The organism is Sphingomonas sp. CFBP8993 (assembly GCF_034044895.1).
Lineage (GTDB): Bacteria > Pseudomonadota > Alphaproteobacteria > Sphingomonadales > Sphingomonadaceae > Sphingomonas.
Genome location: NZ_JAXCWU010000003.1, coordinates 227230 through 281153, shown reverse-complemented (window position 1 = coordinate 281153; position 53924 = coordinate 227230). Strand labels below are relative to the sequence as shown.

Annotated in this window: 50 protein-coding genes and 1 pseudogene (1 of these 51 running past the window's edge); 21 read left to right on the top strand and 30 right to left on the bottom strand. The window is 66.1% G+C overall.

The genetic code is table 11. From position 1 onward, the window contains the following. The 6 genes from SOM26_RS07545 to SOM26_RS07520 all read right to left on the bottom strand — a co-directional run. Positions 1-230, bottom strand: a 230-nt coding sequence (locus SOM26_RS07545; protein WP_414712031.1) for an electron transfer flavoprotein subunit beta/FixA family protein, incomplete at its 3' end; no start/stop codon positions are given. Positions 231-244: 14 nt separating this feature from the next. Beyond that, on the bottom strand, positions 245-1558 hold the full coding sequence (locus SOM26_RS07540) for an OmpP1/FadL family transporter (protein ID WP_320452104.1): 1314 nt from the start codon (positions 1556-1558) through the stop codon (positions 245-247). Positions 1559-1589: 31 nt separating this feature from the next. Continuing rightward, positions 1590-1997 (bottom strand): DUF2147 domain-containing protein, encoded by a 408-nt coding sequence (locus SOM26_RS07535; RefSeq protein WP_320452103.1) that lies wholly within the window; start codon positions 1995-1997, stop codon positions 1590-1592. A 170-nt stretch (positions 1998-2167) separates the two neighbouring features. Further along, entirely contained in the window at positions 2168-3964 is a 1797-nt protein-coding gene (locus SOM26_RS07530; RefSeq protein ID WP_320452102.1) for an acyl-CoA dehydrogenase C-terminal domain-containing protein, read from the bottom strand. A gap of 18 nt (positions 3965-3982) precedes the next feature. Then, on the bottom strand, positions 3983-6310 hold the full coding sequence (locus SOM26_RS07525; RefSeq protein WP_320452365.1) for a 3-hydroxyacyl-CoA dehydrogenase/enoyl-CoA hydratase family protein: 2328 nt from the start codon (positions 6308-6310) through the stop codon (positions 3983-3985). Continuing rightward, positions 6310-7446: a thiolase family protein gene (locus SOM26_RS07520; protein WP_320452101.1), complete on the bottom strand. Its 1137-nt coding sequence runs from the start codon at positions 7444-7446 to the stop codon at positions 6310-6312. Before SOM26_RS07520 ends, SOM26_RS07525 begins: the two co-directional genes overlap by 1 nt. Before the next feature lie 131 nt (positions 7447-7577). Here SOM26_RS07520 and SOM26_RS07515 point away from each other — a divergent pair, with 131 nt between their 5' ends. Together SOM26_RS07515 and SOM26_RS07510 are read left to right on the top strand one after the other, a co-directional pair. After that, positions 7578-9293, top strand: coding sequence for a long-chain-fatty-acid--CoA ligase (locus SOM26_RS07515; protein WP_414712029.1), 1716 nt, complete (start codon positions 7578-7580; stop codon positions 9291-9293). 3 nt (positions 9294-9296) lie between these two features. Next, complete coding sequence (locus SOM26_RS07510) at positions 9297-9686, top strand: MerR family transcriptional regulator (protein ID WP_320452100.1); 390 nt, start codon at positions 9297-9299, stop codon at positions 9684-9686. 136 nt (positions 9687-9822) lie between these two features. Here the strand turns inward: SOM26_RS07510 and SOM26_RS07505 are convergent, their stop codons facing one another. The 3 genes from SOM26_RS07505 to SOM26_RS07495 are packed head-to-tail and all read right to left on the bottom strand — an operon-like array spanning position 9823 to position 14116. Continuing rightward, positions 9823-11298 carry an efflux transporter outer membrane subunit gene (locus tag SOM26_RS07505; protein ID WP_320452363.1) on the bottom strand — a complete coding sequence of 492 codons (1476 nt, stop codon included), beginning with the start codon at positions 11296-11298 and terminating at the stop codon, positions 9823-9825. A gap of 8 nt (positions 11299-11306) precedes the next feature. Beyond that, positions 11307-12923, bottom strand: a complete 1617-nt coding sequence (locus SOM26_RS07500) for an MDR family MFS transporter (RefSeq protein WP_414712028.1) — start codon at positions 12921-12923, stop codon at positions 11307-11309. Next, a complete protein-coding gene (locus tag SOM26_RS07495; protein WP_414712027.1) occupies positions 12920-14116 on the bottom strand; it encodes an HlyD family secretion protein in 1197 nt (398 codons plus the stop codon). Before SOM26_RS07495 ends, SOM26_RS07500 begins: the two co-directional genes overlap by 4 nt. A gap of 96 nt (positions 14117-14212) precedes the next feature. Between SOM26_RS07495 and SOM26_RS07490 the strand changes: the two genes are divergently transcribed. Further along, a complete protein-coding gene (locus SOM26_RS07490; RefSeq protein WP_320452099.1) occupies positions 14213-14671 on the top strand; it encodes a MarR family winged helix-turn-helix transcriptional regulator in 459 nt (152 codons plus the stop codon). 72 nt (positions 14672-14743) lie between these two features. Here the strand turns inward: SOM26_RS07490 and SOM26_RS07485 are convergent, their stop codons facing one another. The 3 genes from SOM26_RS07485 to SOM26_RS07475 form a co-directional block, all read right to left on the bottom strand. Beyond that, entirely contained in the window at positions 14744-15223 is a 480-nt protein-coding gene (locus tag SOM26_RS07485; RefSeq protein ID WP_320452098.1) for a response regulator, read from the bottom strand. Beyond that, positions 15183-16334, bottom strand: a complete 1152-nt coding sequence (locus SOM26_RS07480) for a GAF domain-containing protein (RefSeq protein ID WP_320452097.1) — start codon at positions 16332-16334, stop codon at positions 15183-15185. Before SOM26_RS07480 ends, SOM26_RS07485 begins: the two co-directional genes overlap by 41 nt. Positions 16335-16452: 118 nt before the next feature. Continuing rightward, positions 16453-18429 carry a CocE/NonD family hydrolase gene (locus tag SOM26_RS07475; protein ID WP_320452096.1) on the bottom strand — a complete coding sequence of 659 codons (1977 nt, stop codon included), beginning with the start codon at positions 18427-18429 and terminating at the stop codon, positions 16453-16455. A 217-nt stretch (positions 18430-18646) separates the two neighbouring features. Here SOM26_RS07475 and SOM26_RS07470 point away from each other — a divergent pair, with 217 nt between their 5' ends. Then, a complete protein-coding gene (locus SOM26_RS07470) occupies positions 18647-19354 on the top strand; it encodes a FadR/GntR family transcriptional regulator (protein ID WP_320452095.1) in 708 nt (235 codons plus the stop codon). Between the two features lie 143 nt (positions 19355-19497). Further along, positions 19498-20148 (top strand): Npun_F0296 family exosortase-dependent surface protein, encoded by a 651-nt coding sequence (locus SOM26_RS07465; protein ID WP_320452094.1) that lies wholly within the window; start codon positions 19498-19500, stop codon positions 20146-20148. Between the two features lie 251 nt (positions 20149-20399). On the opposite strand, the gene SOM26_RS07460 is transcribed toward SOM26_RS07465, so the two are convergent. From SOM26_RS07460 to SOM26_RS07450, 3 genes are all read right to left on the bottom strand, one after another. Continuing rightward, positions 20400-22640 carry an alpha-galactosidase gene (locus SOM26_RS07460; RefSeq protein ID WP_320452093.1) on the bottom strand — a complete coding sequence of 747 codons (2241 nt, stop codon included), beginning with the start codon at positions 22638-22640 and terminating at the stop codon, positions 20400-20402. A gap of 66 nt (positions 22641-22706) precedes the next feature. Next, positions 22707-24821, bottom strand: a complete 2115-nt coding sequence (locus SOM26_RS07455; protein WP_320452092.1) for a TonB-dependent receptor — start codon at positions 24819-24821, stop codon at positions 22707-22709. An 80-nt stretch (positions 24822-24901) separates the two neighbouring features. Continuing rightward, positions 24902-26146, bottom strand: coding sequence for an NAD(P)/FAD-dependent oxidoreductase (locus SOM26_RS07450; RefSeq protein WP_320452091.1), 1245 nt, complete (start codon positions 26144-26146; stop codon positions 24902-24904). A gap of 158 nt (positions 26147-26304) precedes the next feature. Here SOM26_RS07450 and SOM26_RS07445 point away from each other — a divergent pair, with 158 nt between their 5' ends. Beyond that, on the top strand, positions 26305-26520 hold the full coding sequence (locus SOM26_RS07445) for a DUF4170 domain-containing protein (RefSeq protein WP_320452090.1): 216 nt from the start codon (positions 26305-26307) through the stop codon (positions 26518-26520). 244 nt (positions 26521-26764) lie between these two features. Here the strand turns inward: SOM26_RS07445 and SOM26_RS07440 are convergent, their stop codons facing one another. The 5 genes from SOM26_RS07440 to carA form a co-directional block, all read right to left on the bottom strand. Beyond that, entirely contained in the window at positions 26765-27403 is a 639-nt protein-coding gene (locus SOM26_RS07440; RefSeq protein ID WP_320452089.1) for a rhomboid family intramembrane serine protease, read from the bottom strand. Positions 27404-27407: 4 nt separating this feature from the next. Then, positions 27408-27884, bottom strand: a complete 477-nt coding sequence (gene greA / locus SOM26_RS07435; protein WP_320452088.1) for a transcription elongation factor GreA — start codon at positions 27882-27884, stop codon at positions 27408-27410. 94 nt (positions 27885-27978) lie between these two features. Beyond that, positions 27979-31311 carry a carbamoyl-phosphate synthase large subunit gene (gene carB / locus SOM26_RS07430; protein ID WP_320452087.1) on the bottom strand — a complete coding sequence of 1111 codons (3333 nt, stop codon included), beginning with the start codon at positions 31309-31311 and terminating at the stop codon, positions 27979-27981. Then, on the bottom strand, positions 31311-31580 hold the full coding sequence (locus SOM26_RS07425; protein WP_320452086.1) for a hypothetical protein: 270 nt from the start codon (positions 31578-31580) through the stop codon (positions 31311-31313). The genes carB and SOM26_RS07425 overlap by 1 nt, the downstream gene beginning before the upstream one ends. After that, entirely contained in the window at positions 31577-32761 is a 1185-nt protein-coding gene (gene carA / locus SOM26_RS07420; protein ID WP_320452085.1) for a glutamine-hydrolyzing carbamoyl-phosphate synthase small subunit, read from the bottom strand. The genes SOM26_RS07425 and carA overlap by 4 nt, the downstream gene beginning before the upstream one ends. 139 nt (positions 32762-32900) lie before the next feature. Between carA and SOM26_RS07415 the strand changes: the two genes are divergently transcribed. The 6 genes from SOM26_RS07415 (at position 32901) to SOM26_RS07390 (ending at position 39384) form a co-directional block, all read left to right on the top strand. Continuing rightward, positions 32901-33353, top strand: coding sequence for a GatB/YqeY domain-containing protein (locus SOM26_RS07415; protein ID WP_306999658.1), 453 nt, complete (start codon positions 32901-32903; stop codon positions 33351-33353). Positions 33354-33362: 9 nt separating this feature from the next. After that, positions 33363-33914, top strand: coding sequence for an endonuclease domain-containing protein (locus SOM26_RS07410; RefSeq protein WP_320452084.1), 552 nt, complete (start codon positions 33363-33365; stop codon positions 33912-33914). A gap of 144 nt (positions 33915-34058) precedes the next feature. After that, complete coding sequence (gene dnaG / locus SOM26_RS07405; RefSeq protein ID WP_320452083.1) at positions 34059-35906, top strand: DNA primase; 1848 nt, start codon at positions 34059-34061, stop codon at positions 35904-35906. A 142-nt stretch (positions 35907-36048) separates the two neighbouring features. After that, entirely contained in the window at positions 36049-38076 is a 2028-nt protein-coding gene (gene rpoD, locus SOM26_RS07400) for an RNA polymerase sigma factor RpoD (RefSeq protein ID WP_320452082.1), read from the top strand. A gap of 135 nt (positions 38077-38211) precedes the next feature. Then, a complete protein-coding gene (locus SOM26_RS07395; protein ID WP_320452081.1) occupies positions 38212-38670 on the top strand; it encodes a GNAT family N-acetyltransferase in 459 nt (152 codons plus the stop codon). Between the two features lie 72 nt (positions 38671-38742). Beyond that, positions 38743-39384 (top strand): peptidylprolyl isomerase, encoded by a 642-nt coding sequence (locus SOM26_RS07390; protein WP_320452080.1) that lies wholly within the window; start codon positions 38743-38745, stop codon positions 39382-39384. Positions 39385-39699: 315 nt separating this feature from the next. On the opposite strand, the gene rplS is transcribed toward SOM26_RS07390, so the two are convergent. From rplS to SOM26_RS07370, 4 genes and pseudogenes are all read right to left on the bottom strand, one after another. Beyond that, positions 39700-40092: a 50S ribosomal protein L19 gene (rplS, locus tag SOM26_RS07385; protein ID WP_175310865.1), complete on the bottom strand. Its 393-nt coding sequence runs from the start codon at positions 40090-40092 to the stop codon at positions 39700-39702. Positions 40093-40107: 15 nt separating this feature from the next. Continuing rightward, positions 40108-40823 (bottom strand): annotated as a pseudogene (trmD, locus tag SOM26_RS07380) (tRNA (guanosine(37)-N1)-methyltransferase TrmD); the annotation flags it as partial. Continuing rightward, entirely contained in the window at positions 40820-41203 is a 384-nt protein-coding gene (locus tag SOM26_RS07375; protein WP_320452079.1) for a type II toxin-antitoxin system VapC family toxin, read from the bottom strand. The pseudogene trmD and the gene SOM26_RS07375, both read right to left, overlap by 4 nt. Further along, positions 41196-41468 carry an AbrB/MazE/SpoVT family DNA-binding domain-containing protein gene (locus SOM26_RS07370; RefSeq protein ID WP_320452078.1) on the bottom strand — a complete coding sequence of 91 codons (273 nt, stop codon included), beginning with the start codon at positions 41466-41468 and terminating at the stop codon, positions 41196-41198. Before SOM26_RS07370 ends, SOM26_RS07375 begins: the two co-directional genes overlap by 8 nt. 85 nt (positions 41469-41553) lie before the next feature. On the opposite strand from SOM26_RS07370, the gene SOM26_RS07365 reads away from it, so the two are divergent. Further along, positions 41554-42462 (top strand): NAD(P)/FAD-dependent oxidoreductase, encoded by a 909-nt coding sequence (locus SOM26_RS07365; RefSeq protein ID WP_320452077.1) that lies wholly within the window; start codon positions 41554-41556, stop codon positions 42460-42462. Here the strand turns inward: SOM26_RS07365 and rimM are convergent. The 3 genes from rimM to ffh all read right to left on the bottom strand — a co-directional run bounded on the left by rimM (position 42452) and on the right by ffh (position 45131). Beyond that, positions 42452-42946, bottom strand: coding sequence for a ribosome maturation factor RimM (gene rimM, locus SOM26_RS07360; protein ID WP_320452360.1), 495 nt, complete (start codon positions 42944-42946; stop codon positions 42452-42454). The two genes, SOM26_RS07365 and rimM, sit on opposite strands and share 11 nt — an antisense overlap. 221 nt (positions 42947-43167) lie before the next feature. Continuing rightward, positions 43168-43554, bottom strand: a complete 387-nt coding sequence (gene rpsP / locus SOM26_RS07355; protein WP_007404083.1) for a 30S ribosomal protein S16 — start codon at positions 43552-43554, stop codon at positions 43168-43170. A gap of 56 nt (positions 43555-43610) precedes the next feature. Further along, positions 43611-45131 (bottom strand): signal recognition particle protein, encoded by a 1521-nt coding sequence (gene ffh, locus SOM26_RS07350; RefSeq protein ID WP_320452076.1) that lies wholly within the window; start codon positions 45129-45131, stop codon positions 43611-43613. Positions 45132-45448: 317 nt separating this feature from the next. On the opposite strand from ffh, the gene SOM26_RS07345 reads away from it, so the two are divergent. Beyond that, complete coding sequence (locus SOM26_RS07345) at positions 45449-46945, top strand: putative bifunctional diguanylate cyclase/phosphodiesterase (protein ID WP_320452075.1); 1497 nt, start codon at positions 45449-45451, stop codon at positions 46943-46945. Here SOM26_RS07345 and SOM26_RS07340 read toward each other — a convergent pair. Beyond that, positions 46920-47495: a DUF924 family protein gene (locus tag SOM26_RS07340; protein ID WP_320452074.1), complete on the bottom strand. Its 576-nt coding sequence runs from the start codon at positions 47493-47495 to the stop codon at positions 46920-46922. The genes SOM26_RS07345 and SOM26_RS07340 overlap by 26 nt on opposite strands. On the opposite strand from SOM26_RS07340, the gene mtaB reads away from it, so the two are divergent. The 3 genes from mtaB to SOM26_RS07325 are packed head-to-tail and all read left to right on the top strand — an operon-like array spanning position 47494 to position 50284. Then, positions 47494-48738, top strand: coding sequence for a tRNA (N(6)-L-threonylcarbamoyladenosine(37)-C(2))-methylthiotransferase MtaB (gene mtaB / locus SOM26_RS07335; protein ID WP_320452073.1), 1245 nt, complete (start codon positions 47494-47496; stop codon positions 48736-48738). The genes SOM26_RS07340 and mtaB overlap by 2 nt on opposite strands. Then, positions 48735-49670, top strand: a complete 936-nt coding sequence (gene ftsY / locus SOM26_RS07330) for a signal recognition particle-docking protein FtsY (protein ID WP_320452072.1) — start codon at positions 48735-48737, stop codon at positions 49668-49670. The genes mtaB and ftsY overlap by 4 nt, the downstream gene beginning before the upstream one ends. Continuing rightward, complete coding sequence (locus SOM26_RS07325; protein ID WP_320452071.1) at positions 49667-50284, top strand: septation protein A; 618 nt, start codon at positions 49667-49669, stop codon at positions 50282-50284. The genes ftsY and SOM26_RS07325 overlap by 4 nt, the downstream gene beginning before the upstream one ends. 268 nt (positions 50285-50552) lie before the next feature. Here SOM26_RS07325 and SOM26_RS07320 read toward each other — a convergent pair whose 3' ends face one another. Further along, positions 50553-51164 carry a superoxide dismutase gene (locus SOM26_RS07320; protein WP_058746086.1) on the bottom strand — a complete coding sequence of 204 codons (612 nt, stop codon included), beginning with the start codon at positions 51162-51164 and terminating at the stop codon, positions 50553-50555. 66 nt (positions 51165-51230) lie between these two features. Continuing rightward, on the bottom strand, positions 51231-52274 hold the full coding sequence (pspF, locus tag SOM26_RS07315; protein WP_320452070.1) for a phage shock protein operon transcriptional activator: 1044 nt from the start codon (positions 52272-52274) through the stop codon (positions 51231-51233). Positions 52275-52449: 175 nt separating this feature from the next. On the opposite strand from pspF, the gene SOM26_RS07310 reads away from it, so the two are divergent. The 4 genes in view from SOM26_RS07310 to pspC are tightly spaced (at most 31 nt apart) and all read left to right on the top strand, a layout consistent with a single transcriptional unit that may run on beyond the window. Further along, positions 52450-52596, top strand: a complete 147-nt coding sequence (locus SOM26_RS07310; RefSeq protein ID WP_320452069.1) for a hypothetical protein — start codon at positions 52450-52452, stop codon at positions 52594-52596. A 31-nt stretch (positions 52597-52627) separates the two neighbouring features. Next, on the top strand, positions 52628-53296 hold the full coding sequence (gene pspA, locus SOM26_RS07305) for a phage shock protein PspA (protein WP_320452068.1): 669 nt from the start codon (positions 52628-52630) through the stop codon (positions 53294-53296). Position 53297: 1 nt separating this feature from the next. Further along, positions 53298-53588: an envelope stress response membrane protein PspB gene (gene pspB, locus SOM26_RS07300; RefSeq protein ID WP_320452067.1), complete on the top strand. Its 291-nt coding sequence runs from the start codon at positions 53298-53300 to the stop codon at positions 53586-53588. A 1-nt stretch (position 53589) separates the two neighbouring features. Further along, positions 53590-53924: the 5' portion of an envelope stress response membrane protein PspC gene (pspC, locus tag SOM26_RS07295; RefSeq protein ID WP_320452066.1), read on the top strand. The gene runs 49 nt beyond the window's last position; only the first 335 of its 384 coding nucleotides appear in the window; its start codon is at positions 53590-53592; the stop codon falls past the right edge of the window.

The window sequence follows — 53924 nt, the reverse complement described above, 5'->3', positions numbered from 1 at the left end:
GCGAGTGCGGTGCGCAGCGTGTCCGCCGCCTTGGGCTCGCCGATCGAGACGACGACCACTTCCGTGGCCGCGCCCTTTTCCTTCAGCCGGATCGCCTCTTCCACCGCGATCTCGTCGAACGGGTTCATCGACATCTTCACGTTCGCCAGATCGACGCCCGTCCCGTCCGCCTTCACGCGCGGCTTTACGTTATAGTCCAACACCCGCTTCACGGGCACGACGATCTTCATGACAACTCTCTCAATCAGAAGCTGAAGCGGCCGCCGATCGACGCCACGAACGCACGGGCGTTCTGCACCTGGCCGTTGGTCAGGATCGGCGTCTGCACGGCCGTACCCGCATAGGCGGCGGTACGACGGTCGATGCTGGCATTGGCGAAATCGATATAGCTGCCCGCCGCATCCAGCGTGAAGCGCGGGGTCAGCTTGTACGATCCGCCGATCGAATAATTCCAGCGGTTCGCATCGGGCACGCGGGCGTCGCGATTGCCGTTCTGGGTCGGAGTGATACCGCGCTGCGCACCCGCACGGAGGGTCAGGCGATCATTGGCCGCATAGTCGAAACCACCCGCCAGCGAGAAGCTGTTCTTGTAATTCTCGGGGATCGCGGTGTTGATCGGCGCGCCGAGGCGGATCGCGTCGAAATCGGCCCAGGTGAAGCGCACCGCCTGCGCGTTCAGCGTCAGCTTGTCGGTGGCGCGGAAACGGCCGGCCACGATGATCTGCGCGGGCGTGTAGAATTCCGCCGTCGCGCCGTCGACCGTCCGGTTCTGCCCGGCGAGCGGGCCGAGCAGGCCGCCGACTTCCAGGCTGCCCTTCAGCTGATGCTTGATCCGCGACTTGTAGCTGATGCCGACCGTCGCCCAGTCATTGTGGAGCTGGACACCGGCGGTCCATCCCAGGTCCCAGCCATCGCCTTTCAACCGCTGGAACCCGTCGGGCAGCGCCGAGGACAGGTTGGGCAGTGCATTGCCCAGCTCGGCCTTGGTATATTCGACGTTCACCGCGCCGCCGACGCGCAGCCAGTCGAGCACCGCGATGCCGACCGATGGCTGGATGTCGATGGTGCGCAGCTCGGTCTTGAGCGCGCTGTAGCGGGCCCAGCTGTTCGCGTCATATTCGGTGGTGAAGCTGTAGGGCGAGGTCACGGCCAGGCCGACCGCGACCCGGTCGTTCAGCGGATAGGCGACCGCGCCCGACGGCACGACGCCGCGATTGATCGGATCGCTCGACACGCGGTTGCCCCCGACGGCGGAGAAGGTCGGCTGGCCCGGGCGACGGATCAGCGTGCCATTGTCGACGACATCGCCCTTGGGAATGATCGCCGAGGCGCCGATCACGGCCTCACCGCGCTCCATCCCCGCGATCGATGCCGGGTTCCACCAGAGCGAGGAGGCACCGGTATCGGCACCTTCACCCGAAAAGGCACGGCCCTGACCACGGGTCGACTGTTCCTGAAGATAGAAGGCCTGGCCATGCGCCGCGCCCGCAAAGGCGAAGGACGAGGACAGGATGGCGGTGGCCAGCAGCGGAGCCTTGAACGACTTGGTCATGAGCATACTCCCCGAGATTTTTATGATGGGCAAAGGATCAGCGGATACGGGTCCAGGTCTGCGTCTTGCACAGCGGTACGAAGACGCATCCGCGCACCTTCAGCGTGTCCGGCCCCTCGGGCGTCAGCTTGGCGCTATACGTCTTGCCGTCCTCGGCATTGTAGATGGTGCCGCCGCTCCAGGCCGCACCGTCGGCCGAGAAGCCCTGGAGGATCAGCAGGTTCTTGAGCGGGCGGTTGCGCAGCTTGGCATCGCGATTGTTCTGGTCAGTCAGCGCGGGGTTCGTGCGCAGCTTTTCCGAGCTTACGATGCGACCGCATACCGAAGGGCCGCACTTCGTGATCTCGACCACGCCGCCGCGCGTCTGGGTCTGCCAGCGGCCGATCACCGTGTCCGCATTCGCTCCGGCACCGGCAAGGGCGATCGTCATCAGGGTCAACAACATGCCTCTTCTCCTCTCCACGCCCGATCGTCCGGGCCGGAGCGCCGGTTTTTCCGGTCGCTCGCTAAAATCCGAATTGCCCTATACGTCCATCATATGACGCATAGGACAACACCACGTCCTGCGTACGATGCCGGTGACACGCAATCAAGCGCAACCGGCATCGGATCATTTCAAAATGCTTCCAGTTCCAACGCCATCGTCGAGCGCTTGCCCGACTTGATCGCCAGGAACGCCGCCGTCGCCTGCGGCAGGATACGGTCGAAGAAGAACCCTGCGGTAGCGAGCTTGGCCTTGTAGAAGCCCGCCTCGTCGGTGCCTTCGGCCAGACGCTCGGTCGCGATCCGCGCCGACTTCAGGAAGCAATGCCCCATGCCGACCAGGCCCAGCAGGCGCAGATAGTCGGTCGCGGCGGCACCCGCTTCCTCGGGATCCTTCATACCCTTTTGCGCGATCATGCCAGTGCTGAGCTGGAGCGCGCCGAACGCCTGCTGCATCCCCGCCGCCCAGCCTGTGATGGCCTTGTCTTCATGCTTTACCAGCGCCTCGACCTGCTCCGACACCGCATGGAAGAACGGACGCATGTAACGGCCCATATGCGCGGGCATCTTGCGGCCGACCAGATCAAGCGCCTGGACGCCGTTGGTGCCCTCGTAGATCTGGGCGATGCGGGCGTCGCGGACGAACTGCTCGATCCCGTGATCGCGGATATAGCCGTGGCCGCCATGCACCTGCACCGCCATGTTCGCCGCATCGAAGGCTAGGTCGGTGAACAGCGCCTTCACGACCGGGGTCAGCAGCGCGACGAAATCGGACGCGCGCGACTTGTCGGCCGGGTCTACGGCATGCGCCTCGGCATCCAGTCCGCGTGCGGCCCACTGGCCCAGCGCGCGGCACCCTTCGGCATAGGCGCGCATGGTCATCAGCATCCGGCGAACGTCCGGGTGGACGATGATCGGATCGGCGGGCAGGTCGGGACGCGCCGCGCCGCCCAGCGCACGACCCTGCAGGCGGTCCTTGGCATAGGCGACCGCCGACTGGTACGCGACCTCGTTGATGCCCAGGCCCTGGATGCCGACCGAGACACGCTCGGTGTTCATCATGGTGAACATCGCGGCCAGGCCCTTGTTCAGCTCGCCCACGACCCAGCCCTTGGAGTCGTTGAACTCCAGCTGGCAGGTGGCCGACGCCTTCAGGCCCATCTTGTGCTCGATCGCGGCGACGCTGACGCCATTGGCCGGGCCGACCGAGCCATCGTCCTTGGGCAGATATTTCGGCACCAGGAACAGGCTGATCCCCTTCACGCCCTTGGGCGCATCGGGGGTGCGCGCGAGGACAAGGTGGATCACATTGTCGGTCAGGTCATGGTCGCCGGCCGAGATGAAGATCTTGCCGCCGGTGAGGAGGTACGAACCATCGTCCTGCGGGTCGGCACGGGTACGCAGCAGGCCCAGATCGGTGCCGCAATGCGCCTCGGTCAGGCACATGGTGCCCGACCATTCGCCAGAGATCATTTTGGGCAAGTAGAAGCTCTTCAGATCCTCCGAGCCATGTCCGACCAGCGCGGTGGTCGCGCCGTGGGTCAGGCCGGGATAGAGGCTGAACGACAGGTTGGTCGCGCAGATCATCTCCTCGACCAGCTTGTTCACCGCCTCGGGCAGCCCCTGCCCGCCATATTCGACCGGCGAGGCGAGCGCGGCCCAGCCGCCTTCGCAGAACTGGCTATAGGCCTCCTTGAAGCCCGAAGGCGTGCGGACGACGCCGTTCTCCAGCTTGCACCCTTCGATATCACCGGTGGCGTTGAGCGGCAGCAGGACCTCCTGCGTAACGCGCGCCGCCTCTTCGAGGATGGCGTCGTACAGCTCGGGACCGAATTCGTCCTGACCCGCGACGGGGCCGAACTCGTCCTCCTTGAACAGTTCGTGGAGGACGAAACGCATGTCGCGTAGCGGCGCGTTATAGACTTGCATGGGATTATCCTCTCCCGATCAGTTGCGCAGCGGCTTGCCGGTTTCGAGCATATGCTCGACCCGCGCCTGGGTCCGCGCATCCTTGACGCTTTCCATGAAGGCGGCGCGTTCCAGCTTGAGCAGCTGGTCCTCGCTCACCTCGTCGATGATGTCGGCCTCGCCGCCGGTGACGATGTTCGCCAGACGGCCCGCGACCACCACGTCATAGGGCGTGGCGACGCCCTTCTTGGCGAAGTCGGCGACCGCGCCGTTGAAGGCGACCCGTCCGGCCGCACCCGGCAGGCGGAAGACCGGCTTTTCGGGGGCCTGATAGCCCTCGACCAGCGACAGCGCTTTCTGCTTGGCATCGGCCAGCAGACGGTCGCGGTTCATGGTGATGCCATCGTCCTTGCGGAGGTAGCCCAAGTCCTTGGCCAAAGCCGCCGAGCGCGACACCTGCGCGGTCGAGATGGTCTCGAACGCCTTCATGGCGGCGGGCATCGGTCCCTTGGGCATCTTCGGCGACTTGGCGAGACGGTCGATCAGCTCGCCATTGCCGCCCCAACCGGGGACCAGACCGACGCCGGTTTCGACCAGCCCGATATAGCTTTCCGCATGGGCCTGGATCGCATCGGCGTGGAGCAGAATCTCGCAACCGCCGCCCAGCGCCATGCCGGCCGGGGCCGCGACCACCGGGAAGGGCGCGTATTTCAGCGCCTTATACGCCTGCTGCCCCGCGACGACCAGCTTGTCGACCTCACCCCAGGCCGCGATGTTCACCGCGAACATGGCTAGGCCCAGATTGGCCCCGGCCGAAAAGTTGCTGCCCTCGTTGTAAACCACCAGCGCCTTGTACTGGCTCTTCACCAGCGCGATGGTCTTTTGCAGCAGCGACAGCACCTGTTCGTCCAGCGCGTTCATCTTGCCGGTGAACTCGAACGCGACGACGCCGTCACCCACGTCCCAGGCCACCGCCGAACCGTTCTTGAGCAGCGGTTCGGAGCGCAGCTTGATGTCCTCGAGCAGCACCACGCCCTCGGCGCGGACGACATCGACATAGTCGCCGCCCAACGTCAGATATTGCCGCTTGCCGTCGACCACGCGGTAGAAGGGACGGTCACCCGCCGTCTCCAGTAGCGCGGGCACCGGCTTGCCCTCGGCGCGCAGCCGCTCGGCCAGCTTGCCCGGACCCATGCGGTCGATCAGCTCGAAGGGGCCGAACTTCCAGTTATAGCCGAGCTTCATCGCGTCATCGATCGCGACCACGTCGTCCGCCGCCTCGCCGACCAGACCGGCGGCATAGGACAGCACCGGTCCCAGCACCGCCCAGGCATAGTCGCCGACCTTGCCCGGCGTCGCGACCAGCGCGGCCAGATCCTTTTCGGCGCGGCCGGGAAGACGCTCGGGCTTCTTTTCCGCGCGATACTCGCCGGTGGTCAGGTCGATCGCCTGCTTGGCCTTGGTGCCGTCGGGCTTGCGGTCGAGGCGATAGAAGCCGCCCTTGCCCTTGCGGCCCGTGAACCCCTCCGCAATCATCTTGTCGACCAGCGGCAAGGGGCGGATCGTGTCGAAATAGGCGTCACCCGCTGGCAGGGTCGAGGACAGTGACTTGGCGAGCAGCGGCATCAGGTCGATACCGACCAGATCGATCAGCCCGAAAATGCCGGTCTTGGGCACGCCCATCGGACGCCCGCCAATCTGGTCGGCCTCCTCGACGGTCAGCCCCTGGTCCATCGCCGCGTTGATCGCGACCGCCAGCCAATAGGTGCCGATGCGGTTGGCGATGAAGCCCGGCGTATCCTTGGCGCGGACGATCCGCTTGCCCATGCGGTGATCGACGAACTGCTCGACCTTGGCGGCGACACCGGCATCGGTGTGGTCGGAGGTCACGATCTCGATCAGCCGCATATAGCGCGGCGGATTGAAGAAATGGGTGATGAGGAAGTCGCGTTGGAACTGCTCCGACCGCCCCTCGACCAGATGGCCGAGCGGAATGGTCGAGGTGTTGGACGACACCGCAGTGCCGGGACGCTTCAATTTCTCCAGCTTGGCATAGAGCGACTGCTTGATATCCAGCCGCTCAACCACCGCCTCGACAATCCAGTCGCATTCGGCGACGCGCGCCAGATGATCCTCGATATTGCCCGTTTCCACCAGCTTGGCGGCGGCGGGCGACATGAAGGGCGCGGGCTCGGTCTTGAGCATCTTCGCCACGGCACCCTTAGCCACCGCATCGCGGTCGCCGCCATCCTTGGGCACGATGTCGAGCAGCAGGACGGGCACACCGGCATTGGCGACCTGTGCCGCGATGCCAGCGCCCATCACGCCTGCGCCGATGACGCAAACCTTGTTGATCGTGTCAGCCATCATGCACGCTCCAATACCGTCGCGATACCCTGCCCGCCGCCGATGCACTGGGTGGCGAGCGCGTAGTGGCCGCCGTCACGCGCCAGCAGGGCTGCCGCCTTGCCGACGATCCGCGCACCGGTCGCACCCAGCGGATGGCCGATAGCGATTGCGCCGCCGTCCTTGTTGATCGCGTCTTCCTTGAGCCCCAGGTCGCGGATGCAGGCGATCGCCTGGCTGGCAAAGGCTTCGTTGATCTCGACCACGTCGAGATCGCTCGACGCGATGCCCGCCCGCGACAACGCCTTCTTGGACGACGCGATCGGGCCGAGACCCATGGTTTCCGGCTCGCAACCCGAGATGGCGACCGACTTGATCCGGGCGAGGATGGTCAGGCCGTGCTTCTGCGCGAACTCCTCCGAAGTCACCAGCACGGCGGCGGCGCCATCGGTCAGCGGCGAGGCGGTGCCCGCCGTCACGGTGCCGTCCTTGTCGAAGGCGGGCTTCAGGCCGGACAGGACTTCCTCGGTCGTGTCGGGGCGGATCAGCCCGTCCTCGGTCACGTCGCCAGCCTTGGTATGGATCGGCACGATCTCATCGGCCAGGCGACCGGCCGAGCGCGCCTCAGCGGCCTTCTTCTGGCTGGCGACCGCGAACTTCTCCTGCTCGGCGCGGGTGATCTGGTACTTTTCCGCGACATTCTCGGCGGTCTGGCCCATGCCCATGTACGCGCCCGGCCGGGCGGCGGCGAGTTCAGGATTGGGCAGCGGGTTATAGCCGCCCATCGGCACCCGGCTCATCGACTCGATGCCTGCGCAGATGAACGCTTCGCCTGCGCCGATCTGGATCTGGCCCATGGCGATATGAATGGCCGACATCGACGATCCGCAGAAACGGTTCACCGTCATGCCGCCGACCGACAGGGGCAGGTCCGCCAGCAGGCCGATCAGCCGCGCCACGTTCATGCCCTGCTCGCCCTCCGGGAAGGCGCAGCCCAGGATGATGTCCTCGATCTGCGAGGCATCGACGCCGGTCCGCTCGATCAGGCCGCGAATCACCTGCGCGGTCAGATCGTCGGGACGAACCCGTGCGAGCGCGCCCTTGCCAGCCTGGGTGAAGGGAGAGCGGGCATAGCCTGCGATCACGATGTTGGTCATCCAATCCTCTCTTTATGGGCTTGCGGCCTAACGTTAAGGTGCGTTACCTACCCTATACGTCAACACAATAAGCAACTCGACCGCAATCGACAACCGGGTATGGTCGAAAAAAGATATAGGAGAGCGACGCGATGACGGCAGGAGCCATCGGGGAAACCACGACAGGCGGTGCACCGGGTCAGGCAATGGGACGCCCGCTGGTCTCCGAGCCGCGATTGCTGACCGACATGTTCGAGACCACGGTACGGCGGCACGGCGATCGCCCCGCGGTCGATTTCATGGGCCGAATCACGCGCTACGACGAACTGGGCGCGATGGTCGACCGGGCGGCGGCGGGCCTGCAGGCGCTGGGGGTAAAGCCGGGATGCCGCGTCGCGCTCTGCCTGCCCAACATCATCTATTATCCGGTGCTCTATTTCGCGACGCTCAAGGCCGGGGGCATCGTCGTCAACGTCAACCCGCTCTATGTCGAGCGCGAGCTGTGCCACCTGCTCGAGGATTCGGGCGCGGAGATCATCGCCACCTGCGACATTCCAGACATCTATGGCCGCGTGTCCCATGTCGCCGAGAAGCTGGGCCTGCGCCATGTCATTTCCTGCCCCGTCGCCGACGCGCTGCCGACCATCAAGCGGCTGGCCTACCGTCTGCTCAAGCACTCGATGATCGCCGCACCGGGCGCCGCACCCCGCCACCTGACGTTCCAGCAGATGATGAAGCGCGGGCACGGCCTGACCCCGGTCGCGGCCAAGCCCGACGACGTGGCGGTGCTGCAATATACCGGCGGCACCACCGGAAGCCCCAAGGCGGCGATGCTGTCGCACCGCAACCTGATCGCCAATGCCGACGCCATGGTCATCCATACCGGCGGCGAGGACATGATCGATGCGGAGCGCATCCTGGGCGTTCTGCCCCTCTTCCACGTCTTCGCGCTCACCACCGTGCTCAGCTTCGCGATCCGGGTGGGGGCCGAGATGATCCTGCTCCCCCGGTTCGAGCTGGACCAGGTGCTCAAGACCATCGCGTGCAGCAAGCCGACCTATTTCCCTGCCGTCCCCACCATCTACAATGCGATCGCGGGCGTGGCAGAGGCGCGCAAGGTCGACCTGTCGGCGATCAAGGCCTGCATCTCGGGCGGCGCGCCGCTGCCCGCCGAGGTCCGCATCGCGTTCGAGACCACGACCGGCGGCAAGCTGGTCGAGGGATACGGCCTGTCCGAGGCGTCGCCGATCATCACCTGCAACCCGCTGATCGGCGAGAACAAGGGCGGATCGGCGGGCATCCCCTTCCCCGGCACGACCATCGAGATCCGCGACCGCGAAAATCCCGACCGGCTGATGCCGCCGGGCGAGGTCGGCGAAATCTGCGCACGCGGCCCGCAGGTCATGTCCGGCTATTGGAAGAGGCCGACCGAGAGCGAGCAGGTCTTCATCCACGGGGCCCTGCGCACCGGCGATGTCGGCTATCTGGACGAGGACGGTTATCTGTTCATCGTCGACCGGATCAAGGACGTGATCCTGTGCGGCGGTTACAATGTCTATCCGCGCATGATCGAGGAGGCGCTGTACGAGCATCCGGCGGTCGCCGAGGCGGTCGTGATCGGCATTCCCGACGCCTATCGCGGCCAGTCGCCCAAGGCCTTTGTCAAGCTGGCCCCCGACCATCATGCGACGCCGGAGGAACTGCGTGTGTTCCTTCAGGACAAGGTCAGCAAGATCGAACTTCCCCGCGAGGTCGAAATCCGCGAAAGCCTGCCCAAGACCTTGATCGGCAAATTGTCGAAAAAGGAACTGGTCGAAGAAGAATTGGCAAAGGCGGCGGCCGCGGCGGTGCGGCCCGTAGGGGAATAGACGGTGGGGGAAAACGAGGAGCTTCGCGGCATACAGGATGTCGCGAACAGCCTGGGCGTGACGACACGCACGCTGCGTTTCTATGAGGATCGCGGCCTGATCGAACCGCGCCGGGTCGGCACCGCGCGGGTTTACTCCAAGCGCGAGACGGGCCGGATGCAGTTGATCCTGCGGGGCAAACGGCTGGGCTTCTCGCTGCGCGAGATCGAGGAGTTCCTGCGGCTGTACGATGCCGATCCGCAGCATGTCGAACAGATGCGCGTGCTGGCCGAACGCTGCCGCGAGCGGGTCGACGAGCTGCGCCAGCAGATGACCGCGCTGGTCCAGACGGTCGACGAATTGGAGACGATCGAACGCGAAGCGCGCGAGCGGATCGCGAAGGCGGGGGTGTAACCGCATACTATTCCTCCCCTGCAAGGGGAGGTGGCAGTCCGCAGGACTGACGGAGGGGTGTCACCATCGGCGGGGACACCCCTCCACCAGCTTCGCTGGTCCCCCTCCCCTTACAGGGGAGGAAGAAATGCCAACCTTATGACTGCGGCGTACGCCAACCCAGGCCAAGCGCCTTTTGCAGCGCCACGTAATCGTTCGTCAGCCCGGCGACCGCCTGCGACAGCGACTGTTCCGCCGCGACCCGCTGCCGCTCGGCGTCGAGCGTATCGATCAGCGTCGCCGCGCCGGCCCTATAACGCTGCTGCATCAGCACCGCCGAGCGGTCCGCCGACGCCTTGGCCCGTGCCAGCGTCGCCACCGTGTTGCGCCGCGCCCGGAAGCGCGACAGCGAATCCTCGGCGTCGCGCAGCGCGGAAAGCACCGCGCCGCGATACTGCGCCTCCGCCTCGTCACGTGCGCCCTCGGCCTGGCCGACCCGCGCATTGGCGCGGCCGAAGTTCAGCACGTTCCACTGGAGCATCGGCGCGCCCAGCGTCACCAGATTGTCGAGATCGGTCAACGAGTCGAGCGAGGTGCCGCCGATGCCGATGATCCCCATCAGGTTCAGGCGCGGAAACTTCGCCGCCTCCGCCACGCCGATCCGCGCGGTCTGCGCGGCCAGGTTGCGCTCGGCGGCGCGGATGTCGGGGCGACGCTGAAGCAGGGCGGTGGGATCGCCGACAGCCACCTGTGCGGGGGGCAACGGCACCGGCGCGGCCTGGGTCAGTCGCTGGTCCAGCGTGCCCGGCGCCTCGCCGATCAGGATGGCGAGCGCATTGAGATAGGTCTCGACCGAGGATGACAGCGGCAGGATCTGCGCATCGGTGCTCTCCACCTGGTTGCGCAGCCGCTCCACCTCCAGTTGCGAGGCGGTGCCGTTGTTGAAGCGCTGGAGCGTCAGGTTCAACGTGTCGCGCTGCATCTTCGAGGCATCGCGTGCCAGGATCAACCGCTGCTGCGCATCGCGAAGCCCGATATAGGCTTGGGCGACATCGGCGCTGAGCGACACCTGAGCGTCGGCGACATTGGCCTCCGCCGCCGCCGCGCTGGCCCGTGCCGCCTCGACCGTGCGGCGGCGGCCGCCGAACAGGTCGATCTCCCAACTGGCGTCGAAGCCCAGGTTGAAGAAGTCGACATTGGTGCCGCCACCCGACCCGCTGGCCGCGCCGCCATTGGCACCGCCCTGCCCGCTGCCCTGCTCACCGCCGCCGCCCAGATTCAACTCGGGCAGATTGGCGTGGAGATAGGTCGCGCTGGCATTGGCGTTGGGCGCCTGGTTGGCACGCTCCAGCCGCAGCGCGGAGCGGGCCTGCTTCAACCGCGCCTGTGCCACCGCCACGTTCGGATTGGACGCCAGCGCCCGCTCCTCCAGCCAGGTCAGCATCGGATCGTTCAGCGTCGTCCACCAGTCGGCGACCGCAGGCGCGGCGGTGGAAAGTGTGTTGTCCGCCCGCACGAACCCGGCGGGCGGGGTCGCGGCAGAGCCGATCGCCTTGGGCGGTCCGGCATAGTTCGGCCCGACGGTGCAGGCCCCCAGCAGGAGGAGCGGAATGAAGGAAAGCTGCTTGCGCATCATGGTTCTCAATGCATCGCCACCGGGCCGCCCTTGGGCAGCGGGCGGAGGAACAGGACAAGCGGCATCACCATTACGATGCCGACGCAAAGGATGAAGAACAGGTCGTTATAGGTCATGACCAGCGCCTGCTGGCGGATCGTGTTGCCGATCATGCGCAGCGCCGCGTCGTTGCTGCCGAATTGCTGGGTCAGCGAGTCGATCCAGCTCTGGGTCGAACCCGAATTGGCGGTCAGCGTTTCCTCCAGGCGACGTTCGTGCAGGAAGCTGCGCTGGTCCTGGACGGTCGCGATCCCGGCGAGCGCGAACGAGCCGCCCAGGTTGCGTGCCGCGCTGAACAGCCCGGCCGCGTCGCCTGCCTGCGATGGCGGCACCGACGAGATCGCCGCTTGGTTCAGGAACAACATGCCCAGGATCGTGCCGACGCCGCGCAAAAGCTGGCTGTCGGTGAACGAGCTGCCGGTGGAATCGGCGGTCAGCACCGTGTCGATGCCGGCACTCAGCGCCATGATGCCCAGCCCCAGCCCCACCGCGATACGGATGTCGACCTTCTTGATCAGGATCGGGGTGAAGGGCATCAGCATCAAGCTGGGGATGCCGCTCAGCAGCACGACCTTGCCCGCCTGGAACGCGTTATAGCCGGCGATCGAGGCCAGGAACTGCGGGATCACATAGGAGGTGCCGTAAAGCACCATGCCCAGCACGATGCCCATGATGACCACGCTGCCGAACTGGCGATCGAGCAGCAGCTTCAGCCGGATGACCGGGCGCGAGGCGACGAACTGCCCGGCGAACAACAGGCCGAAGCCGAAGATCGACAGCAGGGTCAGCTCGATGATCTCCCGCGACTCGAACCACTGCTCGCGCTGTCCTTCCTCCAGCACGACGGTCAGGCCGCCGAGGCCAAGCGCAAGGCCCGCAATGCCGAGCCAGTCGGCCTTGGCCAGCTCGGACAGATGCGGCTTCTGGTGCGGCAGGCCGACCAGCAGGAGCGTGACGAGCACCGCGCCGACGGGGATGTTCAGGAAGAAGGCATAGTGCCAGCTGACATTCTCGGTCAGCCAGCCGCCGATCAGCGGTCCCATCACGGGGCCTAGAATGGCGGTGACGCCGAAGAATGCGGTGCCGATCGGCTGTTGCTCGCGCGGCAACCGGGTGGCGATGATGGTCAGCGCGGTGGGGATCAGCGCGCCGCCGGTAATGCCCTGCCCCGCGCGCCCGATGATCATCATCGTCAGGTTCGTCGACAGCCCGCACACCACCGAAAAACCGGTGAACAGGATCGACGCGATCAGCAGGAAGGTGCGCAGACCCAGCAACCGCTCCAGCCAGGCGGAAAGCGGGATGATGATGATCTCGGCGACCAGATACGAGGTCGCGATCCACGTCCCCTCGGTCCCGCTCGCGCCGATTTCGCCCTGGATGGTCGGCAGCGCGGAGTTGACGATCGAGATGTCGAGCGTCGCCATCAGCGCGCCGATGCTGCCCGCCGCGACGGCGAGCCACGCGGTCAGGTCGGCTTTCTGAGGTGCGCCGCCCCGCTGTGCGGCCGGGGCCGCACCACCGCCTGCGCGGGAAGCCGAACCGGCCTTCGTGCCCCGGCCCGGGGCGGCGGCGGCGCTCACCGGCCCTGCGCCCCCTGCCGCGCCTCGTTATGCTGGTCCTGCTGCTCTGCGATATGCTTCAGCGCCCCCTTGGCCGAGCGGGTGTCCACCGTCACCTCGACCGACATGCCCGGCACCATCAATGCGCGGGTCTGCGCATCGGCATCGACCGCGATGCGGACGGGCACGCGCTGCACGATCTTGGTGAAGTTGCCGGTCGCGTTCTGCGGCGGCAGCAGCGAGAATTGTGCACCGGTGCCCGGCGCCACGCTCTCGACATGGCCCTTGATCTCGACACCGGGCAGCGCGTCGACCTCGATCTTTACCGGCTGGCCGGGACGCATCAGGCCAAGCTGCGTCTCCTTGAAGTTCGCGCTGATGTAAAGCTGGCTGACCGGCACGATCGACATGGTGCGGGTGCCCGCCTGGACGAACTGGCCGATCCGCACCGTCTTGTTACCGACCCGGCCCGCGATCGAGGCGCGGATGGTGGTCGAGCCCAGATTGGACTCGGCGGCATCAAGCTGCGCCTTTGCGGCCTGCCCCTGCGAGCGGGCCTGATCGACCTGCGCGTCCAGCGTGCCGATGCGGCGACGCGCGGCGGACAAAGCGGCGGTGGCGCTCGAAACCTTGGCGGCGGCCTGACGCGCCTGGTTCTGCAACTGCGACAACCGCTCGCGGCTTTCGGCGCCCGATGCGGCGAGCGGGGTGTAGCGCACCACTTCTGCCCGCGCGAAGGCGGCATCGCTCTGCGCGGCGCGGAGGTCCGCCTCGGCGCTGTCGATCGCGGCCTGCTGTTCCTTGATCTGCGCCTGAACGCCCTCGGCATTGGCGCGGGCGACACCGATCTGCGCCTGAATCTGCGCGGTCTGCGCGCGATAGTCGCGGGTGTCGATCTGGAGCAGCGGCTGGCCCGCCTGGACGTTCTGGTTCTCGCCGACGAAGACCTTGTCGACATAGCCCGACACCTTGGGCGCGACGGTGACCGCATCCGCCTGGATGAAGGCGTCGTTGGTGGTCTGCATATACTGGCCGACGCTCTTGTAGTTCGCGTACCAGAACACGCCGCCGATCACCGCGACGGCCGCGACGACCAGCAGGATGATACGGATGCGCCGCTTCTTGGACGGCGATACGGGGGCCTTGTCCTCGCCCATGTCCGCGTCGCCCGCGTTCGCGTCCTGCCCCTCATGCACTTGGTTTGCGTCGGCCACACCGGCCTCCCTGTCGATGGAATCAAAAGAACTGGATGGTGCATTTGCTCGCACTTGCACAATAAGGCAAGACCATTTATTGAGTTACCTCATATTATGCTCGACATCGATCAAATGGCCATTCGCTATGGCCGCATCTACATGCGCTTGCACCGCTTGCTGGACCGGCGCATGGCGGCCGAGGGCGCCTCGTTGGCGCGGACCAAGATGCTTCACCACATCGCGAACAACGCGCCGGTCCGCGCCGCCGACGTGGCCGAATGGTTCGACCTGGCGCCACGCACCGTGACCCAGGCGATCGACACGATGGAGCGCGACGCGCTGGTCGTGCGCGTGCCCGATCCGGCCGACCGGCGAGCCAAGCGGCTGGATATCACCGACAAAGGCCGCCAGGTGCTTCACCAGACCGAGCCGCTACGCCGCGAACTGGTCGAACAGGCGTTCAGCCTGTTGAGCGACGACGACACGATGCATTTCGCCCGCATCCTCGACCGGCTGGAACTGGCGATCGAAACGCGGATCGAGGGCGATACGGTGCCATACGCGGGAGCATGAAGGTCGCCATCTGGTCATCCCCAACCCCCTTTTCCCTTTGATCGCCGATCATCGCGCGCCGTCTGACGCCGTTTATCGAACCTCGTGATAGAATCGGAGCGCGGGCGGCGGATCGCTCGGCCGCCTGCCCAGCGCGGTCAGGTGCGCGGCACGGACGGCCGCGCCTAGGCTTCCGGCACGAAACGGTTTGGCGATGCAGCCGATGACGAGCGGATGGCCGCCATGTTCGGGGCAATTCCCGCTGAGGAAGACGCATGGGATACCGCGATCGGCCAGCAACTGCGCGGCGGTCAGGCCGCTGTCGCCATCGGCCAGCTTTACGTCGCACAGCGCCAGATCCGGTCGCTCCTCGTCCACCATCGCGATCGCGGCGGAGACGGTGTCGGCAATGCCCATGACCCGGTGACCATGAAGCGTCAGCGCATCCTCGACCAGCATGGCGACCAGCGCCTCATCCTCGATGATGATGAGGTTCAGCGGCGTTTCGTCGGCCTCGTCGTCACGCCTTGCCTCACCGTTGTGGGTGGCGATGCCCGTATTCTCTGCCGTCATGCGGCATGACCAAATTCAGGCACCCATCATCCTCGCTCGTCACGGTCGCACGGAGCTGGTGGCAAAGTCGCGCCAATAGCCGGTCATGTCCGACTAGATCGGCGATCCGCCCCCATCCAGTCGCCACGAACGAGATGCGCAGCATTTCGTTCCCGTCCTGTTGGTCGGTTGTAAAAACGATTGCAGGAATCGTGTCCGCCTTCGTCATCAGCGTGTCGAGCAACAGCGCGGCCGCCACCGCGCGCTCGATCGGCACGGCGACCGGGCCGTCGGCGACGACGGTGGCGTCGGGGCCATCCCCCTGCGCCTGGCCGATGACGTCGCCGAACAGCGCGGTCAGGTCGACCAGGCCGGGATCGGCGGTGGCGTAGAGCGGGCGGTGTGCGCTCGCCAGAACCTGCAATCGCTCCGCCGCGCGGAACAGCGCGAAGCGTGTCTCGGGTATGTCGGCCTGTCGCCCCTCATGCGACACCAGCCCGATCGCGATCTGGAGCGCGTTGCGCACCCGGTGGTTCAGTTCGGCCAGCAACCGCGCCTGCGTGTCGATACCACGGCGCAACGCCTCCTCGATGCGCAGCCGGTGCTGCGCCAGCGCGGTATAATGGCACAACAGCGACAGCAGCCGCCGCTCATCCTCGGCAAAGGGCCCCGCGCTACGACGCCCGAAACCCAGCGTGCCGAGCAGTTCCTCGCCGTGCAGAAGCGGCATGCACAGATAGACATCGACCCCCAGCATCCGCACGAACGCGGTCTGTGCGTCGTCGCCTTGCTGGATTTGCGAAAAATGCAGCGGCCGTCGGTCGCGCATCACCTGCCCGCTGACCGAGCCCTCGACGTCGAGGGCGGCGGCGGCCTGTCGTTCGGCACGGGTCAGTCCGCCCGACGTCTCCAGCCGGGCCACCTCGCCATCACGTCGAAAATGGAAGAATACGTCGAGGCGCAGTTCGTCGCGGATCAGCGCGAACAACGAATCGATCATCGCGCCGGGGTCGTCGGCCGCCATCAGCCGTTCGGTCGCCGCCGTCACCAGCGCCAGGTAGCGACGCGCATCGGCGGGATCGACGCCGACCTCCGCCATCGCATCGCCGGTCAGCGGCAACGATGGGGACAAGGAAGGCGATAGCGTCACGAGTCACACGATAACGCCACGGACCCGCCACTCCAAGCGCTTTGCGCCCGGCCCCGTTTCGAGAGGCGGAAGGAGGAATCCCCCCTCCCGCCCCGGTTCGTCAGCGGGCGATCACCGCCGACTGGTCGACCGGCACCACCGGCAACCAGACGCGGCTGGCATTGGTGCCGCCGCGCTCCAGCGTGATCGTCGCCTTCTTGTAATCGCTCGCCTTGGCCGTGAAGATGTTGGGCACGAAGGTCTGCGGGTTGCGATCATAGAGCGGGAACAGGCTGGACTGGACCTGGATCATGATCCGGTGCCCCGGCTGGAACACATGGTTCACCGTCGGCAGGCGGAACTTGTATTCCTGCACCTTGCCCGCCGGGATCGCGCTGGGGTTCGCAAAGCTGTTGCGATAACGGCCGCGAAAGATGTCCAGGCTGATCGGCAACTCATAGCCGCCCATCTTGGGATCGATCGCGTTTTCCGGCGGCAGGACGTCGATGATCTTCACCACGAAGTCGCCATCGGTCCCGGTCGTGCGCGCGAACAGATCGGCGATCGGCGCACCCGACACGCGCACCGCCTTGGTCAGGACCGGCGTCGTATAGGTCACCACGTCGGCGCGGCCATCGACATGGCGCTGGTCGCTGACCAGCCAGTCACCCCAGCGGCCATCACCGAAATTGACCGGCCGCGACAGGTGCGGGACCGGGTTGGCGGGGTCGGAGACATAGGCGTCCTGCCCTGCGCCCGGCTTGTCGAAGCTGAGCCCCTTGTCCTCGGCCAAGTACAAAGGCGTCAGCGGCGTCGCACAGCCACTCTGGCAGGCGAGCGGCCACTGGGTCAGCTTGTCCCAGTGATTTTCGCCGGTGTTGTAGATCGCGGCGCTGGGCAGGTTCGCGGCCGGACCGTCCTTCAGATACTGGTTGAACAGCGGCAGGACCATGTCCTGGCGGAACTGCTTGGCGGTGTCGCCATCCCACTGGAACGGGCCCAGGCTGGTGCCGGTCCGGTTGATCTGGCTGTGCCGCCACGGGCCCATCACCAAGAAATTATTGCCCAGCTTGCCCTTGGCCTTCAACGTTTCCCAGGACGTGATCGCACCATACATGTCCTCCTGGTCCCACAGCCCCTGTTCCCAGATGGTCGGCACGTTGGAGGGGTTGGCCGCCAGCAGCTTGTCGAGCGCCTGGCCCTGCCAGTAAAAGTCATAAGCCGGATGCTGCACCACACGCTGCCACATGGGCAGCTGGTCGTAACCCGACTTTTTGGCCCAGTCGTTCGCCGAGCCGTAGCGGAAATTCTCGTAATCGTCATAGCCGCCGCTCGACGGTGCGGTGCCCGGCCCCTTGTAGCCGGTCTGCGATCCGATCCAGCCGATATTGGCAAGACGGAACGCGCCATAATGGAACCAGTCGTCGCCCATCCAGCCGTCGATCATCGGGCTTTCGGGCGCGGCGACTTTCAGCGCGGGATGCGGGTTCAGCAGCGCCATGACGACGGTGAAGCCCTCATAGGACGAACCGATCATGCCGACGCGGCCGTTCGACTCCGGCACGTTCGCCTTGTTCACCAGCCAGTCGATCGTGTCATAGGCGTCGGTGACATGGTCGACCTTGGTCGCGTTCAACGGGCCGATGACCGGACGCGTCACGACATAGTCGCCTTCCGAGCCGTATTTGCCGCGAATGTCCTGATAGACGCGGATATAGCCCGCCTTCACGAACTCCTCGTCGGCCAGCGGCAACGCCTCGATCATCTTCGTGCTGTCCGACCGCTTGGCCCGGCCCGCCGCATTATAGGGGGTGCGGGTCAGCACGATCGGGGCGTTCACCGCGCCCTTGGGTGCTACGATCACCGTGTACAGCTTCACCCCGTCGCGCATCGGGATCATCACCTCGCGCTTGACGTAATCGCGCTCGGCGATGTTCGTCGGGGGGGTGAACTTGGCGGGAATGTCGCTGACCGTGGAATCGGTGACGACGCGGACCGGCGCGGTGGTGCCGGGCGCTTGCTGCGCGGTGGCCGCGCCGGCTATGGGGGGCAGGACCGCGAGCGCGCTCGCGGCAAGCATCAGGTTACGAACGTTCATGAAAACGGATCCCCCTCTTGGATCGGTTGATGCGGCCATCGTGCCGCGACACGGGGTCCAGGGCAACTGGCGGATTACGCATGATACATAGTAACATCGCGAGCACAAGCCGGTCGTGATCGTATCCCTCCGCTTTCCTTTCGGCGCGTGCCTCCATAGATAGGTCAGACAAACACCATGGGGCAGCAGCCCCGGCGACCGGGGAGGAACCCACCGAGTGACCACCTTGCAGCGACGCGGACCCGCCCATAGCGCCCTGGCGCGGGACATCGGTGTCGCCATCGTGACCGGCCGTATTCCCACCGGATCGACCCTGCCGGGCGAGGTCGAGATCGCCGAACAGCGCGGCCTTTCCCGATCGGTGGTGCGCGAGGCGCTGCGTATGTTGTCGGCCAAGGGGCTGGTGGTCAGCAAGCCCAAGGCGGGCACGCGGGTGCGCGAGCGGCTGGAATGGAACCTGCTCGACCCTGAACTCCTCGCCTGGATGTTCGAGGGCGAACCGCCTGCGGGCTTCGTCCAGAGCCTGTTCCAGCTCCGCCTGATCGTCGAGCCGGCCGCCGCCGAACTCGCCGCCGTCAAGCGCGACACGCGCCAGCTGTCCCGCATGGGTGCGGCCCTGGAGGCGATGGGCGAACATGGCCTCCATACCGAACAGGGCCGCGCCGCCGACCAGTTGTTCCACAACATCATCCTGGAGGCGACGGCCAACGAGTTGCTGATCAGTCTGTCGGGCAGCATCGGCGCGGCGGTCCGCTGGACGACGCTGTACAAGCATCGCAGCGCCAAGCTGCCACGCGACTCCATGCCCGAGCACCGCCACCTGTTCGCCGCCATCGCCGATGCCGACGCCGCGGCGGCGCGTGCGGCCACCATCGTGCTGGTCGAACAGGCCCGCGAGGATACCGAACGCGCGCTGGCGCGATGATCCGGTCGATTCCGGTCGCGGGTTCCCCGGCAAATGTCTCACATCGAAACGCGTGGCACAGCACTTCTGCCTTGAAAGCTTTTGGCGAAACATCCGCCAGGCGCTAGATCGAATGCAGCACAGGGCATTTCGCAGAGGGTGATATGAAGAAGATGATTTTCGGCGCGATGGCTGCCATCGCAACGCTGGCCGCCACGCCGGCTTTTGCGGGCGTCACGTCGACCTCATATCTCACGCCCCCGACCTATGCGTCGGACACCACGCTGATCGACTTCACGAACGGGATCCCTGCGGGCTTTTCGCTGAACGGCGGCTCGATCCTGAACGACTCGACCTCGACCGGCTCCTACCAGGGTGCGCTGATGCCCGCCGGTGGCAGCGGCAACTATCTCGCCGTCGGCAAGACCATGGGTTCGCCGGCTCTGCTGAAGGGAACCGGCTCGATCGGTTGGGGCGGGGTCAGCCTGCTCTGGGGTTCGATCGACACGTTCAACTCGCTCGACGTGCTCGACACGCTGGGCAATGTGCTGGCGACGATCACCGGCTCGACCATCCCGAACGGCTCGGCGGGCGACAACCGCTACGTCACCTATACGGTGGATGCGAACACCGGACGCCAGATCGGCGGCCTTCGCTTCTCGTCGCCGACCGACGCGTTCGAAGTCGACAACATCGCCTTCTCGCGCCCGACCTCGGTGCCGGAGCCGGGCACGATCGCGCTGTTCGGCCTCGCGATCCTGGGCCTGGCCATGTTGCGCGCCCGCAAGATGAAGGCTCAGCCGCTGGCGCAGTAATGCGGTTCTGATCCGATCAGGACTAAAGGGCGAGAACCGCAGGGTTCTCGCCCTTTTTGCGTCATGCCGTCCGCCGAGCACGGCGGCTGCTCACGACAGCAGCGTGGACGGGCGATTTGCACCCGACGCTCGCTCCACCACCTCCGCAGCCCGAATGGTCGCGCACGGCTGGTTGGCAGCGGCGCTTCCTCCGGCGTGACGGCCCCCGCCAGAAGCGGACAGGCCACCACGCCCGGCTTCATGCCCTTCAATCAGCTCACCGCCTCGAACACGAAGGCCGTCCCGACGAAATCGCCCTTCAGCGGCGCACGCAGGCCGCGGTTCATCCAGTAAGCGCCCGACGCCCGCTCCGGCACACCGGCAGGCCTGGCCGAACCGTCGAGCATCCGCACCGCATAGGTCCGCGCCGGGTCCAGCCCCTGCGCATGGATGGCGGCCGGATTGTCGCGCCACATCGAAGAATGCAGCATCTGGAACAGCACCGCCTGGCGCTTGTCCTGCCCGACATACATGGTGGCCGCGGTCGCATTGTCACCGGTCGGCGATTCCAGCCGATAGAGCGCACCGCGCTGCACCGTCTGGCGGATGGTCTTGTACGCCGCCACCCATTTGCGAGCGGTCGCGAAGTCGGCGTCAGCCCATTTGTCGAGGTTCGCCCCGATGCCCAGCCCACCCTGCATCGACGACAGGAAGCGATAGTCCAGGCTGGTGACGCGGGTGTTCGCCCAGTTGGGGCTGTCCGTAACCCAGGCGATCATGACCGCCACCGGATAGGCGCGGGTAAAGCCGTCCTGGATGGTCAGCCGGTCCGCCGGGTCGGTATTGTCCGATGGCCAGACCTCGTCGGTCAGCCCGATGATTCCCAGGTCAACGCGACCGCCACCACCCGAACAGGCTTCGATCTCCAGCCTGGGGTGCCGCCGCCGCAGTTCGGACAGGATATAATAGAGGTTGCGGACATATTCGACATAGACACGCTGCTGGTCGGCGACCGGCTGCTCCGGCCAGCCCGCCTCGGTCCAGTTGCGGTTATAGTCCCACTTCAGGAAGGCGATGTCGTTCTCGCTGACCAGCTTGTCGAGTACGGTCAGCAGGTGGTCGCGCACATCGGCGCGCGCCAGGTTGAGGACGACCTGGTTGCGCCCCTCGGTTCGCGGCCGGTCGGGGAAGTTCAGCACCCAGTCGGGATGCGCGCGGTACAGGTCGCTGTCGACATTGACCATCTCGGGCTCGACCCACAGGCCGAAGTCCATGCCCAGCCCCTTCACCCGGTCGATCAAGGGTTTCATGCCGTTCGGAAACTTGGTCGGGTTGACGGTCCAGTCGCCCAGCCCCGCCTTGTCGCTGTTGCGCGCGCCGAACCAGCCGTCATCGACCACGAACCGCTCGACGCCGATCTTCGCCGCCTTTTCGGCCAGCGCCATCTGCCCCGCCTCGGTCACGTCGAAGGCGGTTGCCTCCCAGCTATTGTAGAGTACCGGCCGCAACCGCGCCTTGGTGCCGCGCGGCAGGATGTTGGCGACCTCGAAATCATGGAAGGTCCGCGATGCCCCGCCCAGGCCGCCATTCGAATAGCCCGCATAGAAGATCGGCGTGTCGAGCGTCTCGCCGGGCTTCAGCGTCCAGGAAAAATCATACGGATTGTATCCGCCCGCGATCCGCACCCGACCCAGATTGTCCGACGCCACGGTGATCCGGAACGATCCCGACCAGGCGAGCGCCCCATACCAGACGGGGCCATGCTCCTCGCTGGTCAGCCCTTCGCGGCCGATCGCGAACCACGGATTGTTGCCATGCCCGGTCGATCCGCGACGGCTTTCCAGCACGGTTTCGGCCGCCTCGACCGGCACCGTCTTCTGCGTCCATTCGGCGGCATGGCGGCCGGTCAGATAATGGAGCCGATAGTCATCGCCGACCGGCAGCGAGAGGACCGCCGCCGCCAGCTGGTCGACGCGCACCGGCCTTGCGTCGCCATTGCGTACCCTGGCCGAGCGGGCGACGATCCCGGTGGCGGGATCGATCGTGTAGGTCAGCGTGACGAACAGCGGACGGCGGATATCGGCAAGCTCGACGGTCAGCGTCTCGCCACTGGTGCGGTGGCTGCGATATTTCAGCACGAGGTCGCGATTGCCGTCGGCGAATAGCGCCTTGACGCCAGGCTCGCTGACCAGCCCCTCACCCTGTCCCGGATATTCCTGAAGCGTGACCGACCCGGCGGGGTCGAAGCCGGACAACTCGCCCGGTGCCTTCAGCACGACGGGATCGCCCGTCTTGACCGGATCGCCGGAGATCAGCGGATCGCCGTCCGCCAGCGCCGCCCCCCAGTAGAGCGGCTGGAGATAGCCCTTCTCATCCACCCCCATGGCATAGGTGACGCCGCCGCCATCCAGGCGAAAGACCTTCGCTCCCGCGGGCGCCGTCACCTTTGCTAGGGCCGGGGTGGCCAGCGCGACGACCGCCGCCCCCGCCAGAATCGCGTTCCGCCAGCGCATCAAACTCTCCTGCAAACCTTTGCATTAGGTCTGACATACTGCGCTGGCGAAGCGCAAGGGCTTGTTTCAAAAGGCGACGCGCGCCGATACCCGCACCGTGCGCGGCGCGCCGGGATAGACCCAAACGGTGCTGTACGAACTCATCGCGTAATCGACGTCGAACAGATTGTCCGCCTCGGCCCGGACGGTCAGTGCGGGCGTCACGCCGATCTCCCCGGCGATCTTGGCCTTCGTATAGGCGGGCAGCCTGAGGCCGCTGGTGTCGATCGCGCCCGCACGGTCGCCGACATAGGTGGCCCCGGCCGAAACCGACCATTCGGTTCCCCATCCGGTCGGATAGCGCCCCACCGCCAGCAGCGTGCCCGAATGCTTGGCGACGTTGAGCACGTCGGGCGTGGCAAAGGTCCGGTCGTCCGCGCGCGCATCGATATAGGCATAGTTGGCGACGACCTGCCACCGCTTGGCGATGTCCATCGAGGCGTCCAGCTCGACACCCCGGCTCTTCAGCGAACCGACCGGCGCGTTGTAGCTGGCATTGACCGGATCGGTGGTCAGGATCCCCTGCTTCTCGATATCGAAATAGGTCGCGGCGACATTGATCCCCGGCCAGCGCCCGGCGACACCCAGTTCATAGCCGCGCGCTTCTTCCGGTCCGAATGCCGCGCCTTCGGGATTGCTGGCGGTCGGTCGTCCGCTGCCCGAGTTGAGCAGGAAGGACTCGCCCCAATTCGCATGGACCGCCACCGTGTCGGTCACGCGGTAGCGCGCGCCGACCCGGAACTTGACCGGATCGCCCGTGGCCCGCGTGACCAGCCCGGTCAGGTTGCGCCGTAGCTGCTGGCGATACAGGTCGTAGCGCACGCCGCCGGTCACGGTCAGCCGGTCGGTGATGTCCCACATATCCTGTGCGTAGACGGTGCCCGACGCGCGGGTCTCGGTCTGGTTCAGGAACGGCAACAGCGTCGGCTGTGGCCCGTCATAGACCGGATCGAACACGTCGATCGCATAGGGGTTGGCGGCGCTGGGGTTGCGACGGCGCAGCAACTCGAGATAGCGTAGCGTATAGCCCTTCACCCCGATGCTGGGATGATGGACGCCGGCCGCGTCGAAGCGCCCGGCCAGCTCGATCCGGGCCGCCAGATCCTCGGACTCGTAACCGCGCTCGCGCCGCTGCCGCCAGAGGGTGCGGTTGTCGACCAGGCGCGACTGGTCGCTCGAAAAGCCGCGCAGCGTCGCATAGCGCCACACCACGCCGCCGTTCAGCGACCACTCGCCGCCCAGCGCCTGCTCGCCGGTCAGTTGCAGCCGGGTGTTGCGCGCCCGCGTCACGCCGTCGTTCGGCTCGCCGTAGAAGCGGTTATAGGGCACGGCCAGAGCGTCACCCCGGACCGCGGGCACGCCCCGGTCGAAAGCGGAGTCGAACGTCGTATATTCGGCAAGCGCGGTCAGCTTGGTGCCGTCCGCCGGGGCCCAGGTCAGCGAGGGGGAGACGACACGGCGCGACGGGTTGGTAAAGTCGCGATAGCCGTCCGAATCCTCCGCTGCGACGACGATCCGCCCTGCCAGCGTCGAGGACAGCGGCCCGGTCACGTCCAGCTCGCCACGCCGCGTGTTGAACGATCCGTAGAGCAGCGTCGCGTTGACCGCCGAGGTGAAGCGCGGCGTCTTCGACACGATATTGACGCGGCCCGCCGGGTCGATGTCGCCGAACACGGCGCCCGCCGGGCCCTTCAGCACCTCGATCCGCTCGGTCGTCGCCGGATCGCGCGGCGGGGCCAGGCCGCGATTGGCGAGGAAGCCGTCGATATAATATTCCGCCCCGCCGTCCGGCGTGCCCAGAAAGCCGCGGATCGCGAAATTGTCGAGGAAACCGCCGCGATTATTCTGCTGGCTGACCCCGCTGAACAGTTCCAGCGCGTCGGACAGGCGATAGGTGCCGTTGGCGACCAGCAGGTCGCGCTCCAGCGACCGGCTCGATTGCGACATGCGCCGGGTCAACAGATCCGAGCCCAGCGTCGAATCCCGATCCGATCGCGTTCCCAGCACGACGATATCGCCGTGATCGTCCGGCACCGTGTCGCGGGCTTGCTCCTGCTGGGCAAGCGCCGGTGTCGCCAGCATCAACAAGGCGAGCGCCGAAGACGTCAGCCGAAACCCCCTCGGCATGATAAAGATGGACATGCATTTCTCCCGTGGGGGGGGCGCATATCGCCACAATCGGTATGTTACAACATCTCTGTTTGCGTACAGGAACCCTGGCGTCAGTCCGCAGGCCAGAGCGTTTTCAGCGGCCGGGCGGCATCGGCCAGCGCTTCCTCGGGGATCATCGCCGCGCCCGCCACCAACGCCTTGCCCTGCACGAAGTCGCGCATCGCATTGACGCAGTCGAGCGCGATGACGCGCCCCTGCCGCAGATAGACGATCGAGAAGCTGCGCGTTGCCGGATCGCCGCGCAGGATCGCCCGGTCATGGCCGCTCGACAGGCCGACCGTCTGCAGCTTCAGGTCATACTGGTTCGACCAGAACCACGGCACCGAATGATAGGCCACGTCGCGCCCGACGATCGTGCGCGCGACGACGGTCGCCTGGTCGTTGGCGTTCTGCACCGATTCCAGGCGGATCACCGCGCCGTCCGCAAAGTCGTTGGCGTGCGCCGCGCAGTCGCCGATCGCAAAGACATGCTCCAGGCTGGTACGCCCCTGCGCATCGACCAGCACGCCATTGTCACCGGCGGCCCCGGCGGCGATCAATGGCGCGACGGCGGGTATGATGCCGATACCGACGATCGCCATCTGCGCCGGGATGACCGTCCCATCGGCCAGCCGCACCCCGGTCACGCGCCCCTGCCCCTCGATACAGGTCACGCTGTCGTTCAGCCGGACGGTGACGCCGTGCGCGCGGTGCTCGTCCTCGTAGAAGCGCGACAGCGCCTCGCCCGCCACCCGTGCGAGCACCCGGTCCTGCGCCTCGACGATGGTCACCGCCTTGCCGAACTTGGTCAGCACGGCTGCGGCCTCCAGCCCGATATAGCCGCCGCCGATCACCACCACCTCGCGGACCGAAGGCAGCTCGGCGATCAGCCGGTCGACATCGGCGCGGGTGCGGACCGAATGGACGCCCACCAGGTCGTGCCCGTCGCACGACAGCCGCCGCGCATGGCCCCCGGCTGCCCAGATCAGCCGATCATAGGCGATCACCGCGCCCGCATCGCTCGTGACGCATCGCGCCTCGGCATCGACCGCGACGATCCGCTCTCCCAGCCGCAGCGCGACGTCGCGCTCGGCCCAGAAGCGTTCGGGGCGGATCAGCAACCGCTCGAACGGCTTGTCGCCCGCCAGATATTCCTTGGACAGCGGCGGCCGCTCATAGGGCGCGAACGCTTCCTCGCCGATCAGGGCGATGGTTCCGCCGAACCCCTCCTGCCGCAACGCGATCGCGGCCTGCGCGCCCGCATGACCGGTGCCGACGATGACGATGTCGTAAGACGAAACATGCTCATGGGTCATGCCGCCCTCCCTAGGATGGAATGGCGACACCTGCCAATCGCCATGACCCAAAGGATTATGAGCCAAATCACCATGACAAAGCGTGGCCGAGGCGAAACAGCGTCTTCAATCGCACGACGCTTGCCGCTAGGGAACGGAGCAAATCCTCAGGAGACACCATGAGCAAGCTGCACCTCGTGTTCGGCGGCCGCGTCAGCGATCCGCAGACCCTCGACTTCGTCAACCCCGCCGAGCTGGAAGTGGTCGGCGTATTTCCGGACTATGCCAGCGCCGAAAAGGCATGGCGTGCCGCCGCACAGCGCACCGTCGACGATGCCGAAATGAAGTTCGTCGTGGTGCACCTGCACCGCCTGCTCGAGCCGACGCTGGGCTGATGTGTGGCCAGGCGAAGTCGGGGGCACGGCCTTCGACTTCGCTTTGGCGGAGTGGTAGGGCCACCCTGCCTCTCCACTCATTCGCCAAATCACCTACCCGCCGTTCACACCGAGCGAAGTCGAAGTGCACGGGTAGACGACTTGGGCCGGGCTTATCGCCCGCGTGAGGCCCCGCGTAGGGCTAGGTCCGGACGTGACCTTCGACGACGCTTAGGTTGAACGGAGGGTGGGGATGCGCCTCACCTCAGGCGTGACGATAGCGCCACAACAGCAACGGCTTGGCAAAGGCCAGCCCGGCGATGAAGCCGCCGATATGCGCGGCGACCGCGATCGCGCCCATCCCCATGCCGGCATAACCGAGCAACAGCTGGATGCCGATCCATCCCGCCGCCAGCCACAGGACATGGGTGAACTCGGCGGACAGCCCGGCAATACCCCTGGTCGCACGCCGCCGCCCGAACAGCAGCGCATAGGCCCCGACGATCGCCGAAATCGCGCCGCTCGCGCCGATCATCGGCATGGGTGAGCCCGGTTCGGGAAAATATTGCGCCATCGCCGCGGCATAAGCCCCGACGACATACAGCACCACAATCCCGCGCGAGCCCAGCGCGCGTTCGGTCTGCGCGCCGCAATAGACCAGCATCACGAGATTGAAGGCGATATGCGCGAACCCGCCATGGATCAGCGTCGCGCTCAGCGGGGTCAGCACGGTCGGCACCGCAAAGCCGAAATCGGGGGGCAACGCCGCGCCCTCGAAGCGCAGGGGGATGAAACCGCCCGCGACCGCCGCATCCGGCACCATGCCGGTCACTATGAGGATCAGCGACACGGCCGCCGTGACGACCGCAATGGCCGTAGTCGCCCGTGCCGCTGCCCAATTCATCGGATCAGATGAATTCGATCTTGTTGACGACGTAGTAGCGGTCGCCCGACGGCACCGTCACTTCGACCTCTTCGTCCAGCTTGCGCCCGATCAGCGCACGGCCGAGCGGCGAGTTGTAGCTGATCCGGCCGGTCTTGGCGTCCGCCTCTGTCTGGCCGACGATCTGATACTTGATCGGCTTGTCGTCCTCGTCGAGCAGCGTGACGGTCGCACCGAACACGATCTTGTCGCCCGACAGGTCCTTCGGGTCGATGATCTGCGCACGGCTCAGCTTGTCCTCGATGTCGGCGATCGTCGCCTCGACCTGGCCCTGCCGTTCCTTGGCCGCGTGATATTCGGCGTTTTCGGACAGGTCGCCGTGTGCACGCGCTTCCTCGATCGCGTCGACGATCAGCGGCCGCTCTTCTTTCAGACGCCGCAGATCCTGGGTGAGCTTGTCATAGCCCTCCTGGAGCATCGGCATCTTTTCGACGGTCGCCATATTCCTAGTCCCCAATTCCATACGCATTCCCGGTACGGACCGCCCTCCCCAAGGGGAGGGCGGTCCGCCAGCACATCATGTTCTCATGTCGGGATCAGTTGTGCGAACGGGAATAGTAGGATTGCAAGGGGCGTACTTCAAGACCACGGGTGCCTGCGGCCGCAATCGCCTTCGCCGCTTCGACGCTGGCGGGGGCCGTGGTGAAGTACGGAATCTTCTGTCCCAGCGCCGCCTGACGGATCGGCTTGGAGTCCTTCAGGCTCTGCCATCCCTCGGTCGTGTTGAAGATCAGGGTGATGCCGCCGTCCTTGATCCGGTCGACGATATGCGGCCGCCCCTGCGCCACCTTGTTGATCTTCTCGACCGTGACACCGGCCCGGTCGAGATAATCGGCGGTGCCGCCCGTCGCGACGATGGCGAAGCCCGCCTCCGCCAGCATCCGCGCAGCGGGAACGATCTGTTCCTTGTCGCCGTCCTTCACGCTGATGAAGACCGCGCCTTCGGTCGGCAGGACGGTGCCCGCCCCCAGCTGCGACTTGGCGAACGCCGTGGTGAAGTCGGGGTCGATGCCCATGACCTCACCGGTCGACTTCATTTCGGGCGACAGCACCGGATCGACGCCGGGGAAGCGCGCGAACGGGAAGACCGCTTCCTTGACCGCATAATAATCGATGTGGCGGTTGATCTGCGGCAGGTCGGCCAGCTTCTCGCCCGCCATGACGCGCGCGGCGATCTTGGCGATGGGCGTGCCGATCGCCTTGGCGACGAAGGGCACGGTCCGGCTGGCGCGCGGATTGACCTCGATCAGATAGACCTGGCCATCCTTCACCGCGAACTGGATGTTCATCAGGCCGCGCACGTTCAGGCCGCGCGCCAGCGCCTCGGTCTGGCGCTCGATCTCGGCGATGATTTCCGCCGACAGGCTGTAGGGCGGCAGCGAGCAGGCGGAGTCGCCCGAATGGACGCCCGCTTCCTCGATATGCTGGAGCACACCCGCCACGACGACCTGGTCGCCGTCGCAGATCGCATCCACGTCCACCTCGATCGCGTCACGCAGATACTGGTCGATCAGCACCGGCGCGTCGCCCGACACCTGCACCGCCGTCTGGATATAATCCTCCAGCTGCTGCGGCCCGTCGACGATCTCCATGGCGCGGCCGCCCAGCACGAAGCTGGGGCGCATCAGCACCGGATAGCCGACTCGCTCGGCGACGATCAGCGCTTCCTCACGGCTCCGCGCGATGCCGTTCTTGGGCTGGTGCAGCTTCAGCTTGTCAACCAGTGCGGCGAACTGCTCGCGGTCCTCGGCCAGGTCGATGGCGTCGGGGCTGGTGCCCAGGATCGGGATACCGGCCGCTTCCAGCGCGCGGGCGAGGTTCAGCGGGGTCTGGCCGCCGAACTGCACGATCACGCCGACCAGCTCGCCCTTCGACTTCTCGACGTCCAGGATCGCGAGCACGTCCTCGGCGGTCAGCGGCTCGAAATACAGCCGGTCCGAGGTGTCATAGTCGGTGCTGACCGTTTCCGGGTTGCAGTTGACCATGATCGTCTCATAGCCCGCATCCGCCAGCGCGAAGCAGGCGTGGCAGCAGCAATAGTCGAACTCGATGCCCTGCCCGATCCGGTTCGGACCGCCGCCCAGGATGACGATCTTCTTGCGGTCGCTCGGCACCGCCTCGTCCTCGGGCTCGCCGAAGGTCGGGGCTTCGTAGGTCGAGTACATGTACGGCGTCTTGGCGTCGAACTCGGCCGCGCAGGTGTCGATCCGCTTGAAGACCGGACGCACGCCCAGCTTCTGGCGATGCTCGCGCACCTCCTGCTCGGTCACGCCACCGGTCATCATCTTGACGACTTCGTGGATCAGGCCCGAACCGCGCGCGATGCCGCGATCCATGCCGCGCAGGTTCGCCGATTGCAGCGCCAGATAGGCGAGCCGCTTGTCGGAGAAACCCATCGACTTCAGGTGGCGCATGCCCGCCGCGTCCTGCGGCAGGCCGTTTGCCATGACTTCCGCTTCGGCCGCGACGATCTCGGCGATCCGTTCCAGGAACCAGGGATCATATTTGGCGATCGCATGGACCTCGGCGACGGTGAAGCCTTCGCGCAACGCCTGCGCCGCGACCAGCAACCGGTCCGGGGTCGCTTTAGCCAGCGCCGCCTCGATCTCGGCACGCGGCGCACCCACCAGATGCTCGACATCGTTGAAGCCGCTCAGGCCCGTCTCCAGGCCACGAAGCGCCTTCTGCATCGATTCATGGATGTTGCGGCCGATCGCCATCACCTCGCCGACCGACTTCATCGCGGTCGAAAGATAGGGCTCGGAGCCCTTGAACTTCTCAAAGGCGAAGCGCGGGATCTTGGTGACGACATAGTCGATCGTCGGCTCGAACGAAGCCGGGGTCGCGCCGGTTATGTCGTTGTCGATCTCGTCCAGCGTATAGCCCACCGCCAGCTTGGCCGCGACCTTGGCGATCGGGAAGCCAGTGGCCTTCGACGCCAGTGCCGACGAACGCGACACGCGCGGGTTCATCTCGATGACGATCAGGCGGCCGTCCTTCGGATTGACCGCGAACTGCACGTTCGAGCCGCCCGTCTCCACGCCGATCTCACGCAGCACCGCCAGGCTGGCGTTGCGCATGATCTGATATTCCTTGTCGGTCAGGGTCAGCGCGGGCGCGACGGTGATCGAGTCGCCGGTATGGACGCCCATCGGATCGATATTCTCGATCGAGCAGATGATGATGGAATTGTCGTTGCGATCCCGCACGACCTCCATCTCATATTCCTTCCAACCGAGCAGCGATTCCTCGATCAGCACCTCGGTCGTCGGCGAGGCGTCGAGCCCGGCGCGGACGATCGCGATGAATTCCTCGCGGTTATACGCAACGCCGCCGCCGGTGCCGCCCAGCGTGAAGCTGGGACGGATGATCGCGGGCAGGCCGACCTTCTCCAGGCCCTCCAGCGCTTCGGCTTCGGTATGCGCGATGGCCGAGCGGGCGGATTCCAGCCCGATCTTCTCCATCGCCACCTTGAACTTCTGACGGTCCTCGGCCTTGTCGATCGCCTCGGCATCGGCGCCGATCATCTGGACGCCGAACTTCTCCAGCGTGCCGTCCTCGAACAGCGCCAGCGCGGTGTTCAGCGCGGTCTGGCCGCCCATGGTCGGCAGGACGGCGTCGGGGCGCTCCTTCTCGATGATCTTGGCGACGACCGCGGGCGTGATCGGCTCGACATAGGTCGCGTCGGCCAGCTCGGGATCGGTCATGATCGTCGCCGGGTTGGAATTGACCAGGACGATGCGATAGCCCTCTTCCTTCAGGGCCTTGATCGCCTGCGTGCCCGAATAATCGAACTCGCACGCCTGGCCGATGACGATCGGGCCAGCCCCGATCACGAGGATGGATGAGATGTCGGTGCGTTTTGGCATTACTTTTCTTCCGAAGCTGGTGCGTTGCCGATGAAGCCGATCTTGTTCATCGGCACGACTGCGCTGACTTTTTTGAGCACGCACTCAATCTTGGTGAAATCGGCATTCGGGCTTCCCCGAAATACGACCTCGCGGCCCCTGAGCACCAGCCAGCTGCGCGGCGCACGGCAAGCGTCGGCCATGGCGTTCAGGTCAGCCTGACTCACCGGACGCGGAGGCCGGGTCGGTTGCGCCGCGACCTGCAAGGCAAGTGCGAGCAACAGGCTCATTTCCGAAGCGACCCCACAAACCGCTCGAACAGATAGAAGCTGTCCTGCGGCCCCGGCGAGGCTTCGGGGTGGTACTGGACCGAGAAGGCCGGGCGGTCGGTCAGCTCAAGCCCCGCATTCGACCCGTCGAACAGCGACACATGCGTCTCGCGCGCATTGGCGGGCAGCGTCTCGCGCTCGACCGCGAAGCCGTGGTTCATGCTGGTGATCTCGACCAGACCGTCGGACAGGCGCTTGACCGGGTGGTTCGCACCGCGATGCCCCTGGTGCATCTTGCTGGTCTTGGCGCCCACCGCCAGACCCAGAAGCTGATGGCCGAGGCAGATGCCGAACAGCGGCTTGCCGGTGTCGAGCAGCTGGCGGATCACCGGCACCGCATAGTCGCCCGTCGCCGCCGGATCGCCGGGGCCGTTGGACAGGAAGATGCCGTCCGGGTTCAGCGCCATCACATCCTCATAGGACGCGGTGGCGGGGACCACCGACACCTTCGCACCGGCCTGGACCAAGTTGCGGAAGATGTTGTGCTTGCTGCCATAATCGATCGCGACGACGTGCGGGCGATCCGCGCCCTCGGCCCCGGCATAACCGAAGCCCAGCCGCCACAGGCCGCCCTCGCGGGTTTCGCCCCAGCCATAATGCAGCTCGGTCGACACGTCCTTGGCGAGGTCCATGCCCTCCAGCCCCGGCCAGGCGCGCGCCTTCTCCAGCAGCGCGGCGATGTCGAACTCACCGGCGGCCGAATGGGCGATAACGCCGTTGGGCGCGCCGCCTGCGCGGATGCGGCGGGTCAGCGCGCGGGTGTCGATGCCCGCCAGACCGATGCGGTTGTGCCGCGCCATCCACCCGGCCAGGTTCTCCATCGCGCGGAAGTTCGACGGGGCGGTCGGATCCTCGCGGACGATCATGCCCAGCGCGTGCGGCGCGTCCGCCTCGATATCGTCGGGGTTGGCCCCGACATTGCCGATATGCGGGAAGGTGAAGGTGATGATCTGCCCCGCGAAGGACGGATCGGTCATGATCTCCTGATAGCCGGTCATCGCGGTGTGGAAGCACACCTCGCCGACGGCATCACCCTCGACGCCGAAACCGCGTCCCCATAACACGTCTCCGCTCGCCAGAACGAGGACGCCCGTGGCGCCTTCAGGCTTTTCAGGCATGGCGAATGGCTTGGCGTCGGCCATGATCGGCGGGCACTCCTGCTAAAATGTCTGCAATGTCGCTAAGTGGCGTCCGCTAGGGCCATCGGGCGTTCGCGTCAACCGGTTCACGGAAATGCTTCCCTGCGCTATCGTCCCGCCTTTCAGACAAGACGGACAAAACATGATTCGCGACGACATCAAGGCCGCGCAGGTGGCCGCCATGAAGGCCGGCGACAAGGAAAGCCGCGCGGCGATCAGCCTGATCCAGGCCGCCATCAAGAACCGCGACATCGAACTCCGCACCGGAACCGCGCCCGCCGACGACGACATGGTCGTGATCGAAGTGCTGCAGAAGATGGTCAAGCAGCGCCGCGAATCGATCGCGATGTACGAACAGGGCGGCCGCCAGGAACTGGCCGACGCCGAAAAGGCCGAGGTCGCGGTGATCGAACGCTTCCTGCCCCAGACGCTGACCGAGGACGAGACCAAGGCCGCGATCGAGGCGATCAAGGCGGAGATCGGCGCGAGCGGGATGAAGGACATGGGCCGGGTGATGGCCGAGCTGAAGGCGCGGCATGCGGCGGTGCTGGATATGAGCAAGGCGAGCGGGTTGGTGAAGGCTTCGCTGGCGTAAGGTTGGGGAGTGGGGCTGGTGCGGGGTTTCGATCGCGAGCGTGGCCCCCTCCCCCAACCCCTCCCGCCTGCGGGAGGGGAGCCGCGAACGGCATGGGGAGAAAACTGCCCTCCCCAAAGTGCGCATCCCCTCCCGCAGGCGGGAGGGGACCGAGGGGAGGGCCCCCGCCCCTTCCGCGAGGGCAGACCTACGCGGCAAGCGCGTGAACTCCGCCTCAACCCGACTGACGCCGAGCGCCGGTTGTGGCGGGCGCTATCGAGACGCCAGATCGCGGGTGTCCGGTTCAACCGGCAGGTGCCGGTAGGCCCCTACATCGCCGACTTCGCCGCCCGATCCGAAAAGCTGATCGTCGAAGTGGACGGCGGCCAGCATGATGAACGTGCCGCCTATGACGAAGGGCGCACGCGTTATCTCGAAGCCCAGGGCTGGCGCGTCATCCGCTTCTGGAACAACGAAGTTCTGGGCAATCTCGAGGGCGTCGTCCAAACCATCGAACGTGCGCTTGCGGAGAAGCCCTCCCCCAGCCCCTCCCGCCTGCGGGAGGGGAGCCTGTTGGGATAAGGAGAAAGCGGTGCCCCCGCCTCAAACGCTTCCCCTCCCGCAGGCGGGAGGGGATCGAGGGGAGGGTAATCCCGGACCGTCCGCACCCCCAACCCCTTGCCAAAACACCCCCATCCCGCTACAAATTATAATCGCGAGGACGCCATGAGCCTGACCCCGCAATTCCTTGACGAGCTTCGCGCTCGGACCAGCCTGTCGGCGTTGATCGGCAAGACGGTGAAGCTGCAAAAGGCGGGCCGGGAATATAAGGGCTGCTGCCCTTTCCATAACGAAAAGACGCCCAGCTTCTACGTCAACGACGACAAGGGCTTCTACCATTGCTTCGGCTGCTCGGCGCATGGCGATGCCATCCGTTGGATGACCGATCAGCGCGGCCTACCCTTTATCGACGCGGTCAAGGAACTGGCGCAGGTCGCCGGGCTCGACATGCCCGAGCAGGACCGCCGCGCCGCGCAAAAGGCCGAGCGCGCCAAGGGGCTGCACGACGCGATGGCCGATGCGGCCGGCTGGTTCTCCGAACAGCTGGGTGGCCTGTCGGGCGGTGACGCGCGCGAATTGCTGACCCGTCGCCGCGTTACGCCCGATACGGCACGCGCCTTCGGCCTGGGCTTCGCGCCCGACAGCCGTGGCAAGCTGAAGGCCGCGCTGAAGGAGTATGGCGACCCGGCGCTGATCGAGTGTGGGCTCTTGATCAAGGTCGACGGCAAGGACCCCTATGACCGGTTCCGCGGCCGGTTGATGATCCCGATCCGCGACGCGCGCGGCCGGGTCATCGCGTTCGGCGGCCGGATCATCGGCGACGGCGAGCCGAAATACCTCAACTCGCCCGACACCCCGCTCTTCGACAAAGGGCGCACGCTCTACAATCTCGACCGCGCCGCCTCCGCCGTGCGCAAGTCCGGCCGCGTGCTGGTGGTCGAGGGCTATATGGACGTCATCGCCCTGGCCCAGGCCGGGATCGCCGAGGCGGTCGCGCCGCTCGGCACCGCGCTGACCGAGCATCAGCTGGAACGGCTGTGGCGCATGGTCGACGTGCCCACGCTGTGCTTCGACGGCGATGCGGCGGGGCAGAAGGCCGCGATCCGCGCCGCGCACCGCGCGCTGCCCTTGCTCCAGCCGGGACGCAGCCTGTCCTTCGTCACCCTGCCGCAGGGCCAGGACCCCGACGACCTCGTCCAGGAAAAGGGTGCGGCGGGTTTCGAGGCGGTGCTAACCCGCGCGACGCCGCTCAGCGAATTGCTGTGGCAGTCGGAGATCGCCCAGGCGCAGACCGACACGCCAGAGGGCCGCGCCGCACTGAAGCAGCGGCTGGAGGAACTGGCGCAGCAGATCCCGCACAAGGATCTGGCCTACGAATATAAGCGCGCGCTGATGTCGCGCTATTTCGACGTCTTCGGCATTCGCCGCGCCAATGCGGCGGCGGTGCACCAGGCGGTGGCCGAGGCCAATCGCCATGTCGGGCGCGGCGTCGAATACAGCCTGCGCCGCGCCGTCCTGCTCGGCCTGATGCGCTATCCGCATGTCCTGTGCCGCTATATGGACGAGATCAGCCGGCTGGATATGGGCGACCGCTATCTCAACGACTGGCGGCACCATCTGCTCGACGCGGCGGTCAATGACCCGCATCTGGCGCGCAAGGACGCCGCCGAGGCGGAAAGCCTGATCGAACAGATCATGGCGACCACCGACGTCCATCCGATCGACGCGCGCGACTATACCCGCGACCTGGCGTTCAGCTTCTTCAGCAAATTGTCCGACCCCGCCATCGCGGTGCGCGACCTGGAAAAGGTCATCGAGGTGATGCTGGAGGAAAGCGAGACGCGGCAAAACCGCGAACGCGCGGTCGAGGCGTTCCAGGCCGACATGACCGAGGATCGCTTTGCCGAGCAGACGCGGTGCCACGCCGCGCATGCCCAGTCGCTCGACCATCTCTATCGCTGGCTGGAGAATGCGAGAGAGCTGGCGGACAAGCAAGCCGGAGAGGCCGCTTGATACGGCAACTCTCCCGCCCCATATCCGGGGCATATTGGGCGGACCACGCCCACACTGGAAAATTGCGCACGGTCCCCTCACCCGCTTGCATCCACGGCGAGCGGTGTGACAGAGGCCGGGCACGAAACCCTGAGGGCATTTGATGGCGAAGGCGAATATGGCGGCGGATACGACCGACACCACGGAAACGGGCGATGCGCCGCTGATCGACCTGAACGAAGCGTCGATCAAGAAGTTGATCGCGCGCGCCAAGAAGCGCGGCTACATCACGTACGACCAGTTGAACGAAGCGCTGCCGCAGGACCAGATGTCCTCCGACCAGCTCGAGGATATCATGGCCGCCCTCAACGAGATGGGCGTCAATATCGTCGAGAATGAGGAACAGGGCGAGGACGGCGAGACCGAGGAGGAGGCCGACGACGCCGAGACCACGGACGGCGACGCCGATGCCGGGCCGCAGCCGGAAGCCAAGAAGAAGGAAACCGTCGATCGCACCGACGATCCGGTCCGCATGTACCTGCGCGAGATGGGCGCGGTGGAACTGCTGTCGCGCGAGGGCGAGATCGCCATCGCCAAGCGGATCGAGGCGGGTCGCGACACGATGATCCTGGGGCTGTGCGAAAGCCCGATCACCTTCAACGCGATCATCGACTGGTCGACCGCGCTGAACGAAGGCACGATGCAGCTGCGCGAGATCCTGGATCTCGACGCCATGCTGTCCAAGGACGCCGGCCCGGAAAATCTGGGCGAGGAGGACGAGGACGACAATGGCGAGATCAGCGCCAAGAACGCCGGTCCCCAGTTCAAGGAAGAAGAAGAGCCCGAGGAACCCTCGGTCGACGAGGAAGATGGCGAGGGCGGCGAGCGTCGCGGCCCCCGTGCCGAGGACGAGGAAGAGGACAACACCCTTTCGCTCGCCCAGATGGAGGAAACGCTCAAGCCGCAGGCGCTGGAGAAGTTCGCCAACATCACCGCGATCTACAAGAAATTCTCGAAGATCCAGCAGCAGCGCCTGGAATCCATGGCGCTGGGCGGTGAGCTGTCGGCGGCCGAGGAACGCAAGTACCACAAGCTGCGCGAAGAGCTGACCGCCGAGGTCGAGAGCGTCCAGTTCCACAATGCCAAGATCGAGTATCTGGTCGATCAGCTCTATGCCTATAACCGTCGCCTGACCGCGCTGGGTGGCCAGATGCTGCGTCTGGCCGAGCGGCACAAGGTCAACCGCAAGGACTTCCTCGACCGCTATCTGGGTCACGAGCTGGACGAGAACTGGCTCGACACGGTGCGCGGGCTGGACAAGAAGTGGGGCAACTTCGCCACCAACGAAGCCGCCACCGTCGACCGCATCCGCAGCGAGATCGCCGAGATTTCGCAGCAGACCGGCATGGCGCTGACCGAATTCCGCCGCATCGTGAACATGGTGCAGAAGGGCGAGCGCGAGGCGCGGATCGCCAAGAAGGAAATGGTCGAGGCCAATCTGCGCCTCGTCATCTCCATCGCCAAGAAATACACCAATCGCGGCCTGCAATTCCTGGATTTGATCCAGGAGGGCAATATCGGCCTGATGAAGGCGGTCGATAAGTTCGAATATCGCCGCGGCTACAAGTTCAGCACCTATGCGACGTGGTGGATTCGTCAGGCGATCACCCGTTCGATCGCCGATCAGGCGCGGACCATCCGTATCCCGGTCCACATGATCGAGACGATCAACAAGCTGGTCCGCACCAGCCGCCAGTTCCTGCACGAGCAGGGCCGCGAGCCGACGCCGGAGGAGATGGCCGAGCGCCTCTCCATGCCGCTGGAGAAGGTGCGCAAGGTGATGAAGATCGCCAAGGAGCCGATCTCGCTCGAAACGCCGATCGGCGACGAGGAGGATTCGCACCTGGGCGACTTCATCGAGGACAAGAACGCAGTCATCCCGGTGGACGCGGCGATCCAGGCCAACCTGAAGGAAACGGTCACCCGCGTCCTGGCCTCGCTCACCCCGCGCGAGGAGCGCGTGCTGCGCATGCGCTTCGGCATCGGCATGAACACCGACCATACTCTGGAAGAGGTCGGGCAGCAGTTCAGCGTGACCCGCGAGCGTATCCGCCAGATCGAGGCTAAGGCGCTGCGCAAGTTGAAGCACCCCAGCCGCAGCCGCAAGATGCGCAGCTTCCTCGACCAGTAAGGTCGCGGGAGCGGATAGAAGAAGCCGTCGACCACCTGGTCGGCGGCTTTTTTGTGGACCATGACATGTCGCCCCCGCCCGAACCGCGATAGACTGGTCGCTCGCGAGCCAATCGCGCTGGGCCAGGGGAGTGACATGGATATTCGACTGGACGATCCGACCGCGCCGCATGTCGGCGATCTGCTCGCCTATCACCTTCGCGACATGCGCGGCGATGCGGAAGAATTTTCCTTCGCGCTTGACGCCTCCGCGCTGGCCGCCCCCTGCATTTCCTTCTGGACGATCTGGGACGGCGCTACGCTGGCCGGTTTCGCCGCGCTCAAGCAGTTGGACACCCGGCATGGCGAAGTGAAGTCCATGCGGGTCGCGCCTGGCTTTCTGGGCCGTGGTATCGGCCGTGCGCTACTCGATCATGTCATCGCGGAAGCGCAGCGCCGCGACTATGATCGGATCAGCCTGGAGACGGGAACGACTGCGCCATACCAGCCCGCCGTCAAGCTTTACCGCAGCGCCAGCTTCCAGTCCTGCGGCGCTTTCGCCGATTATCAGCCCAGTCCGCATAACCAGTTCTTCACGCGCGATCTGGCGGTCTGATCGGTGCCGCCACTCGGCGCATCCCGTGGGTTAGGGCTCCACAATCGCGGCCGGGGGCGATAATCCCGCCACATGAAATGCCTGCTCCCGCTCCTTGCGCTGCTGACCGCCGCCGCGCCTGCGAACCAGAATGTCCCCCGCCCCGGCTATGTCCGGGTAAGGATCGATACGTCCGAAGGCCCGATCGTCGTCGCGCTCGACGCGCGCCGGGCGCCCGCGACGACCAAGAACTTCCTCGCCTATGTCGATGACGGTCGCTTCGACGGGACGGTCTTCTATCGCACCGCGCGCGACAAGCGTGATCCGAAAAAGGGCTTCGTCCAGGGCGGTATCCGCACCGACGCTCGCCGTATCCTGCCCCCCTTCCCGTTGGAAACGACGGCCAAGACCGGGATCAAGCATCTCGACGGTGCGATCTCGATGGCGCGCGGGGCGACGCCACAATCGGCGGGCGGCAATTTCGTCATCACCGTCGGCCCCGCGCCCGGCCTGGACGCACGGCCCGGCTATGACGGTTATGCCGCGTTCGGCCATGTGGTCGCAGGCATGGACACGGTGAAGAAGATCCTCGCCAAGCCCTCGGGCGGCGGTCAGGATGCGATGAAAGGGCAGATGATCCTGCAACCCGTCCACCTTTTCAAGGCCAGGCGACTGGACGGAAAGCCGCAACCTACGGGTGAGCCAAGGATGTGGCTGTATAATTTCGGCGGGTAGGCGGCCCTGCTGTGGACCGACCGGGAATAGGGGCGTCGGTCCTACCCCCGCCAGCCGTGTGATCCCTCAGGCTGACCTGGGGGCGACATTTTTGCCGGACCACGGCAGGCACTCGCGCGGCTATGGTATTGCCAGATCACGCCGCGCCATCCGTTCGGCCCGAGCCGAGCCAGAAGCCACCCCCTCCGTCCGCCATACCACCTTGGGCTTCACGCAAGACCGAACCTAGGCGGAGGCAATGCCAAAGAAAAAGGGCGGCGGCACCTGGTGCCACCGCCCTTTCCTGTCGAACCGCAAAGGGGTTCGCCGCACCGATTACTCGGCGGCAGCGGTGCCCTTGGCCGGACGCGTGTCGCGACGCTCGGCGATACGCGCCGACTTGCCGGTGCGGCCACGCAGATAGTACAGCTTGGCACGACGCACGGCGCCCTTGCGGACGACATCGATCGAGTCGACGTTCGGCGAGTAGAGCGGGAAGACGCGCTCCACGCCCTCACCGAAGGAGATCTTGCGGACGGTGAACGACGAGCCCATGCCCTTGTTCGAGCGGGCGATGCAGACGCCCTCATAGAACTGGACGCGGGTACGCTCGCCTTCGACGACCTTCACACCGACCTTCAGCGTGTCGCCGGGGCGGAATTCCGGGATCTTCTTCGTCTCGTTGAACTTGGCGATCTGCTCAGCTTCGATCTGCTGGATCACGTTCATGACACTATTCCTCAATCGTCGCCGCGCGCCAGAGGGCGACCGACCCGAACGCCCTCATGACGTTCCCAAAGGTCCGGCCGCCTTGACCGTGTATCCTCGCAAGCCATGGCATGACGCCATTTCGCGATTTTCGCATGATCCCCCGATCGCAGCACTTCAGGGATCATACGCCCTTCCCACTCGGCGGGACGGGTATATTGCGGATATTCGAGAAGGCCGCTTTCGAAGCTTTCCTCGACTCCACTGGAAGCCGCGCCCATTACGCCGGGAAGCAGCCGAACGCAAGCGTCGAGCAGCACCAGCGCCCCCATCTCGCCGCCCGACAGGATATAGTCGCCGATCGACACCTGCTCGATACCGCGCGCCTCGAACAGGCGCTCGTCGAAGCCCTCGAACCGGCCGCACAGGACGGTGATGCCCGGCCCCGCCGCCAGTTCGCGAACACGCGGCTGGGTGAGCGGACGGCCTCGTGGCGTCATCGCCAGCACGGGCCGGTCGTCGGCCACCGAATCCACCGCTGCCGCCAGCACATCCGCGCGCAACACCATGCCTGCCCCGCCCCCGGCGGGTGTGTCGTCGACCGAGCGATGCTTGTCGGTGGCGAAGTCGCGGATCTGCACCGTCTCCAGCGCCCAGCGATCCTCGCGCAGCGCCCGCCCCGCCAGCGAATGGCCCAGCGGTCCGGGAAACATCTCCGGGTAGAGCGTCAATATCGTTGCGCGAAAGGTCACAGCGTCCAGTTCTCGATGGTCAGGCCGGGGATGTCGGCGAAGTCGGCTTCGTTGTTGGTGACCAGCGTCAGCCCAGTCGCCAGGGCATGGGCACCGATCAGCCGATCGAACCGCCCGCGCCGAAACGGAATCGTTGCATAGGCCGAGGCGGCACGTTGGTCGAACGGCAATATCGGCACGCGCTCGAAAAAGCGGTCAAAGACCGCGATGGCCGCAGCCCCATGATGTTCGAGGCCCCTCATAATCTCAGCATAGGTGATCGCCGACGCGACCGCGCTGCCTGGTTCACAATCCGTCAGTTGCTTGGCGACGCGGCCGCCTGCGTCGCGCAAGACATAGATACAAATGTTCGAGTCGAGCAGATAGCGCGGTTCAATCACGGCCGATCAGCTTCCCGTCCCAATCCAACGCGCGCGGCTCCATCTCGAAATCTTCCCGCTCGATCGGTTTCAGCCACGGCATCGACCCCGCAATGCCGGTCAGATCGATCGTCTTGCGCGGCGCCGGGGCGGGTTCGAACACGTAACGCCCCTGTTCCTCGCGCAGGGTCATCTCCGTCCCCTCGGTCAGCCCCAGTGCGGCGGGCAGGCGCAGCGCCAGCGAATTGCCCGATCGGAAGACCTTGGCCTGATAGTCCTTGCCCATGACACCTCCGTATATACGCCATGTATATACATGATGGACGACCGATCTCCAAGGAACGTTGCGCACGCTCACGCTTTGCCCTGCCATGGACGATTGCATCATCATCGGCGCGGGACCGGCAGGGCTGACCGCGGCGATCTATCTCGCCCGCTATCACCTGCGCATCCATATGTTCGACAGCGGGTCGAGCCGGGCGGCCATGATCCCGTGCACCCACAACCATGCCGGTTTCCCGGAGGGGATCAGCGGCAAGGCGCTGCTCGAGCGGATGCATGACCAGGCCCGCCGCTACGGCGCGCATTGCACGCCCCACCGGGTCACGGCGGTCCGGCCCGAGGACGGCCATTTCCGGGTTGTCACCGATGATGCCGAATATCGGACGCGCACCGTCCTGCTCGCCACCGGTGTCGTCAATCACCGCCCCCGCAAGCTGCTGCCCGAAGTCCATGACCCGGCGCTGGAACGCGGGCTGATCCGCTATTGCCCGGTCTGCGACGGCTATGAAGTCACCGACAAGCGGGTCGGCGTGATCGGCACCAGCGACCATGGCATGCGCGAGGCGCTGTTCCTGCGCGGGTTCACCCGCGACGTGACGCTGATCGCGCCGGACGCGGGGCATGAGCTCGATCCCGAATGTGCCAAGGCGCTGGACGAAGCGGGCATCGCACGCGTCGACGGCCCGTGCGGCGGCTGGGCGATCGAGGGCGAGCGGATCGCACTCGACACGGCAACCGGGCGGATGGCGTTCGACAGCGTCTATCCGGCGATGGGATCGCGTATCCGGTCGGAACTGGCGGTGTCGGCGGGGGCCAAGGCGGACCCGAGCGGGTGCCTGGAGGTCGACGACCATCAGCGGACATCGGTCCCCGGCCTGTTCGCGGCGGGCGATGTGGTGAAGGGGCTGGATCAGATCGGCCACGCCATGGGCGAAGCCGGGGTTGCCGCCACGACGATCCGCAACCTGTTGAACGCGCAAAGCCCGATCAGGCGATGAAGCTACGCTCCACGATCAGGCGGTCCTGACCCCATTCGGGCACGGCTTGCGCATTCATCGGCACCATGAAGCGGCGGCCGTCGGGACGCTCGATTTCCAACACGTCGCCCGCACCGAAATTCTCGATCAGCGCGACATGGCCCAGATCCTCGCCATCACTGGCAATCGCGGACAGGCCGATAATGTCGGCATGATAATATTCGCCATCCTCCAGCGGAGGCAGGGCGGAGCGCGGCACCGACAATTCCGTGCCGCGCAGCGCCTCGGCGGCGTTGCGGTCGGTGACCTCGGCAAAGCGTGCGATAACGCCGTTCGAACCCTCGCGCGTCGATTTCATCGTCAGCGCGCCGTCGTTGAACGAACGATAATCCGACAGGTCGTCGGCAAAGACCTTCAACCGAACCTCGCCGGTGATGCCGTGCGCGCCGATGATCACCGCCAGCGTGACGCGCGGCTCACCCGCTGGGCGAGTTGCCGTCCCCATCTGGGGCGTCGTTTCCGCCTTCGGCGGGGTCTGGCGCGGAGACGCCTTGGTTGGTTGCGTCGTCATGGTCGTCGGGTGCGGTCCGGGGATCGGGTTCGGTCGGCGGGGTCATGCGCATATACTCCAAAGCCATGGGGCTTGGGAAACGCATGACCCCGCCTTCCGGTGCCCCGCGCGGACCCGATCGCGATCGACCGGGGTCCGTACGGGGCGGGAAGCGATTACGCCTCGGCGGTTTCTTCGGCCGGAGCGTTGGCGGCTTCCTGAGCGGCCTTCAGCTTCTCGGCACGCTCTTCGGCGCGCTCGGTGGCCTTTTCGCCCGGCTTCGCCTTGTTCGGGTTGTTGCGAGCGGCGCGCTCACGGACACCGGCGGCGTCCAGGAAGCGGGCAACGCGATCGGTCGGCTGTGCGCCATTGGCCAGCCAGTGCTTCGCACGCTCGGCGTCGAGCTGCACGCGCTGGTCATTATCCTTGGCGAGGAGCGGGTTGTAGTTGCCGATCTTCTCGATGAACTTGCCGTCGCGCGGCGCACGGGCGTCGGCCACCACGATGCGGTAGTAAGGGCGCTTCTTCGAGCCACCACGCGACAGACGAATGCTGAGAGCCATATTTCAGTCCTTGGAGTAAAAGTTCAAATTCACCGGCATTCCGTCCGGCGCGGGGGTTATTTCTTCTTCAGAAGATTTTCGAAGCCGGGGGGCAGCTTGGGCATGCCGTCGGGCGACTTGCCGCCGCCCATGCCGCCCAGCCCGCCACCGGGAAGGCCGTTGGCGCCCGCCTTGTTGAGCATGTCGCCCATCTGCGGACCGCCCAGCGCATTGCCCAGGCCGCCCAGGCCGCCCTTGCCGAGCATCGACATCATGCCCTTGATGCCGCCCATCTTCTTGATCTTCTTCATCGCCGTGGCCATTTCCTGATGCATTTTCAGGAGCTTGTTCACGTCCTGCACCGTGGTGCCAGAACCCTTGGCGATGCGGATCTTGCGCTTGGCGTTGACCAGCTCGGGCTTGTTGCGCTCCTTGGGCGTCATCGACGTGATGATCGCATCCATGCGGAGCAGGATCTTGTCGCCACCGGCATCGTTCAGCGCGTTCTGCGCCTTCTTCATGCCCGGCATCATGCCCGCCAGCGCGCCCAGCCCGCCCATGCGGCGCATCTGCTGAAGCTGGCCGCGCAGGTCGTTCAGGTCGAACTGCCCCTTGGCCATCTTCATGGCCATGCGCTCGGCATCTTCCTGCTGGATCGTCTCGGCGGCGCGTTCCACCAGCGACACGACGTCGCCCATGCCGAGGATGCGGCCCGCGACACGTTCGGGGTGGAAGGCCTCCAGCGCGTCCATCTTTTCGCCGACACCGGCGAACTTGATGGGCTTGCCGGTGACCGCACGCATCGACAGCGCCGCACCACCGCGCGCATCGCCGTCCATACGGGTCAGCACCACGCCGGTCAGCGGCACCTGCTCGGAGAAGCTGGTCGCGACGTTCACCGCGTCCTGGCCGGTCAGCGAGTCGACGACGAGCAGGATTTCCTGGGGCTGGGCGATGTCCGCCACGGCCTTCATCTCGTCCATCAGCGCCTGGTCGACGTGCAGGCGACCGGCGGTGTCGAGCATCAGGACGTCATAGCCCTGCAGCTTGGCGGCCTGCAGCGCGCGGCGCGCGATCTCGACCGGCTGCTGGCCCTGGATGATCGGCAGGGTCGAAACCTCGACCTGGGTGCCCAGCGTCGCCAGCTGCTCCTGCGCGGCGGGGCGATTGACGTCGAGCGACGCCATCAGCACCTTCTTGCGATCGCGGCCCATCGCCCCGCTCGACAGCCGCTTGGCGATCTTGGCGGTGGTGGTGGTCTTGCCCGAGCCCTGAAGGCCGACCATCATCACGACGGCGGGCGGCGTGACGTCGAGCAGCAGCTCGCTGGCATCCGCGCCCAGCATCGCGACCAGGCCGTCATGGACGATCTTGACGACCTGCTGGCCCGGCGTGATCGAACGCAGGACGTTCTGGCCGATCGCCTGTTCGGTGATCTTGTCGACGAAATCGCGTGCGACGGGCAGCGCGACGTCGGCTTCCAGCAACGCCACGCGCACTTCGCGCATCGCGGTGCGGACATCCGCCTCGGTCAGCGCGCCACGGCCGCGAAGGCGGTCGAAAACGCCGCCAAGCCGATCGCTCAAGCTGTCGAACATCGCCTTACCTCATAACGGCCGATTCCCGAGGGTCACGGCTGAAAATCCAAGCGGACCGTCCAAACGCAAAAGCGCCGGCGGGCGAAACCTCGCCGGCCAGCGTGCACCCTCGGGCGCTTCACCTTCACATTCCGAAACGGAACCTGGGTGCGCTCTTATGGGAAAACGTGACGCCATGCAAGCCGGGCGAGGGCACCCACCGCCGCGCCGTCGCGGCTGGTCCCACCGTTAACACATTATACACCCCTGCCATGTCACCCCCTCCACCCATGCCTGGGTCGCGTCAGATCGTTGCCAATATGCCTGCGTCCACGCGCTTGTTCAGCGCGGCCATCGCGGGCGGCACGATCCTGCTGGCGATTGCGATCATCTTGATCGAACTGGGCATGGACCTGCCCGCCAAGATCCTGCTCTGCGCGACGGCGACGGCATCGACGATCGTCTATTGGCGATTGCCCGCGACACGGATGTCGCGGACCCCGGATGCCGAACAGCGCGATCCGCTGACCGGCCTGTCCAATCGCCGCCATTTCCATGACGCCGGACAGGCGATGATCGCGTCGCTGGGGCAGCGCCAACGCGGCATCGCGCTCCTGCTCGTCGATATCGACCGGTTCCGGGCCATTGCCGGGGCGCTCGGCCATGAAGCTGGCGACACGCTGCTCCAGCATGTCGCCAAGACCATCCGTGGCGAGGCACCGTCCGAGGCGATCGTCGCCCGGTTCGAGGGTGACTGTTTCGGCTGCCTCGTCCCCTTCGACCCGCGCAGCCGCGACCGGATCGAACGGCTGGCCGACCGGCTGGCGATCCGGCTGGGCCAGCCGCTGCGGCTGGCCGATCAGGAATTCTCGCCACGTGCGACCATCGCGCTGACCCGGATCGACGAAGGCGAGCCGACCATCGACCAGCTGGTCCGCCAGGCCGACCTCGCGCTGATCGCCGCCAAGACGCGCGGCGACGGCCGCCCGCTGGCCTTCACCCCCGCGCTCGAGGACGCGATGGCCGAGCGCAACGCGATCATCACCGATCTGCGCGCCGCCCTGAGCCATGGCGATATCCACGCCCGGTTCGCAGGCCAGATCGACCTGGGCACCGGACGGCTGACCGGGTTCGAGGTATCGGGCCACTGGCACCACCCGTCGCTGGGCGCGATGACCAGCGACCGGTTCATGCCGATCGCCGAGGCGTGCGGCCTGTCCGGCGAGGTGTCGCTGTCCCTGATGCGCCAGGCGATGGCGGCCGCGCGCGACTGGGACCCGTCGATCACCCTGTCCATCCCGCTCGCCGCCTCGCAGTTCCAGGATGCCTGGCTGGCGCAAAAGGTCATCAAGACGCTGACCGAATGCGGCTTTCCGGCGCACCGGCTGGAAATCGAGATTACCGAAAGCGCGCTGTTCGCCAGTCTGGCGCTGGCCCAGTCGATCGTCGTCAGCCTGAAGAACCAGGGCATCGCGCTGGCGCTGGACGATTTCGGCAGCGGCCATTCCAGCCTGGCGCATCTGCGCGCCCTGCCCTTCGACCGGGTCCGGATGGACGCCGAACTGATCCGGAACATGGCCGCCAGCCCGGATTGCTGCGCGATCGTGACGGCCATCGTCCAGCTGGGTGACAGCCTGCACCTGCCGATCGCCGCCAAGGGCGTGCGCGACGCCGTGATCGAGGCGCGGCTTCGCCAGATCGGCTGCTCGCACGGTCAGGGTCCGCATTATGGCCCACCGCTCGACCCGGCGCAGGCGCGGCAGTTGCTGGCCGAAAAGCGCCTCCTGGTCGGCGCATCGGCGACGCCGCTTACCAGCCCGCGCCTGGCTGGCTGAGATAGGCCTGTTCCTCCTCGGTCGAGGCACGGCCGAGCACGGCATTGCGGCTGGGATAGCGCCCGAACCGACGGATGACGTCGCGGTGATCATGCGCGAAGGCCAGGTTTTCCGCCCGCCCCAGCGCCGCGAAGCGGGCGACGCTCAGATCCTGCATGGCCCGCGATTCGGCATGCATCAGCGGCATGTAGACGAAAGCCAGCCGTTCCAAGGGATAGCGGTCTTCCCACCCCGCATCGATCGCGTGCAGGCACAAGGCCAAGGCCAGCGGATCGGCGGCATAGGCCTGGGCGGAGTCCCGGTGCAGATTGCGCGAAAATTGGTCGAGCAGCAGGATCGCCGCCAGCAGCGTGTCGGGATCGTCGCGCCAGCCCATGGCCTGGGTCGCCAGCACCCGATCGCGAAGCACGCCGAAACGTTCGGTGATGGTCCGGTCGAGCGCTTCGTCCTTGGCGAAATGCTTTTCGGGGGCCAGTCCGAACCAGAAGTCGAGCACGGCTTTCGCGTCCGCGTGGACACGTCGTTCATCCATCCCTAGATCGGCGGTCATGTCGTCCCTCCCTGGACCAGAGATTATCAGTTTGGGCTGTCGCCTGAACATCGCCGAGAGCGAAACGATCCGTGCGCTGGCCGCCGGGCGTGGGGACATGGTCGTCGTCAACAGCTGCGCCGTGACCAACGAAGCGGTGAAACAGACCCGCGCCGCGATCCGCCGCGCGGCCAAAGCCCGGCCCGATGCGCAGATCGTGGTGACGGGGTGCGCCGCACAGATCGACCCGGCGAGCTTTACCGCCATGCCCGAGGTCGCGCGCGTGCTGGGCAATGCCGACAAGCTGCGCCCCGAAAGCTGGGCCTCCTCCGAACCGATGCTGGTGACCGACCTGTCGCGGGTGGTCGAGACCGCACCGCACCTGACCGCCGCCTTTGCGGGTCATGCGCGCGCCTTTGTCGAGGTGCAGAACGGATGCGACCATTCATGCACCTTCTGCATCATCCCGACGGGACGCGGGCCCAGCCGCTCGGTGCCCGCAGGGCTGATCATCGACCGCATCGCGCGCGCGGTCGAGCTGGGCCACCGGGAGGTCGTGCTGACCGGCGTCGACCTGACCAGCTACGGCCATGACCTGCCCGGCGCGCCCAGCCTGGGCCTGCTGGTCGAGCGTATCCTGACCCATGTCCCCGCCCTGCCCAGGCTGCGGCTGTCCTCGCTCGACTCGATCGAGATCGACGACCGGCTGTTCGAACTGGTGACGGGCGAGGCGCGGGTGATGCCGCATCTCCACCTCTCGCTACAGGCGGGCAACGACCTGATCCTCAAGCGGATGAAGCGTCGCCACAGCCGCGCACAGTCGGTGGCGATCGTCGAGCGGCTGCTGACCGCACGGCCGGACATCGCGATCGGCGCGGACCTGATCGCGGGCTTCCCGACCGAGGACGATGCGATGGCGGCGGACACGCTGGCGCTGATCGACGACGCCCATATCGTCCACGCGCATATCTTTCCTTATTCGGCGCGTGACGGCACACCCGCCGCGCGGATGCCGCAGGTGCCCCACCCCCTGCGCCGCGAACGGGCCGCAAGGCTTCGCGAGGCCGCCGCGCGTCGCCGCCGCGACTGGCTGGCCACCCAGGTCGGGCGGGTCCGCGACGTGCTGGTCGAACGGCCGGGCACGCGCGGCCATGCACCCGACTTCGCCGATATTCATTTTACCCCCGCTACCGAACCGGGCAGCATCGCCCGCGTTCGGGTCACGGCGGCGACCGAAACCCATCTGATCGGACAATTGGCATGAGTTCTTCCTCCTCCTGGCACGACAAGTTGCTCGGCGGTTTCCGTCGCACCTCGGACCGGCTGGTCGGCAATCTGGCGGGCCTGGGCACCGCGCGGCTCAACGCCGACACGCTCGACGAGATCGAGGAAGCGCTGATCGCCTCCGACCTGGGCCCCGAAACGGCGGGCCATATCCGCACCCGCCTGGCCGAGGGCAGCTTCGAGCGGAACATGGAGGATCTCGGCATCCGCCTGGTCGTCGCGGAGGAGGTGGAGAAGGCGCTGGCCAAGGTCGCCACCCCGCTGGAGATCGACGCCTTTCCCCGGCCGCAGGTGATCCTGGTCATCGGCGTCAACGGCTCGGGCAAGACGACGACCATCGCCAAGCTGGCGCATCTGTTCATAGAGCAGGATTACGGTGTGATGCTGGCGGCGGGCGACACCTTCCGCGCCGCCGCCATCGGCCAGCTCGCCACCTGGGCCGAGCGGGTCGGCGTACCGATCGTGTCGGGCAAGGAGGGCGGCGACGCGGCGGGCATCGTCTATGAGGCGGTGAAACAGGCGACCGCGACCGGCATTGACGTGCTGATCGTCGACACCGCCGGGCGGCTCCAGAACAAGCGCGAGCTGATGGACGAACTGTCCAAGATCCGCCGCGTGCTCGGCCGCCTGAACCCCGAGGCACCGCATGACATCCTGCTGGTGCTCGACGCCACCACCGGCCAGAATGCGCTCAACCAGATCGAGGTGTTCAAGGACGTGGCGGGCGTCACCGGCCTGGTCATGACCAAGCTGGACGGCACCGCGCGCGGCGGCGTGCTGGTCGCGGCGGCGGAGAAATACGGCCTGCCCATCCATGCCATCGGCGTCGGCGAGGGCATGACCGACCTGCGCCCCTTCGATGCGAACGAGGTCAGCCGGATCATCGCGGGCATCGAAGGAGGCCGCAAGTGAGCGGCGCCGCGAAGACCGAAGCCGGTCCCGGCCTGAAAGCGGGCATCGAATATGGCCCGCTGATCCTGTTCTTTGCCGTCAACTTCCTCGCGCCGATGGGCCCGCTGACGCGCGTGCTGGTCGCGACCGGCGTCTTCATGGCGGCGACCGTGGTGGCGATGATCGTCAGCAAGGTGAAGCTGGGCCGCATTTCGCCCATGCTGTGGTTGTCGGGCATCCTGGTCGTCGTGTTCGGCGGCCTGACGCTCTATTTCCACGACGAACGCTTCATCAAGATGAAGCCGACCATCGTGTACGCGATGTTCTCGGCCATCCTGTTCTTCGGCCTGGCGACCGGGCGGCCGCTGATCCAGATGGTGCTGGGCAATGTCTATGCCGGGCTGACCGAGCTCGGCTGGCGCAAGCTGACGCGCAACTGGGCGATCTTCTTTGCCGTCATGGCGGTGCTGAACGAAGCCGTGTGGCGCAATTCGAGCTGGGATTTCTGGGTCGGGTACAAGCTGTGGGGCGCGCTGCCGCTGACCATCGGCTTCGCGATTGCGAACATCCCGATGCTGTTGAAGCATGGGCTAAACGCCGAAGCCGCGAAGGTCGAAGAACCGCCGGTGGAGTGAAACGCCCCCCACCCAGCTCCCGCCGCCACCCCGGCGAAGGCCGGGGCCCAGTCGGGGCGAAGCCTGGGGGGAGTGGACCGGCTTTGCGTGGGAGGCAACGGCGGCCGGTGGTATCTGCCTCCCCCTCGCCCGACTGGCGCGCCATCGGCTTGGCGGCACCTGGGCCCCGGCCTTCGCCGGAGTGGGGCACATTTTTAGAACATAGGAACGAAAAAGGGCGGCCCCGTCAGAGCCGCCCTTTCCTTATCCGAACCGGATAGCCGCGTACTTACGCGACGGCCGCCTCGTACCGGCGACCGGCCTCGTCCCAGTTCACGACATCCCACCAGGCCTTCAGATAGCCCGGACGGTCGTTCATGTAGGTCAGGTAATAGGCGTGCTCCCACACGTCGTTACCCAAGATCGGCGTGCCCTTCTCGGCGACGACGTCCATCAGCGGATTGTCCTGGTTCGGGGTCGAGGTGACCTTCAGCTTGCCCTCGGCATCCGCGATCACCCAGGCCCAGCCCGAGCCGAACTGGCCCGCACCCTTGGTGTTGAACTCGTCCTTCAGCTTGTCGAGGCCACCGAACGCCTCGATCGCCTCGGCCAGCTTGCCCGAGGGCTGGGTCGTGCCGGGCTTGGTCATGATCTTCCAGAAGAAGTCATGGTTCCAGAAACCGCCGCCATTGTTGCGCACGGCGGCCGGGGCCGACGAGATGTTCGCCAGAATGTCCTCGATCGACTTGCCCTGAAGCGACGTGTCGGCCGCAACGGCCTCGTTCAGCTTGTTGGTGTAGGCGGCATGATGCTTGTCATGGTGGAAGGTCATCGTCTCCTTGGAGATGACCGGCTCCAGCGTGTCATAATCATACGGCAGGGGCGGCAGTTCGAAAGCCATGGTGATTGCTCCTTTGGGGTTTGCCTGTGGCAACGCCGGGCGCCTCAAATGGCTCCCCCGACGCGGTTACGCAACCGTTCCGATCAGATCATGGCGACGAAGCGCATGACGCAGCTGGTCATAGGATAATCCCAGCGCCTCGGCGGTGGTCCGCTGGTTGAAGCGGTTCTCGGCCAGCGCCTTGGTCAGCAACTCGCGCTCGAACCGGGCGACGCGCGACTTGAAGTCGGACGGCCCGACGTCACACGCCGCCACCTCGTCCCCGTCACTTGCCGGCTCTGCGGCCGGGGCACTGCCCTGCTCGCTTCGCGCGGCGGCGGGCGATTGTCCCTGCGGGCGATAGGGCGAGCGAAACGGGTCAATCTCGATGGCGTCGACCGGCCCTTCGCGGTCCCAGCGGTAGACCGCGCGCTCGACCACGTTGCGCAACTCACGGACATTGCCGGGCCAGCGATGTTCCATCAAGGCATCGGTCGCCACCGCGCCGAAGCCGGTCCAGCTCTCCCAGCCGATCTCGGCCGCCATGCGCCGTCCGAAATGATTGGCGAGCACCATGATATCGCTCTTGCGCGCCCGCAGCGGCGGCAGCGTCACCACCTCGAAGCACAGCCGGTCGAGGAGATCGGCGCGAAACTGATGCGCGGCGACCTTGTCGGGCAAATGCTCGTTGGTCGCCGCCACGATGCGGACATCGACGCGCAAGGGACGCGACGAGCCGATCCGCGTCACCTCGCCATATTCCACCGCGCGCAGCAGCCGGTCCTGCGCCGCCATCGACAGCGTGCCCAGCTCGTCCAGGAACAGCGTGCCGCCATTGGCCTCCTCGAACCGCCCGACCCGCGCCTTCGTCGCGCCGGTGAACGCGCCCGCCTCATGGCCGAACAGCTCGGCCTCGATCAGCGTTTCGGGAAGTGCGGCGCAGTTCATGATGACGAGCGGCTGGTCCCATCGGCCGCTCAAGCGGTGGAGGCGTTCGGCGACCAGTTCCTTGCCCGTGCCCCGCTCCCCGATGACCAGCACCGGGCGGTCCAGAGCGGCTGCGCGACTGGCGCGTTCCAGCGCATCCAGAAAGGCCCCCGACTGGCCGATGACCTGACTCGCTCGTTCCATTCCCAACAGGTGGCGGATTTTCCCAACGCTTGGCAAGAGTGCAATCGTTAGGGCTACGCAACTATTCCATAAGCAACTGTATTTGCTTTACTTTATGAATTGGCACGCCTCCTGCAATGCTTCTGGCATCCCGCCGATAAGCGGACCGAAACAAGAAAATCAGGGAGTTTCCACCATGTTCGCCACCACCTTCACCCGCCAGATCGCCGCCATCGCCTGCACCGTCGTGATGAGCGCGACCTGCCTGATGGGCGCCCTCGCCCCGGCGCATGTCGCCCCCACACAGGGCATGGTTGCGGCGATCGAAGCCCCGACCGCATAATCCCCGAATAGCCGCCATCAAGGAGTATCCGATGGGCATTTTCTCCCGCACCCGCGACATCGTCGCCGCCAATTTCGCCGACCTGCTGGACAAGGCGGAAGACCCCGCGAAGATGATCCGCATGATCATCCTCGAAATGGAGGAAACGCTTGTCGAGGTGCGCGCCTCTGCCGCCCGCACGATCGCCGACCAGAAGGAAATTCGCCGCCACATCGCCAAGCTGGACCAGCTTCAGGACAGCTGGACCGAAAAGGCCGAGCTGGCGCTGTCGAAGGATCGCGAGGACTTGGCCAAGGCCGCGCTGATCGAACGCCAGAAGGCCGCCGACATGGCCGACCAGTTGAAGGCCGAAGTCCAGGTGCTCGACGATGCGCTGCGCGCGTCGGAAGAGGACATCGCCAAGCTGCAGAACAAGCTGCGCGAGGCGCGGACCAAGCAGAATGCGGTGCAGACCCGTCTGGAAAGCGCCAACAACCGCTATCGCCTGCGCGAGATGTGGAACGGCCCGAAGACGCACGACGCGTTCAGCCGCTTCGACATTCTGGAGCGCAAGGTGGACGAGGCCGAGGGTCGCGCGGAAGCGCTGGGCCTGGGGTCGAACCCGAAGACGCTCGAGGACGAGATCGCCGAACTGCGCGCGTCCGACCGGGTCGATGCCGAACTCGCCGCGCTCAAGGCGCGCCTGAACAAGGGAGAGTGAGATGGACGGCGTCGCTGTACCCTTCATCCTCTTCGGTTCGCTCTTCGTCGCGCTTCCCTGGCTGATCCTGCACTATCTGACCAAGTGGAAGCAGGCTCCGAAGATCACCCATGAGGACGAGCAATTGCTCGACGAGCTCCACCTGCTCGCCCGCCGCCTGGAGGATCGGTTGCACACGATCGAGCGGATCGTCGCCGCCGACAATCCCGACTTCAAGCCCGGCCTTCAGTCCGAATGGCGCCCCGAACCGCGCCTGGGCCAGACCGATTACAGCCTCGATCGGAGGAATTGAGATGACCGCCAGCCGCACCAATTTCTACCTCGACAAGCAGAATGCCAAGTTCAAGGGCGTCTGCTCAGGCATCGCCGACTATACCGGCGTCGATGTGATGTGGGTCCGCGTCGCCGCGGTCCTGCTCACCCTCACCGGGGTCGGCATGCCCTGGGTCCCGCTCGCCTATATGCTGATTGCATGGATGGCAGCGGCCAAGCCGATCGGGCTGTACCAGTCGGACGAGGACGCCAAGTTCTGGCAGGGCGTGCGCAGCAATCCGCGCCGCTCGACCGCCGAGGTCCGCTCGAAGTTCCGCGATCTCGACCGTCGCCTCGCCGATATCGAGCTGCATTA

What these genes read in the sequence shown, in the direction of transcription:
- SOM26_RS07530 (WP_320452102.1), bottom strand. Translation starts at nt 3,964, where the DNA reads ATGCAAGTCTATAACGCGCCGCTACGCGACATGCGTTTCGTCCTCCAC.
- SOM26_RS07475 (WP_320452096.1), bottom strand. Translation starts at nt 18,429, where the DNA reads ATGAACGTTCGTAACCTGATGCTTGCCGCGAGCGCGCTCGCGGTCCTG.
- SOM26_RS07310 (WP_320452069.1), top strand. Translation starts at nt 52,450, where the DNA reads ATGTTCGCCACCACCTTCACCCGCCAGATCGCCGCCATCGCCTGCACC.
- rpoD (WP_320452082.1), top strand. Translation starts at nt 36,049, where the DNA reads ATGGCGAAGGCGAATATGGCGGCGGATACGACCGACACCACGGAAACG.
- SOM26_RS07485 (WP_320452098.1), bottom strand. Translation starts at nt 15,223, where the DNA reads ATGACGGCAGAGAATACGGGCATCGCCACCCACAACGGTGAGGCAAGG.
- SOM26_RS07505 (WP_320452363.1), bottom strand. Translation starts at nt 11,298, where the DNA reads ATGCGCAAGCAGCTTTCCTTCATTCCGCTCCTCCTGCTGGGGGCCTGC.
- SOM26_RS07525 (WP_320452365.1), bottom strand. Translation starts at nt 6,310, where the DNA reads ATGGCTGACACGATCAACAAGGTTTGCGTCATCGGCGCAGGCGTGATG.
- SOM26_RS07390 (WP_320452080.1), top strand. Translation starts at nt 38,743, where the DNA reads ATGAAATGCCTGCTCCCGCTCCTTGCGCTGCTGACCGCCGCCGCGCCT.
- rimM (WP_320452360.1), bottom strand. Translation starts at nt 42,946, where the DNA reads ATGGGGACGGCAACTCGCCCAGCGGGTGAGCCGCGCGTCACGCTGGCG.
- ftsY (WP_320452072.1), top strand. Translation starts at nt 48,735, where the DNA reads ATGAGTTCTTCCTCCTCCTGGCACGACAAGTTGCTCGGCGGTTTCCGT.
- ffh (WP_320452076.1), bottom strand. Translation starts at nt 45,131, where the DNA reads ATGTTCGACAGCTTGAGCGATCGGCTTGGCGGCGTTTTCGACCGCCTT.
- rplS (WP_175310865.1), bottom strand. Translation starts at nt 40,092, where the DNA reads ATGAACGTGATCCAGCAGATCGAAGCTGAGCAGATCGCCAAGTTCAAC.
- SOM26_RS07455 (WP_320452092.1), bottom strand. Translation starts at nt 24,821, where the DNA reads ATGTCCATCTTTATCATGCCGAGGGGGTTTCGGCTGACGTCTTCGGCG.
- pspA (WP_320452068.1), top strand. Translation starts at nt 52,628, where the DNA reads ATGGGCATTTTCTCCCGCACCCGCGACATCGTCGCCGCCAATTTCGCC.
- SOM26_RS07535 (WP_320452103.1), bottom strand. Translation starts at nt 1,997, where the DNA reads ATGTTGTTGACCCTGATGACGATCGCCCTTGCCGGTGCCGGAGCGAAT.
- SOM26_RS07450 (WP_320452091.1), bottom strand. Translation starts at nt 26,146, where the DNA reads ATGACCCATGAGCATGTTTCGTCTTACGACATCGTCATCGTCGGCACC.
- SOM26_RS07520 (WP_320452101.1), bottom strand. Translation starts at nt 7,446, where the DNA reads ATGACCAACATCGTGATCGCAGGCTATGCCCGCTCTCCCTTCACCCAG.
- pspF (WP_320452070.1), bottom strand. Translation starts at nt 52,274, where the DNA reads ATGGAACGAGCGAGTCAGGTCATCGGCCAGTCGGGGGCCTTTCTGGAT.
- SOM26_RS07460 (WP_320452093.1), bottom strand. Translation starts at nt 22,640, where the DNA reads ATGCGCTGGCGGAACGCGATTCTGGCGGGGGCGGCGGTCGTCGCGCTG.
- dnaG (WP_320452083.1), top strand. Translation starts at nt 34,059, where the DNA reads ATGAGCCTGACCCCGCAATTCCTTGACGAGCTTCGCGCTCGGACCAGC.
- SOM26_RS07395 (WP_320452081.1), top strand. Translation starts at nt 38,212, where the DNA reads ATGGATATTCGACTGGACGATCCGACCGCGCCGCATGTCGGCGATCTG.
- SOM26_RS07425 (WP_320452086.1), bottom strand. Translation starts at nt 31,580, where the DNA reads ATGAGCCTGTTGCTCGCACTTGCCTTGCAGGTCGCGGCGCAACCGACC.
- SOM26_RS07320 (WP_058746086.1), bottom strand. Translation starts at nt 51,164, where the DNA reads ATGGCTTTCGAACTGCCGCCCCTGCCGTATGATTATGACACGCTGGAG.
- carA (WP_320452085.1), bottom strand. Translation starts at nt 32,761, where the DNA reads ATGGCCGACGCCAAGCCATTCGCCATGCCTGAAAAGCCTGAAGGCGCC.
- pspB (WP_320452067.1), top strand. Translation starts at nt 53,298, where the DNA reads ATGGACGGCGTCGCTGTACCCTTCATCCTCTTCGGTTCGCTCTTCGTC.
- SOM26_RS07440 (WP_320452089.1), bottom strand. Translation starts at nt 27,403, where the DNA reads ATGAATTGGGCAGCGGCACGGGCGACTACGGCCATTGCGGTCGTCACG.
- greA (WP_320452088.1), bottom strand. Translation starts at nt 27,884, where the DNA reads ATGGCGACCGTCGAAAAGATGCCGATGCTCCAGGAGGGCTATGACAAG.
- mtaB (WP_320452073.1), top strand. Translation starts at nt 47,494, where the DNA reads ATGTCGTCCCTCCCTGGACCAGAGATTATCAGTTTGGGCTGTCGCCTG.
- rpsP (WP_007404083.1), bottom strand. Translation starts at nt 43,554, where the DNA reads ATGGCTCTCAGCATTCGTCTGTCGCGTGGTGGCTCGAAGAAGCGCCCT.
- SOM26_RS07465 (WP_320452094.1), top strand. Translation starts at nt 19,498, where the DNA reads ATGAAGAAGATGATTTTCGGCGCGATGGCTGCCATCGCAACGCTGGCC.
- SOM26_RS07490 (WP_320452099.1), top strand. Translation starts at nt 14,213, where the DNA reads ATGCTCGACATCGATCAAATGGCCATTCGCTATGGCCGCATCTACATG.
- carB (WP_320452087.1), bottom strand. Translation starts at nt 31,311, where the DNA reads ATGCCAAAACGCACCGACATCTCATCCATCCTCGTGATCGGGGCTGGC.
- SOM26_RS07365 (WP_320452077.1), top strand. Translation starts at nt 41,554, where the DNA reads ATGGACGATTGCATCATCATCGGCGCGGGACCGGCAGGGCTGACCGCG.
- SOM26_RS07515 (WP_414712029.1), top strand. Translation starts at nt 7,578, where the DNA reads ATGACGGCAGGAGCCATCGGGGAAACCACGACAGGCGGTGCACCGGGT.
- SOM26_RS07540 (WP_320452104.1), bottom strand. Translation starts at nt 1,558, where the DNA reads ATGCTCATGACCAAGTCGTTCAAGGCTCCGCTGCTGGCCACCGCCATC.
- SOM26_RS07415 (WP_306999658.1), top strand. Translation starts at nt 32,901, where the DNA reads ATGATTCGCGACGACATCAAGGCCGCGCAGGTGGCCGCCATGAAGGCC.
- SOM26_RS07370 (WP_320452078.1), bottom strand. Translation starts at nt 41,468, where the DNA reads ATGGGCAAGGACTATCAGGCCAAGGTCTTCCGATCGGGCAATTCGCTG.
- SOM26_RS07340 (WP_320452074.1), bottom strand. Translation starts at nt 47,495, where the DNA reads ATGACCGCCGATCTAGGGATGGATGAACGACGTGTCCACGCGGACGCG.
- SOM26_RS07445 (WP_320452090.1), top strand. Translation starts at nt 26,305, where the DNA reads ATGAGCAAGCTGCACCTCGTGTTCGGCGGCCGCGTCAGCGATCCGCAG.